The 57,169-nt window shown below is 66.5% G+C and carries 55 protein-coding genes and 1 pseudogene (1 of these 56 cut by a window edge); 22 read left to right on the top strand and 34 right to left on the bottom strand.

Annotated elements, in window-relative coordinates; all coding sequences use genetic code 11:
- Positions 1 to 922, top strand: the 3' portion of a protein-coding gene (locus NN4_RS13970) for an epoxide hydrolase family protein (RefSeq protein ID WP_147130501.1). It extends 251 nt beyond the left edge of the window; 922 of the gene's 1,173 nt are visible here — the last part of the coding sequence; its start codon lies off the left edge, out of view; its stop codon occupies positions 920 to 922.
- A 146-nt stretch (positions 923 to 1,068) separates the two neighbouring features.
- Here the strand turns inward: NN4_RS13970 and NN4_RS13965 are convergent, their stop codons facing one another.
- A complete protein-coding gene (locus tag NN4_RS13965) occupies positions 1,069 to 1,296 on the bottom strand; it encodes a hypothetical protein (protein ID WP_246180871.1) in 228 nt (75 codons plus the stop codon).
- A 116-nt stretch (positions 1,297 to 1,412) separates the two neighbouring features.
- Positions 1,413 to 2,354, bottom strand: coding sequence for an alpha/beta fold hydrolase (locus NN4_RS13960; RefSeq protein WP_147130499.1), 942 nt, complete (start codon positions 2,352 to 2,354; stop codon positions 1,413 to 1,415).
- 430 nt (positions 2,355 to 2,784) lie between these two features.
- Between NN4_RS13960 and NN4_RS13955 the strand changes: the two genes are divergently transcribed.
- On the top strand, positions 2,785 to 3,120 hold the full coding sequence (locus tag NN4_RS13955; RefSeq protein ID WP_147130496.1) for a hypothetical protein: 336 nt from the start codon (positions 2,785 to 2,787) through the stop codon (positions 3,118 to 3,120).
- 102 nt (positions 3,121 to 3,222) lie between these two features.
- Here NN4_RS13955 and NN4_RS13950 read toward each other — a convergent pair whose 3' ends face one another.
- On the bottom strand, positions 3,223 to 3,558 hold the full coding sequence (locus NN4_RS13950; protein WP_107655543.1) for a histone-like nucleoid-structuring protein Lsr2: 336 nt from the start codon (positions 3,556 to 3,558) through the stop codon (positions 3,223 to 3,225).
- 133 nt (positions 3,559 to 3,691) lie between these two features.
- Here NN4_RS13950 and NN4_RS13945 point away from each other — a divergent pair, with 133 nt between their 5' ends.
- The gene (locus tag NN4_RS13945) at positions 3,692 to 4,768 is read left to right on the top strand and encodes a threonine aldolase family protein (RefSeq protein ID WP_246180870.1); all 1,077 of its coding nucleotides are present in this window, start codon (positions 3,692 to 3,694) and stop codon (positions 4,766 to 4,768) included.
- A 1-nt stretch (position 4,769) separates the two neighbouring features.
- Here NN4_RS13945 and NN4_RS13940 read toward each other — a convergent pair whose 3' ends face one another.
- The 4 genes from NN4_RS13940 to NN4_RS13925 all read right to left on the bottom strand — a co-directional run bounded on the left by NN4_RS13940 (position 4,770) and on the right by NN4_RS13925 (position 8,163).
- Positions 4,770 to 5,246, bottom strand: coding sequence for a DoxX family protein (locus NN4_RS13940; RefSeq protein WP_147130494.1), 477 nt, complete (start codon positions 5,244 to 5,246; stop codon positions 4,770 to 4,772).
- A gap of 276 nt (positions 5,247 to 5,522) precedes the next feature.
- Positions 5,523 to 5,909 carry a hypothetical protein gene (locus NN4_RS13935; protein WP_147130492.1) on the bottom strand — a complete coding sequence of 129 codons (387 nt, stop codon included), beginning with the start codon at positions 5,907 to 5,909 and terminating at the stop codon, positions 5,523 to 5,525.
- A 184-nt stretch (positions 5,910 to 6,093) separates the two neighbouring features.
- Entirely contained in the window at positions 6,094 to 7,212 is a 1,119-nt protein-coding gene (locus NN4_RS13930; protein ID WP_246180869.1) for a serine hydrolase domain-containing protein, read from the bottom strand.
- 93 nt (positions 7,213 to 7,305) lie between these two features.
- Complete coding sequence (locus NN4_RS13925) at positions 7,306 to 8,163, bottom strand: helix-turn-helix domain-containing protein (protein ID WP_246180868.1); 858 nt, start codon at positions 8,161 to 8,163, stop codon at positions 7,306 to 7,308.
- Between the two features lie 63 nt (positions 8,164 to 8,226).
- Between NN4_RS13925 and NN4_RS13920 the strand changes: the two genes are divergently transcribed.
- Entirely contained in the window at positions 8,227 to 8,769 is a 543-nt protein-coding gene (locus tag NN4_RS13920) for a GNAT family N-acetyltransferase (protein WP_222595052.1), read from the top strand.
- 29 nt (positions 8,770 to 8,798) lie between these two features.
- Here NN4_RS13920 and NN4_RS13915 read toward each other — a convergent pair whose 3' ends face one another.
- The 4 genes from NN4_RS13915 to NN4_RS13900 form a co-directional block, all read right to left on the bottom strand.
- Positions 8,799 to 9,227: a GtrA family protein gene (locus tag NN4_RS13915; protein ID WP_147130691.1), complete on the bottom strand. Its 429-nt coding sequence runs from the start codon at positions 9,225 to 9,227 to the stop codon at positions 8,799 to 8,801.
- 225 nt (positions 9,228 to 9,452) lie between these two features.
- The gene (locus NN4_RS13910) at positions 9,453 to 10,259 is read right to left on the bottom strand and encodes a class III extradiol ring-cleavage dioxygenase family protein (protein ID WP_246180867.1); all 807 of its coding nucleotides are present in this window, start codon (positions 10,257 to 10,259) and stop codon (positions 9,453 to 9,455) included.
- Between the two features lie 253 nt (positions 10,260 to 10,512).
- Entirely contained in the window at positions 10,513 to 11,316 is an 804-nt protein-coding gene (locus NN4_RS13905; protein WP_147130490.1) for an MBL fold metallo-hydrolase, read from the bottom strand.
- A gap of 5 nt (positions 11,317 to 11,321) precedes the next feature.
- Complete coding sequence (locus tag NN4_RS13900) at positions 11,322 to 11,882, bottom strand: ester cyclase (protein ID WP_147130487.1); 561 nt, start codon at positions 11,880 to 11,882, stop codon at positions 11,322 to 11,324.
- Between the two features lie 119 nt (positions 11,883 to 12,001).
- Here NN4_RS13900 and NN4_RS13895 point away from each other — a divergent pair, with 119 nt between their 5' ends.
- Positions 12,002 to 12,700 (top strand): TetR/AcrR family transcriptional regulator C-terminal domain-containing protein, encoded by a 699-nt coding sequence (locus tag NN4_RS13895; RefSeq protein ID WP_246180866.1) that lies wholly within the window; start codon positions 12,002 to 12,004, stop codon positions 12,698 to 12,700.
- Between the two features lie 435 nt (positions 12,701 to 13,135).
- Positions 13,136 to 14,206, top strand: coding sequence for an ankyrin repeat domain-containing protein (locus tag NN4_RS13890; protein ID WP_222595051.1), 1,071 nt, complete (start codon positions 13,136 to 13,138; stop codon positions 14,204 to 14,206).
- On the opposite strand, the gene NN4_RS13885 is transcribed toward NN4_RS13890, so the two are convergent.
- Positions 14,193 to 15,080 carry an imine reductase family protein gene (locus NN4_RS13885; RefSeq protein ID WP_147130483.1) on the bottom strand — a complete coding sequence of 296 codons (888 nt, stop codon included), beginning with the start codon at positions 15,078 to 15,080 and terminating at the stop codon, positions 14,193 to 14,195. The two genes, NN4_RS13890 and NN4_RS13885, sit on opposite strands and share 14 nt — an antisense overlap.
- Positions 15,081 to 15,198: 118 nt before the next feature.
- Between NN4_RS13885 and NN4_RS13880 the strand changes: the two genes are divergently transcribed.
- Together NN4_RS13880 and NN4_RS13875 are read left to right on the top strand one after the other, a co-directional pair.
- Positions 15,199 to 16,023, top strand: coding sequence for a GNAT family N-acetyltransferase (locus NN4_RS13880; protein WP_186818410.1), 825 nt, complete (start codon positions 15,199 to 15,201; stop codon positions 16,021 to 16,023).
- A gap of 214 nt (positions 16,024 to 16,237) precedes the next feature.
- Positions 16,238 to 17,314 carry a fatty acid desaturase family protein gene (locus NN4_RS13875; protein ID WP_147130479.1) on the top strand — a complete coding sequence of 359 codons (1,077 nt, stop codon included), beginning with the start codon at positions 16,238 to 16,240 and terminating at the stop codon, positions 17,312 to 17,314.
- 49 nt (positions 17,315 to 17,363) lie between these two features.
- Here the strand turns inward: NN4_RS13875 and NN4_RS13870 are convergent, their stop codons facing one another.
- The 4 genes from NN4_RS13870 to NN4_RS13855 all read right to left on the bottom strand — a co-directional run bounded on the left by NN4_RS13870 (position 17,364) and on the right by NN4_RS13855 (position 19,844).
- Positions 17,364 to 17,768 carry an arsenate reductase ArsC gene (locus NN4_RS13870; protein WP_147130477.1) on the bottom strand — a complete coding sequence of 135 codons (405 nt, stop codon included), beginning with the start codon at positions 17,766 to 17,768 and terminating at the stop codon, positions 17,364 to 17,366.
- Complete coding sequence (gene arsB, locus NN4_RS13865) at positions 17,765 to 18,871, bottom strand: ACR3 family arsenite efflux transporter (protein WP_147130475.1); 1,107 nt, start codon at positions 18,869 to 18,871, stop codon at positions 17,765 to 17,767. The genes NN4_RS13870 and arsB overlap by 4 nt, the downstream gene beginning before the upstream one ends.
- Positions 18,868 to 19,242, bottom strand: a complete 375-nt coding sequence (locus NN4_RS13860) for an ArsR/SmtB family transcription factor (protein WP_135236286.1) — start codon at positions 19,240 to 19,242, stop codon at positions 18,868 to 18,870. Before NN4_RS13860 ends, arsB begins: the two co-directional genes overlap by 4 nt.
- A gap of 83 nt (positions 19,243 to 19,325) precedes the next feature.
- Complete coding sequence (locus NN4_RS13855; protein ID WP_147130473.1) at positions 19,326 to 19,844, bottom strand: ArsI/CadI family heavy metal resistance metalloenzyme; 519 nt, start codon at positions 19,842 to 19,844, stop codon at positions 19,326 to 19,328.
- A gap of 102 nt (positions 19,845 to 19,946) precedes the next feature.
- On the opposite strand from NN4_RS13855, the gene NN4_RS13850 reads away from it, so the two are divergent.
- Positions 19,947 to 20,306, top strand: coding sequence for an Rv2640c family ArsR-like transcriptional regulator (locus NN4_RS13850; protein WP_147130470.1), 360 nt, complete (start codon positions 19,947 to 19,949; stop codon positions 20,304 to 20,306).
- Here NN4_RS13850 and NN4_RS13845 read toward each other — a convergent pair.
- Positions 20,303 to 20,710, bottom strand: a complete 408-nt coding sequence (locus NN4_RS13845; RefSeq protein ID WP_147130468.1) for a VOC family protein — start codon at positions 20,708 to 20,710, stop codon at positions 20,303 to 20,305. The genes NN4_RS13850 and NN4_RS13845 overlap by 4 nt on opposite strands.
- A gap of 162 nt (positions 20,711 to 20,872) precedes the next feature.
- On the opposite strand from NN4_RS13845, the gene NN4_RS13840 reads away from it, so the two are divergent.
- The 4 genes from NN4_RS13840 to NN4_RS13825 all read left to right on the top strand — a co-directional run bounded on the left by NN4_RS13840 (position 20,873) and on the right by NN4_RS13825 (position 25,039).
- Positions 20,873 to 21,265, top strand: coding sequence for a VOC family protein (locus NN4_RS13840; protein WP_147130466.1), 393 nt, complete (start codon positions 20,873 to 20,875; stop codon positions 21,263 to 21,265).
- A complete protein-coding gene (locus NN4_RS13835) occupies positions 21,262 to 22,137 on the top strand; it encodes a sigma-70 family RNA polymerase sigma factor (protein WP_246180865.1) in 876 nt (291 codons plus the stop codon). Before NN4_RS13840 ends, NN4_RS13835 begins: the two co-directional genes overlap by 4 nt.
- Before the next feature lie 178 nt (positions 22,138 to 22,315).
- Positions 22,316 to 22,801 carry a fluoride efflux transporter CrcB gene (gene crcB / locus NN4_RS13830; protein ID WP_246180864.1) on the top strand — a complete coding sequence of 162 codons (486 nt, stop codon included), beginning with the start codon at positions 22,316 to 22,318 and terminating at the stop codon, positions 22,799 to 22,801.
- 183 nt (positions 22,802 to 22,984) lie between these two features.
- Positions 22,985 to 25,039, top strand: coding sequence for a phosphocholine-specific phospholipase C (locus NN4_RS13825; RefSeq protein ID WP_308633316.1), 2,055 nt, complete (start codon positions 22,985 to 22,987; stop codon positions 25,037 to 25,039).
- A gap of 374 nt (positions 25,040 to 25,413) precedes the next feature.
- Here NN4_RS13825 and NN4_RS13820 read toward each other — a convergent pair whose 3' ends face one another.
- Positions 25,414 to 25,617, bottom strand: coding sequence for a cold-shock protein (locus NN4_RS13820; RefSeq protein WP_107655522.1), 204 nt, complete (start codon positions 25,615 to 25,617; stop codon positions 25,414 to 25,416).
- 722 nt (positions 25,618 to 26,339) lie between these two features.
- On the opposite strand from NN4_RS13820, the gene NN4_RS13815 reads away from it, so the two are divergent.
- Both NN4_RS13815 and NN4_RS13810 read left to right on the top strand, forming a co-directional pair.
- Positions 26,340 to 28,394: a helix-turn-helix transcriptional regulator gene (locus NN4_RS13815; RefSeq protein WP_147130463.1), complete on the top strand. Its 2,055-nt coding sequence runs from the start codon at positions 26,340 to 26,342 to the stop codon at positions 28,392 to 28,394.
- A 106-nt stretch (positions 28,395 to 28,500) separates the two neighbouring features.
- Positions 28,501 to 29,198, top strand: a pseudogene (locus NN4_RS13810) (ABC transporter ATP-binding protein).
- Between the two features lie 196 nt (positions 29,199 to 29,394).
- On the opposite strand, the gene NN4_RS13805 reads toward NN4_RS13810, so the two are convergent.
- The 4 genes from NN4_RS13805 to NN4_RS13790 all read right to left on the bottom strand — a co-directional run bounded on the left by NN4_RS13805 (position 29,395) and on the right by NN4_RS13790 (position 32,128).
- Entirely contained in the window at positions 29,395 to 29,682 is a 288-nt protein-coding gene (locus tag NN4_RS13805; RefSeq protein WP_147130461.1) for a DUF6980 family protein, read from the bottom strand.
- A 3-nt stretch (positions 29,683 to 29,685) separates the two neighbouring features.
- Entirely contained in the window at positions 29,686 to 30,462 is a 777-nt protein-coding gene (locus NN4_RS46085; protein WP_246180877.1) for a colicin E3/pyocin S6 family cytotoxin, read from the bottom strand.
- A gap of 716 nt (positions 30,463 to 31,178) precedes the next feature.
- Positions 31,179 to 31,445 (bottom strand): hypothetical protein, encoded by a 267-nt coding sequence (locus tag NN4_RS13795; protein ID WP_147130459.1) that lies wholly within the window; start codon positions 31,443 to 31,445, stop codon positions 31,179 to 31,181.
- Between the two features lie 71 nt (positions 31,446 to 31,516).
- Positions 31,517 to 32,128: an MspA family porin gene (locus tag NN4_RS13790; protein WP_147130457.1), complete on the bottom strand. Its 612-nt coding sequence runs from the start codon at positions 32,126 to 32,128 to the stop codon at positions 31,517 to 31,519.
- Between the two features lie 504 nt (positions 32,129 to 32,632).
- Between NN4_RS13790 and murJ the strand changes: the two genes are divergently transcribed.
- The gene (murJ, locus tag NN4_RS13785; protein WP_147130677.1) at positions 32,633 to 34,249 is read left to right on the top strand and encodes a murein biosynthesis integral membrane protein MurJ; all 1,617 of its coding nucleotides are present in this window, start codon (positions 32,633 to 32,635) and stop codon (positions 34,247 to 34,249) included.
- A 112-nt stretch (positions 34,250 to 34,361) separates the two neighbouring features.
- Here the strand turns inward: murJ and NN4_RS13780 are convergent, their stop codons facing one another.
- The gene (locus tag NN4_RS13780) at positions 34,362 to 35,570 is read right to left on the bottom strand and encodes an MFS transporter (protein WP_147130455.1); all 1,209 of its coding nucleotides are present in this window, start codon (positions 35,568 to 35,570) and stop codon (positions 34,362 to 34,364) included.
- A 74-nt stretch (positions 35,571 to 35,644) separates the two neighbouring features.
- On the opposite strand from NN4_RS13780, the gene NN4_RS13775 reads away from it, so the two are divergent.
- Positions 35,645 to 36,403 carry a DeoR/GlpR family DNA-binding transcription regulator gene (locus tag NN4_RS13775; RefSeq protein WP_147130453.1) on the top strand — a complete coding sequence of 253 codons (759 nt, stop codon included), beginning with the start codon at positions 35,645 to 35,647 and terminating at the stop codon, positions 36,401 to 36,403.
- A gap of 6 nt (positions 36,404 to 36,409) precedes the next feature.
- Here the strand turns inward: NN4_RS13775 and NN4_RS13770 are convergent, their stop codons facing one another.
- Complete coding sequence (locus NN4_RS13770) at positions 36,410 to 36,922, bottom strand: hypothetical protein (protein WP_147130450.1); 513 nt, start codon at positions 36,920 to 36,922, stop codon at positions 36,410 to 36,412.
- A 90-nt stretch (positions 36,923 to 37,012) separates the two neighbouring features.
- Here NN4_RS13770 and NN4_RS44950 point away from each other — a divergent pair, with 90 nt between their 5' ends.
- The 3 genes from NN4_RS44950 (at position 37,013) to NN4_RS13760 (ending at position 43,136) form a co-directional block, all read left to right on the top strand.
- Positions 37,013 to 37,186, top strand: coding sequence for a hypothetical protein (locus tag NN4_RS44950; RefSeq protein ID WP_186818408.1), 174 nt, complete (start codon positions 37,013 to 37,015; stop codon positions 37,184 to 37,186).
- An 83-nt stretch (positions 37,187 to 37,269) separates the two neighbouring features.
- A complete protein-coding gene (locus tag NN4_RS13765) occupies positions 37,270 to 38,634 on the top strand; it encodes a DUF5933 domain-containing protein (protein ID WP_147130448.1) in 1,365 nt (454 codons plus the stop codon).
- 227 nt (positions 38,635 to 38,861) lie between these two features.
- Entirely contained in the window at positions 38,862 to 43,136 is a 4,275-nt protein-coding gene (locus NN4_RS13760; RefSeq protein ID WP_147130446.1) for a MupA/Atu3671 family FMN-dependent luciferase-like monooxygenase, read from the top strand.
- A 36-nt stretch (positions 43,137 to 43,172) separates the two neighbouring features.
- Here the strand turns inward: NN4_RS13760 and NN4_RS13755 are convergent, their stop codons facing one another.
- The 10 genes from NN4_RS13755 to NN4_RS13710 all read right to left on the bottom strand — a co-directional run bounded on the left by NN4_RS13755 (position 43,173) and on the right by NN4_RS13710 (position 54,168).
- Entirely contained in the window at positions 43,173 to 44,879 is a 1,707-nt protein-coding gene (locus tag NN4_RS13755; RefSeq protein ID WP_147130444.1) for a DUF885 domain-containing protein, read from the bottom strand.
- A gap of 38 nt (positions 44,880 to 44,917) precedes the next feature.
- Positions 44,918 to 46,426: an aldehyde dehydrogenase family protein gene (locus NN4_RS13750; RefSeq protein WP_147130442.1), complete on the bottom strand. Its 1,509-nt coding sequence runs from the start codon at positions 46,424 to 46,426 to the stop codon at positions 44,918 to 44,920.
- Positions 46,427 to 46,479: 53 nt separating this feature from the next.
- Positions 46,480 to 48,186, bottom strand: a complete 1,707-nt coding sequence (gene ilvD, locus NN4_RS13745) for a dihydroxy-acid dehydratase (RefSeq protein WP_147130440.1) — start codon at positions 48,184 to 48,186, stop codon at positions 46,480 to 46,482.
- 82 nt (positions 48,187 to 48,268) lie between these two features.
- Positions 48,269 to 49,678 carry an AMP-binding protein gene (locus NN4_RS13740; RefSeq protein WP_147130438.1) on the bottom strand — a complete coding sequence of 470 codons (1,410 nt, stop codon included), beginning with the start codon at positions 49,676 to 49,678 and terminating at the stop codon, positions 48,269 to 48,271.
- Positions 49,671 to 50,273: an energy-coupling factor transporter transmembrane component T family protein gene (locus NN4_RS13735; RefSeq protein ID WP_147130436.1), complete on the bottom strand. Its 603-nt coding sequence runs from the start codon at positions 50,271 to 50,273 to the stop codon at positions 49,671 to 49,673. Before NN4_RS13735 ends, NN4_RS13740 begins: the two co-directional genes overlap by 8 nt.
- A complete protein-coding gene (locus NN4_RS13730; protein ID WP_147130434.1) occupies positions 50,270 to 50,950 on the bottom strand; it encodes an energy-coupling factor ABC transporter ATP-binding protein in 681 nt (226 codons plus the stop codon). Before NN4_RS13730 ends, NN4_RS13735 begins: the two co-directional genes overlap by 4 nt.
- 28 nt (positions 50,951 to 50,978) lie before the next feature.
- Positions 50,979 to 52,106, bottom strand: coding sequence for a thiolase family protein (locus tag NN4_RS13725; protein WP_147130432.1), 1,128 nt, complete (start codon positions 52,104 to 52,106; stop codon positions 50,979 to 50,981).
- On the bottom strand, positions 52,103 to 53,218 hold the full coding sequence (locus NN4_RS13720; RefSeq protein ID WP_147130430.1) for a class I adenylate-forming enzyme family protein: 1,116 nt from the start codon (positions 53,216 to 53,218) through the stop codon (positions 52,103 to 52,105). Before NN4_RS13720 ends, NN4_RS13725 begins: the two co-directional genes overlap by 4 nt.
- The gene (locus tag NN4_RS13715) at positions 53,211 to 53,795 is read right to left on the bottom strand and encodes a biotin transporter BioY (RefSeq protein ID WP_186818407.1); all 585 of its coding nucleotides are present in this window, start codon (positions 53,793 to 53,795) and stop codon (positions 53,211 to 53,213) included. Before NN4_RS13715 ends, NN4_RS13720 begins: the two co-directional genes overlap by 8 nt.
- Before the next feature lie 91 nt (positions 53,796 to 53,886).
- Positions 53,887 to 54,168 (bottom strand): DUF2277 domain-containing protein, encoded by a 282-nt coding sequence (locus tag NN4_RS13710; protein WP_107655509.1) that lies wholly within the window; start codon positions 54,166 to 54,168, stop codon positions 53,887 to 53,889.
- Positions 54,169 to 54,670: 502 nt separating this feature from the next.
- Here NN4_RS13710 and NN4_RS13705 point away from each other — a divergent pair.
- Positions 54,671 to 56,083, top strand: coding sequence for a family 2B encapsulin nanocompartment shell protein (locus NN4_RS13705; protein ID WP_147130427.1), 1,413 nt, complete (start codon positions 54,671 to 54,673; stop codon positions 56,081 to 56,083).
- A gap of 124 nt (positions 56,084 to 56,207) precedes the next feature.
- The coding region (locus NN4_RS13700; protein ID WP_147130424.1) for a polyprenyl synthetase family protein at positions 56,208 to 57,169 on the top strand (962 nt) is incomplete at its 3' end.

The following is a 57,169-nucleotide window of genomic DNA, read 5'->3' as shown; positions in this document are numbered from 1 at the left end:
CACGACCATTGATGGTCTGGGAATTCACTTCCTGCACCGCCGATCCGCGCGCGCAGATGCCACTCCGCTGATCTTGACACACGGCTGGCCGGACAGCATTGTTCGATTCATCGATGTAGTAGACGATCTGGCAAATCCGAAAGATGAAGCCGCGCCGGCGTTCCATGTCGTGGTCCCGTCGCTGCCGGGCTTCGGTTACAGCGACAAGCCGGCCACCACCGGGTGGGGTACCGAAAAGATCGCGGCCGCATGGGTGGAACTGATGGGCAGGCTCGGCTACCGCGAGTTCGTCGCCCACGGCGGTGACTGGGGCGGCAATATCACCACGGTTCTCGGCGGCAGGTTCCCGGCGCACGTGCTCGGCATCCACTCGACGTTCGCGGAGGCGCCCCCCGGATTGCCCACGGACGGGCTGACGACGGTCGAGCGCGAATGGACCGAGGAAACCCGTGACTTCTGGCGCCACCGCGCGGCATACGCGAAACAGCAGGCCACCCGACCGCAGACCATCGGCTACTCGCTCGTCGACTCACCGGTCGGGCTGCTCGCCTGGATCCTCGACAAGTTCGCGGAGTGGACAGATACCGAAGACAGTCCTTTCGAAACGATTTCCATCGACCGCGTCCTCGACGACGTCACCCTGTATTGGCTGACCCGGACCGGCGCATCGGCGGCCCGCATCTACTACGAAAGCCACAACTCGCTGGACCCCGAACTCCGGGTGGACGTCCCGTCAGCACTCACTATGTATCCCCGCGACGTCGAGAAGTGCCCGCGCCCTTGGGCGCAGGAGCGGTACCGGCAGATCGTCCGATGGAGGTCACCCGAAACCGGGGGCCATTTCCCATCATTGGAGGTTCCCGAGTATTTCATCGCAGACCTGCGAGAAGGTCTCGCGGCGGTGCTGGCCGCTGCGCGGTAGCGGATCTCTTCGGAATTCGTGTCGATGTTCAGCCCGGCCGATACTCAGGCGGACGTCACGTCCGGCGCGGGGTGCCTGACTTCAGCGACCAGCGACAGTACGGGGCGCTCCGACCAGCGGTAGGTGCCCGCGAGCCCGCAGCCAGGCTAGGGAACTCGGGTGATCTCCACACCCGTCGGCACCACCTCGAATAGATCACCACCCAGGTGTTTCACCTGCTCTCCCGTGGCCAACTCGAAGGACATGATCGGCGGCGATCCCGGGACAGATACCGCGTGCTGATACTCGTTGATCGGATAAACGCGTCCCTCAGCGTCCCTGGCATCGAACTGCCCGACCAGCAATGCTCCCACCAGCCTGTCCCCCAATCGCATTGTCCAACAACAAAATCAGTGAAAATCCGGTCAGTACAGCATCTTACGCGTGTCGGCGTCCCCAGCGAAGCTATGCACGGACATCGACAGGAGCCGGCATTTGCGATGCATCGAACTCAGCGAAGGAATGAGCTCAGCAGCGGGATTGTCTGTGCCGGGCAGTCCTCGTGGACGGTGTGTCCGCAGCCCGGCAGGGTTGTTGCCGTGGCATTCGGTATCCGGGCGGCCAGTGCGTCGGCTTGCGAAGGCGGCAGCCAGCTGTCCTGCGCGCCCCAGACGACGAGCGTGGGTGCGGTGACATCGGCCAGGCCGGTGTCGGTGAGCCGGAAGTCCAGGTTGCGCCACAGCGACAGAAATCCGGTGCGGTTCGCGGGGCGGGAGAACGGTGCGTAGAGCTCGTCGATCACCTCGTCGGTGACGAGGTGCTGGTTGTGGAAGGTGCCGCGGATGCTCTCGGCGTAGAAGGAGCGGGTGGTGAGGTTCGTGGCCAGCTCCCCGAGCAACGGTGTGGTGAACGGTGGTGTGACAGAGGCTTTTTCGGCGTCGAGCCCGGGTGCATCGAGCAGTGCCAGCCGTTCGACCCGGCCGGGATGCTGCTGAGCGAAGTACAGACTCCACGCACCACCCCAGGAGTGGCCGACGAGAGCTACCCGGTCCAGGCCCAGGGCGTCGAGGACGGTTTCGATGGCCTGCGACATCGCGGGCAGGGTGTAGGCGAAGTCGTCGCGATGGAGTTCGGTGAAACCCTGGCTGGGCAGATCGATGGCGTAGACGGTGTGTTCGGCCGCGAGCGCCGGGATCACCTCACGCCAGGAGTAGCCCCACAGTCCGCCACCGGCGACAAGCACGACGGGAGAGCCGGTGCCGGTGCGGGTGTAGTGGAATCGGGCCAGGTCGGTTTCGACGTACCGCGACTCCACGCGGGTCAGATACTGAGATCGGTAGTCCGAGGTCGGCGACTCCCAGGCATAAGCCACGGGAACAGCAATGCTCGCGAATACGCCAAGCAGCGCGACCACCGACAGGGCCAGGCGCCGGAACACCATTCCAGATTTCATGAAGGAGCCTTTCGACTAGCAGCTACGAACAGGACGAGCGAGCAGTCGAGGTTGTGACGGGGTGTGGGGTAGCTCACCGTGCCCGAACACGATCCGACCAAGCGGGTGGGCCGGGCATTCGGACCCCGAGTTGCGGAGCGCGCCTGCACCAGGGCCGCATCGCATGAATCTCGGCGGGCATTTTCGAAGTCGGGCAATCGTCCAGTTCGGCTTCGAAGAGGTCAGCACTTTCGTTGGCAGAATTGCTGTGAACAGCCGGAACGTTTATCCGCACCGCCGAGACCCGATACTCTTTGCCCCTCTTCGACTTCCACGAGCAAATGCGTGGATTGATCTGTGCCCGGCGCGAATTGCGGTGTACAGTTCAACTACTTTTCCCGAGTCCCGAAGCGCGGCTCACTGCCTCTGGGTGCCGTCTCTGGAGTGATATATGCCGTTGAGTAGCGATAAGTCCGATGCGCGTTCGGCGCGAAAGCGTTCCGATTACGGGCCGAACGCCGCCGCGCCGAGCCTCGGTGGCGGCCCGGGCAAGCCGCCGGATCTGATGGGTCAGTGGGTGAAGTCGGTGACGTCCGGTCGGGCGACCGTCCAGCGATTGGGCGGGGAATTCCCCACAGTGTCCGCGGCGGTGATCGACGCCGCCGTCGCTCGGGCGCGCGCCGAACTGCATCCGCTTCTGGCCGACTCGCTCACCGAAATGACCGAACTTCTTGCGCGCGAACGCATCCGGCGCATCGAACGGGCCACGAACAGCCGTTCGAGATGAAAAAGCCGCGCCCGGAAAACGGCGCGGCGAATTCGACGGGCGGGCTCGGCAGGGAAGAACCAGTCCCCCACGGCCGAGCCCGACTCGGCGATGCTGGTGGACTTACATGCTCGCCTTCTTGTAGGCGTCCACCACCTCGGCCGAAATCCGCCCGCGGCTCGACACATCAATACCCTTCTGGCGTGCCCATTCACGGATGACACCCGTCTGCTCCCGGCCGGCCGTCGGCCGGGACCCGTTGCTCGTGCCTCGCGGCGCACGTCCGACCTTGCGGGCCGTCGACGTCCACTCCGCGAACAGACCGCGGAGTTGCTTGGCGTTGACTGCCGACAGATCCATCTCGTACGCCACGCCATCCAAGGTGAAGTGCACTGTTTCTTCGGCCTGGGACTTGCCGTCGTAGTCGTCGACCAGTGTCACAACGACCTTGCGTGCCATGGAGTTTCCCCTTCGTAGAATGCTGGAATGTGTAGAAGCGACAATCGTAGACCCACGCAACAACATGTGGTCGCTGCGGTTCCGGGTCGTCTCTGTTCAGATCGGCACAACCGAACCCGATGGGAAAATATCTGTGGCTGACACCGCTGGCACCGACGCCGTTCGCAGGCATGATCCCGCCGTACGCGGCTTCGCCAGCGACAACCACGCCGGGATTCACCCCGAGGTGCTCGCGGCGCTGACTCTGGCCAACGGCGGCCATCAAATCGCCTACGGCGGGGACGAGTACACCGCCCACCTCCAGGACATTTTCGCCGGGCACTTCGGCGAGCGAGCCACGGCCTACCCGGTATTCAACGGCTCCGGAGCCAACGTCGTTGCGCTGCAAGCGCTGCTGCCGCGTTGGGGCGCGGTGATCGCGGCGGAGTCCGCGCACATCAATGTGGACGAGTGCGGCGCGCCGGAGAAGCTCGCCGGGATCAAGATTCACACTGTCGCCACCCCTGACGGCAAGTTGACCCCCGAACTGATCGACCGGCAGGCCTACGGATGGGGCGACGAACACCGAGCCCAGCCGTCGGCCGTGTCCGTCACCCAGAGCACCGAGTCCGGCACCGTGTACACCGCCGATGAACTTCGCGCGATCTGCGAACACGCCCACGAACGGGACATGCTGGTCCATGTCGACGGTGCCCGGCTGGCCAACGCGGCCGCCTCGCTCGGCGTGCCGTTGCGCGCGATCACCACGGATGTAGGCGTCGACGTGCTGTCGTTCGGCGGTACTAAAAACGGTCTGCTGCTCGGCGAATGCGTCGTGGTGCTCGATCCGGAAGCCGTCCGGGATATCCGCTATCTGCGCAAGATGTCGCTGCAATTGGCGTCGAAGATGCGTTTCGTCTCGGTGCAGTTCGAGGCGCTGCTCGGCGGCGATCTCTGGCTGCGCAGTGCCGCGCACGCCAATGCGATGGCAGAGCGCCTCGCGGCCGCGGTTGCCGGTATCGACGGTGTGCGGCTCGTGCGCCCGGTGCAAGCCAACGCGGTCTTCGCGATTCTTCCTCGCGAAGTGACCGAGCGACTGCAGAAGCGCTATCGCTTCTATCTGTGGGACGAACGCACCGGCGAGGTCCGTTGGATGTGTGCCTTCGACACCACCCCCGACGATGTCGACAATTTCGCCGAGGCGATCGCCGACGAGATGAGCCGGGTGTGAGCTAACCACGAACGTCCGCGGGGGTTGCGCGGCGCATCGAGCGGCCTGTTCGCCGCAGCAGCAACGTATCCCCCGCGAACGCGCCGGGACCGATCATGGCGATGAGGAAGAACGACCAGCAGAACAGCACAGCGGTTTCGCCGCCGTTCTGAATCGGCAGAATCGCGCTCTGCTTCACATGCACGAGCAGAAACGCGTAAGCCATCGCGCCGGAACAGAGCAACGCGGCGATGCGGGTGCCGATGCCCAGCGCCACCAGGCCACCCCCGCCGATCTCGATCACCGCAGCCCACCAACTCGGCCAGCTCCCGACCGTCGCGACATGACCGCCATGCGGCGCCACCGGCCACGCGAACAACTTGGAAAGCCCATGCGCGACGAACGAAAGCCCCACGAGAATCCGGAACAAACCGAGCACAACCGCACCGCGACTACCAGGACCAGCCCCGGCACTCGCATCGGTAGCCAACAGATGCATGACACAACCTCGAATCCGGAACGCGGATGATCGCCAAGTGCCACCCGTATCTGTCACTACGATCCGCAGCGACGAATCGTTCAGCAACTGGGATCCGCCACACCGCTATCCCCAGTTCGCTCGCGCGCGCCCCGAGCCCGGACCACCTACACACCGGCGTTCGCACGGTCCGCTGGTCAGACGATCAGGAGGAACTGGTGGTGGCATCGGTCGAGCAGCCAACAGCCTAGTTTCCTCCTGATCGCCTGGCCAACTGCGCATTTCAGTAAAGCGACGTCAGCCCCGCTGCTGGGGGACGGCTTGGTACACGAGCACCGTATTTCCGTCCCCCACCATGACTCCCATGACGCCCCGCGACTGTGCGGTATCGGCGACGAAGCCTGAGAAACCGCCCGGCAGCGGACCGCGACGGAACTCTGGCTCGAGCTCCGCCGACTCGAGGTCGACGTCGAACGTGACGTAAATGGCGTTGCCCAGCAACGGATCCAGCAGCTGCGGGAGCGGGCTGTTGGACAAGGCGGCGGTGTCGGATTGGTTGAGATCCACTCCTATAACGCCCAATTCCGGATCATGGAACGGTTCGAGTGCCGCTGCCGGACCGGCAGCGGCACCGATCCCGAGCACGGCCAAGCCGAGTGTTGCGACAGCGGTACGAATACGCATCGTCAAGAACTCCAATTGTTCAATGCGCCAACCAAAATGGTGCTGGCCCCAGTCGCGCCACAGATCGACGCAACGGATAGAACATAGCAACGCGCACAGCCGAATCGGGTTCCTACACAACACCTCCACAACAGCTACACATTCATCGGCTTGCCGCCTAGTCGGCGACCCGAGGGTGTAGATGTCAACCGCACAGCACGAGTTGGGTGAAGGCGTGCAGGGCTTCGTCGATGGGGTGGGGCTGGGGCTGCTGCGAGGCGTCGATTCGGTTCCAGCGCTGCATGTTTACCACGAGGGACATCTGCCGGTGGCCGTCGGCACTGGTCATGCACAATGCGCCGCCGCCCCAGACGGAGCCGTCGTGTCCCCAGTAGATGCCGTGACCGGGCACTGTCGTCTTGTGCAGGCCGAGACCGTAGTCGATTGTCTTCCCCTCGAACGAGATGACCGGAACGGTGCGTTGCATCTGCGCCAGCGACGCGGGGCTGACGATTTCACCGGCCAGCAGCAGTCCGAAGAAGCGGTTCAGGTCCGCGACGGTAGAGATCAGCGAGGCCGACGGGCCTACCCATGACATATCGAAGACGCTGTAATCGACTGGCGGGTCGATCATTCCGAACCACGCCTCGTAGTGCATCGAGTGCGGTCCGTTGACGTACGGTCCGGTCGGCAGTTCGGTGTCCCGTAGCCCGGCGCGCTCGATGACATTGGCGGTGATGCATTTCTCCGCCGAGGTGCCGGTGACCAACTCCAGAAGTTGACACAGGAGCAGGTAATTGGTGTTCGAGTACACGCCCGGCGTGCCACCCGGAGCGCCGGTGGCAGGCGCTGAGACTCCCATCTCGATCAGTTCGATCCGGTCGAACTTGGTGAACCGGTTGTCGTCCAGGCTCTTCGGTGTCGTCTTCGCCACGACGGGGAAGCCCGCGAGGGATGGGTAGGCATACGGGAGGTACTCGGCGAGACCGCTGGTGTGGTTGATCAACATCCGGACGGTGATCGCCGCACCGCGTTCGCCGGGAACCAACTGCGGCAGGTAGTGATCGATTGGTGTGTCGAGCGCTATTTCACCGCTGTCGACCTGCTGCAGTACCGCGGCGGCGGTGAACGCCTTGGTAACGCTGCCGACGCGGTGCCGCATGTCGGCCGTGACGGGACGACCGGTGGCGACATCCGCGACTCCTGCTGCGCCGCGCCAGATTTCGCCGTCGTCGCGCACCTCGGCGAAGAGTCCGGGCATGCCCGCACTATGCACCGCCGTCAACGCGGTCTGTAGCTGTGCGGGATCGAGGGTTTCGGTCACGGTAGGTGTCCTCTCGCTGTCGATAGGGTGCCGGCTCGAGTCGCGGCTTGCTCGCCGACGCACCCGAGGTGAACACCACTATCGACCGGGAGGTCATGCTCGGTCTTGGAAAAAATTTCCCCACGCCTGGTACCGCTGCTGGGCGATGGTGGGCAGATAGTGCGTCTTCAAGGCCCCCGGCGTGTGGTCCGAGAATATCGATATGTCTCGGCACAGGTGGGCCTGGTCGGTGTACCCGCAGTCCGCCGCGACATCGCCCGCCGGTCGGCCCGCCAGCAGACCGTCGACCGCATGCCGGAATCGAACCAACATCGCCGCCCGCTTGGGTGTCAGGCCGATCTGTGACTCGAACCGCGCCCACAGCCGCTTGTTGCTCCATCCGACAGACGAGGCGAGCGCACCGATCTTCACCTGGCCGCGCGCGGAGAGTATGCGATGCCAACCGGTGAGCACCTCGGGATCGGGCGACCTCATGGGCCTATCACACTGCGCCAGAAACGATTTCGTCAATGCGAACCGCTCGTCCCAGGCACGCGCGGACGCGAGCTGCTCGCGCAGTCGCCGAGCCCGCGGTCCCCACAGATCCTCCAGAGCGACAGCGCCCCGGCCCAGATCGGTGGGGGCAACACCCAGCAGCGAGTACGCCTGGATCGGCGACAAGCGAACCTCGATGCATTCCGCCTTCGCACTACGGATGCGCATGGGTTCGATGGGAAGCCCGGCAACGAAGCCATCGAGTGACCGTCGCCCGAGAGCGTCATCGATGATCAGCTCGTGGTCCCCGAATCCGATCACCACAGTAACCGCCGCCGTCCCGGCAACCCGAAGATCCAACCCCGTGCCTGCCGCGTCGCGGTAGCCGATCATCGCCGCGCCCCGCGGCACGGCTTCGGCGGGGCCGGCGAAGTCCCAGCCCAGCTCAGGCGCGCGGCCGAAATCAACAGCTCTCACCCGTCCAGGCTACGGCTCCCTGCCCTTCGTCCTGGCTGCGGTCAGGTCTGGACCGAACAGCCGATGACGCCGCCGGCAAATGAGTGGGAACGCTGCGCTATCCCGGATAGCTTGTGGTTCATGTTGGTTCGCGAGTACACACCGGACGACTGGCCACAGGTCTGGCCCATCATTCGGGAAATCGTCAGGGCCGGTGAGACCTTCGTCTACGACCCCGCGATGACCGAGGAGCAGGCGCGCGAGATGTGGACAGTGGGCCCGCCCGCGATCTGCGTCGTTGCCGTGATCGATGCGGGCGTGGTGGGTACCGCCACTGCGTATGCCAATCGGCCGGGTCCCGGTGCGCACGTGTCGAGCGCGAGCTTCATGGTTGCCCCCGATGCCCGCGGCAGGGGCGCCGGAACGGCCTTGTGCCGGTTCGTGCTGGACTGGGCGAAGGAGCGCGGCTTCGCCGGCATGCAGTTCAACGCCGTAGCGGAATCCAATCACCGAGCCGTTGATCTCTACCAGCGTCTGGGGTTCGAAATCGTGGGCACCGTACCCGGAGCGTTTCGCCATCCGACCCTCGGCCGGGTCGGTCTCCATGTCATGTACTGCGAGTTCTGAGTCCGCGATTGCCCGGCCGGCCAGACGTTTCAGAAGACGAAGCCGCGCAACGCCAAGAACCGCATACCGCCGACTGCCGCCATGATGGCGAGCACCGCCCCCGACTGTGCGACCTCGCCGAGGCCGGGTGCCCAGAACTCCAGACCCGCCAGGGCCGCGGTGCTGACCAGCAGGCCGATCAGGGCCAACCCGCCGCCTTCCCACTGCGCGGTGAACCAGTCGACCCGTCCGGCCGCATGGAAGGTGAGCCGACGATGCAGTTCGTTCGCAATCACCGTGCTCACCACCGAGCCGGCGACATTGGCGACCAGCGGGCCGAACCCGTTCATGGCCAGGAACAACAGGACGTAGGCGATATTGCTCGCGCCGCCGACCAGGGCGAAGCGGATCAACTGAGCGAAGACATGATCACCGCGCAGCACGCGAGAGAGTCGGTCGAGCCATTGCGCACGCAGCATCGAGTAGGAACCTGCGCCGATGCCATCGAGGGCCGCCGTGTTCTCGTACGCATTCCGAAACCCGGAAGCGGCTATAGCTGTGCTGTTCACTCGACCACTGTCGCCAGCCGCGCTGACACTGACCTGACGTCGGACTGACATACCGTCTGACACGGCATAAGGCCTGGTCGAACCAGGCAAGAACCATCGGGACTGCCAACCCTCTACCAGCTACCCGGGTGCGTGCTACCCACCGCCCGCGGTGACACCTTGGGTCCAACTGGCCACGAAATACCCCACCCCGCCGGGCGCCGGACCAGCCAGCAGTTCTGCCTGGAATCGCCGTCCATCAGCCGCGCCGGCCAGAACCTGCCAAGCCGCTCGACCGGTCGCGTTCAGCCGATTCGACTCCACCAGATCGAGCCGACCCAACCTCTCGGCATCAGCCGCGCCGAGCGCTGCCGCCACCTCCGCGTCATAACGCCCGGCCTGTTCGTTCGGGTGCGGCCGCACCGTCACACCCCGGACCGCCGACCCTTCCCCCATCACGAGCATGGCGACCCGGTCGGCCCGCCCGGCGAGCTCCCGCCCCAGCGCCGCGCACTGCTGCGGTGTCGCATCGAGCGCGACGGCCTGGAACGCGACCGACGCCCTATGCATTCCGGGGGGACGACCGTAGTCGAGCAGCCAATAGCCGACGGACAGTGACAACGGCAATGGCACCGCATCCTCGTTGTCCTGCCCCCAACCGGTCGACCAGTCGATGCCTTGCGCCCGCAGGCTCGCATACGCACCGGCCGTCTGGAACAGCCTGGTCGTATCGTCACCGCCGACGAGTACCAGCAGTTCAGGGGTGGTCTCATCAGGACGACGCGCACCGAACCCGTCCGAGGCGGCCCATCCGTTGTTTATGCCCAGCTGCGGAAGACCCAGTCGGCGAACGGATTCCGCGCAGACGGCCCGCAATGTGTCGCTCTGCGCGGCGGCCTCGCCGGCGACCTCGGTTATCAACCCTGGCGGGTATGGACACACAGCAGCCGAGATGAGCGCCACGGATACTCCTCACGATCATGCCGCCGTCAGCGGTTCGAGTATGGTCAGAGGATATCTTGCGGCGCAATCGCCATTTTCCCGACTGCACTGCAGGTTCGCGGACTCCGCGACTGGAACATCAACCGCTGATGCGTGATTCAGCCAATCAGACCCGCTCTCGATACGAGACAGCTGCGTGCGGGCCATTCCGTGAGCGCTGCCCCACCGGACGCCGCCGATGGTGCGGCCGGTTCATTCGGTTTCGCGGTCTCGGCTACCGGATGGGGTTGGTCTGACGAGCCTGGTCGAACAGGTGTGGGTCGTGGGCGTTGACGAGGATCAGGTCCGGTTCGGCGGCGGTCCAGAGTTGGCTCAGGCGTTGGTGATTGGACCGGACTTTGGGCCAATCGAATGCCATCATTCGTTCCATCGTGGTCATGAGTTTGGGTGCGGAGTTGGTGCCGTCGAGTTGGCCGCGGTGGTAGAAGGCGTCTCCGGCGTGCAGGATCCAGCGATCGCCGGCGTCGACGGCGATCGCGGCGTGGCCGCGGCTGTGGCCGGGGAGGCTGATCAGGACGATGCCGTCGGCGATGTCGGTGAGTTCCTTGGCGGCGGCGAATCCGCGCCACGATTCGCTTGCTGCGGGGTCGTGTGCGAAGAGCCGGGGTCCGTGGGTGCGGTGTGCGGCGAGATAGCGTTGTTTTTCGATCAGTGTCGCGGGGTGCTGGGATGCGAGTGCCTCGGCTCGGGTCAGATGCACTTGGGCCCAAGGGAAGTCGGCCAGCCCGCCGACGTGGTCGGCGTCGAAGTGGGTGAGCACGATGTGGCGAACGTCGTGCGGGTCGAACCCCATGCGTTGGATCTGGTTGATGGCGGCCTCATTCGGGTCGAATATCGGCCGGACGAAGAAGCGGCCGGGGCCGAAGCGCCGGCCCGGTGCTTGGGCGTCGTGCACGCCGAGGCCCGAATCCACCAGGACGAGACCGTGTTCGGTTTCGACGAGCAGGACGTGGCAGACGAGTCCGTCGGGAGTGGCGACAGGTCGCATGGTGCCGCAGTTGAGGTGATGTACTTTCATCGCGATCAGTCCGACAAGTCGGCACGTGATGTGTTGACCAGCAACGGGTTCGGATTGCTCGACATCGCGAGCAACCCACGCAGTGCGCGCACGACCAGCGGCCACTTGCGAGGGTCGCGCAGGTTTACTCCGCCGATGAGTTGTTTGAGCATCGACAGCGCGTCGAAGTAGATGCGCTCGACGATCAGGTTCTCGTTCTCGTCGAAGACGAAGTACGCCGTCATCCTGGTGCGATGCTTGGCGCCGGTGGGCGGTATACCGCCTAGCGGACCTAAATGTGTTCCGAGCAACCAGAATTCGACTATTACGGCGTCGGCACTGTGCCGTAGTGCGATGATCTCGTGGTCCTGATCTGGGAAGGCGACGCGGGTGTCGTGGTAGTAGCCGCGCACCGCGGCGTCGCCGTCGTGCACGGTGAGCGTGGGAATGATCTCGTAGTGCGGGTGCGGGAAGGTGGCCAGCACGTCGTCCCACTGCTGGCGCACCTCGTCGTGGAAGTGATCGAGGACGAGCTTTTCGCGGGCGCGCAGCACCTCACGAGACGGAATGGCGAAACGGTCGGTCATGACGAGCTCCTGAGCGATCAGTGATGCGTGGAGCGGCCGCGTTACCCGCCCCAACGCCCTATTCCCACGCCGTGGGAATATCAGGTAGGTTAAACCCACAGCGTGGAAATAATCAAGAGGTGGTGAACAGTGTGGCCCCGGCCCGCACAGATCCGCCGCGCCGAGGGCGGCCGCCGAAAGCGCAGGCACAGTTGTCGCGCGCCGCGATCCGAGACGCGGCGCTCGAGGTGATCGACAACGAGGGCATCGGCGCGTTGGCCATGCGCTCGGTCAGTCGCGTTCTCGGCGTAGACGCCAAAAGCCTCTACCACCATGTCGCAGGCAAAGACGATCTGCTCGACGCCGTCGCCGAGCACGTACTGGAACAACTCCGGATCCCCGCGCCGACCGGCTCGATCGAAACGGACCTGCGCACACTGGCTCACGAATTCCGCCGCGTCACCCTCGCCCACCCCGAGGCCGCAACCCTCGTCCTGACCCGCCAACTCTCGTCGATGGCCGGACTGGCACCGATCGAAGCACTGCTCACGGTATTACGCAGCGCCGGAAGCACTCCCGAGGAAGCCGTCCACCTGCTACGCACGCTACTGGCCACCTTGATCGGCACGTTGCTACGCGAGGTGTCCGCCGGACCCCTCTTCGGCACCAGCGACCCCGACGAAATCGCCCAGCGCCAGCACACCCTCGAAACCTCCGGACTCCCCCAGGTCGCTTCCGCCGCACCATATCTGGCGCGATACGACCGCGATCGCGAGTTCGACTACACGCTCGATCTCATCATCGAACTCGTCAAAGCTCGACTCGGTCCCGGAAAGTAGCCCAGGGCTGGTGTCTCCATCCGACAAGCGAAACCGTGGTCGCACTGGACAGCGCAGGAAGCGGCACTGGATCAATCAGGGAGGTGCTCGCAGCCTTCGCGGGTGCAGTAGAGGCTACTGACCGGGTGTTCCTGCCCGTCTGCGAACAGCGAGACGTCGACACGGTGGACGCCACCTTCGGTCTTGACGAAGAAGCGGTATGCGATGGGTTCGGTGCGGCCGGATTACTTGCGCATGCCGAGTCCCTCGTTTCATCCGAACCTGAGCCGTCGGGGTCTGAGCTCTCAAATAGCCTGTCCCCCAATATCACTGATACCACAACAATATTGCCGACCGCCGATCACGCATCCCCGGTTACCAAGTGGGGAACAGCACGGTGCGTGCCATCCGGCGGTGGCTGCCTGCGCGGCCGTCGACTGCGGCAGACTGTCCGCCATGGTTGATGATCAAGGCGGTTGGGGCGACGTCGGTTTGCGGTCTTGGACCGACCCGGAGCTGATACGAGCCCGGCTGGAAGCGGGCGCCGACCCCGACTTTCGACTGCGATTCCACGGCAGACCGCTGGACGTGGCCGCCGAGTACGGTTCTGTGGAAGTAGTGACGGAGTTGGCGGCCCGCGTCAGCGACGTCGACGCCATGCTTGCCGGCCGAACTGCTTTGTGGCGGGCGGTTTTCGGCAACCGGCCCGATAATGCCCGCGCTTTGGTGGCGGCAGGCGCCGATCCGGCGCGACCGATGATGGCGGGCTGGTCCCCGGGAAGATTGAGCCTCGCCGGCCCGGATCCACTGATCGCCGACGCATTGTCCGCCTCGGAACAAGCTGCGGTCGACGAAGGCCGCCGTCTGACCACGGCACTCGGCGAACTCTGGCTCGACGGATTGAGCCTCGCCTGCATCGCGGACATCGACGCGGCCGAGGCGGTCCGTCGCTTGAACGCCGAGGTCGTATCGGCGGACTCGGTGACCGAGGACGACATGTGGACCTATCCCCTGGCGAACCACACCGAGTTGACGCTGTGGGCGACCGACGTCCCCGGCGGCTGCGTGCTCGTCCAACCCTGGGCTTACGGTGCCTCGATGCCCGGCGTCTCGACCCGCCTGTCGCCGGGCACCAAGTGCTACGCGATGTATGCGAACCCCAAGAGCGGTAACCAAGGCAGTATCGCCCGCGACGGGGAGATCATCGGCTGGGACCTGCACCCCCGCAGGCGGCCCGGACGAGCACGACTCAGCCGAGGAGATCCTCGCCTCGTACCTGTATCAGCGCAACCCCATCGCGTACTGCTGCGCGTACGCCGGTGTGCGGCCGACCGACTCCCGCGCGTTCGAGGGACCGCCCGACGTCTGGCTGCGCCTCCCGGATGGCGACTACTGGCACTGATGTCACGGCTCGAGCCGTCACCCGGCAACCAGCGCCGCGACGCCGGAACAGCAACCACCCATGATGGGGCGGGACCAGCGCCCCATCCCACGGTCGGGACCGCCCGCTCAACTATCGGCGGCTGAAGCGTTCCACCAGCCGAGCGTAGCTATCGTGCCCGTGACCCGCCTCGAGCGCCTCGGCGACGAGGTTTCTGGTGTAGGTAGGCAGGTCGATATCGATTCCGCGCGTACGGCTTTCGGCGATCAAGTCGTCGATCGAGGGCAGGTGATGCTGGAGTGCGCCGTAAGGCGTGGCGAACTCCGCACGATCGATCTCGTTGGCGAGCATCGGGAACAGGGATGGCAGCGCCGACAAGGATGGCTCCGCCAACTGACCGAAGTCGCCGATCCGCAGACCTGCGTTGCCGAGAAGCGCTGCGGCGTGCAGGAATCCGTTCAGCAGACCCCACATGATGTCGTGGACTGCCATCCCGTACAGCACGGCAACACCGGGGTCGGCGGAGACATGGGTGGCGCGACCGCCTAGGACCTGGAGCAACGTCTCGTATCGGTCGAACACCGGACGCGGACCACCGTAGAACACCACCGCATCCGGTGAGCCGACGGCCGGAGCGATGGTCATGATCTGGCCGTGCAGGTACTCCGCGCCGAACTCGGTCACCAATTGTCCAGTGGCCCTGGACTCTTCGGACGTACCGTCGGTCAGGTCGACCACGGCTCGTCCCGCCGATGCCGCCCCTGCCGCCCGCAGCAGCTCCGCCGCCACCGCGCCACCTTTAACATTGACGATCACTACCTCAGCCGCGGCGACGGCCGCCTCGGGTGTCGCCGCCCATCGCGCGCCCTTCACTACCAGTGGTTGAGCCTTGCTTTCCGACCGGTTCCACACGGTGACCGCATGACCGGCCGCCATCAGGGCAGCAGCCAACGCCGACCCCATCTCACCCAACCCCAGAACGGCGACCGACACTGCTTCTGCGTTCTCATGTTCACTCACGAAACAGACACTAGAAGCTCAACCTATATTCAGGTCAAGCCCAGGAATCGTTGCTGCCGTGGGAAGCTCGCAAACAATAGGGATGCGTCTAGCGCCGCGGTTCGACAGCATAGGTGGCATGGGCTGGAACTTCACCGACGATGTCGAGCAATATCTGGGGGCGGCCGGCGAGTTTCTGCGGTCCCGGCCCGCCGAACACAATGCCGCGTTGACCGTGAGCGCGACCGTTGCCGCCGGCAATGTGCCGGGGCATCCGAACGCGCCGCTGTTCGGCTGGTTGTCGCGCGGGAGTCGGATTGGCGGAGCGATCGTGCATACCCGGCCGTCCCCACTGGGCCTGTTCGGCCTTGCCCCCGACGATGCGGCCGAGTTGGTCGCGGCATTGCAGGATGCCGGCCGGGAGGCCGACTTTGTCGTCGGCCCGGTCGGTGTCGTACATGCCTTCGCCGAGGCCACCGGACGCCGGTCCGAGGTCGTTGAACAGCAACTTCTCTACCGGTTGCGGGAGCTGGTGGCACCACGCCCGACGGCCGGGCAAGCCCGGCTTGCGCACGAGTCCGACCGGGCGGTGCTGGAGGATTTCACCAAAGTGTTCGCGGACAAGGACACCTCTGCGCCGTTCGACGAGGTCGGTGAGCGACTGTCCTACCACGGCATCTGGTTGTGGGAGGTCGACGGACAGCCGGTGTCGGTTGCTTCCCTTTCGCGCAGCGTCGCCGGGATCGTGCGGGTCGGCCTGGTGGCCACCCCACCGGAGCATCGCGGCCACGGCTACGCGGCGGCGGTGACACACCACGTGTCGCAAGCCGCGTTGAACGCCGGAAACCACGAGATTCTCCTGTTCACCGACAAGTTGAATCCCACGAGCAACGCCATCTACCAGCGGTTGGGCTACGAGGTCGTCGAAGAGCAGATCCAAATGCGGCTCGGCGCAACCTATTAGGACAGTGTCGGCCGACAAGCGCTGAACCGTCTCGGCCTGCGGTGCGCGCCCGATCTCACCCCACAGTCCGATCTCATGTCATACCAGGGGATTACAAGTAACGAGGCGCGAGCGGATAGTTTCGGGGTATCGAAAGCGGCGCTCTGCCATCGATCGGCCAGCAGGGTCGGGCGAAAAAGGGGTGGCGTCGCCGAATCACCTCTCAGGAAGTTCTATGACGACACCTGCCTTGGCCCCCGAGTCATCGTCCCGGTCAGCACACCGCGGTGATTACGCCCGTCTGTTGCGTCGGATCTCCGAAGCGGGGCTGATGGATCGGCGGCCCGTCTACTACGCCGTTCGGCTCAGTCTTGTCGGAGTCGCGTTCGTAGCCGGCTGGGTGGCGTTCGTCCAGATCGGCGATTCGTGGTGGACGCTGCTGGTGGCGGCGTTCATGGCGGTGGCGTTCGCGCAGATCGCGCTGGTCATGCATGATGTCGCGCACCGCCAGGTCTTTCGGCTACGGAAGCCGACGGAGCTGGTGGGACGACTCGTCGGCAACGCGGGCATCGGTCTGGGTTACGGCTGGTGGCAGGACAAGCACACGCGCCATCACGCCAACCCGAACCACGAGGAGCTCGACCCCGATGTCGCGCCGGACATCCTGGTCTGGTCACAGAAGCAGGCGACGTCCAGCCGCGGTCTGCCGCGTCTCATCGGCAGGGCGCAGGCGTACTTGTTCTTTCCGCTCCTGCTGCTGGAGGGCTTGAACCTGCATGTGGCCGGTGTGCGTGCGCTCAAAGATCGCTCGGTCAAACACCGCGGCTGGGAGGGCGCGCTGCTGTTCGGCCACTTCGCCGTCTACCTGGCCGCACTGTTCGCGGTACTGCCCGCCGACAAAGCGTTGGCCTTCTTCGCTGTGCACCAAGGACTTTTCGGCCTGTACATGGGCTGTATCTTCGCCCCGAACCACAAGGGCATGCCGACCCTGACCGGCGACGACCGCCCCGACTACCTCCGCCGCCAGGTGCTGACCTCCCGCAACGTGCGCGGTGGCGCGCTGACCGACTTCGCCCTCGGCGGGCTCAACTATCAGATCGAGCACCATCTGTTCCCGAGCATGCCGACCCCGAACCTGCGGCACGCCCGGTTGATCGTCCTCGACTACTGCAATGAAATCGGCGTGCCCTACCACGAAACGGGGCTGATCGCCTCGTACCGCGAGGCGCTGCGACACATGCACCACGTCGGCGCACCCTTGCGCTCGCCGGATCGACACTCGGATGCCGAAGTGCCACAACACGATCACTGAAGCACCAGCTGGGCAGCGCGAAGACCGGTTCCGCAGCGGGTGTCGGCCATCACCGAGCAGGTGCGAGCTCCTCGATGAGTTTCTCCACCCGCCAACGGATTTCGTCACGGATGGGCCGGACGGCGTCGATGCCTTTGCCCGCCGGGTCATCGAGTTTCCAGTCGCGGTAGTCGACGCCGGGAAAATACGGGCAAGCGTCGCCGCAGCCCATGGTGATGACCACGGTGGACGCTTCGACGGTGTCCGGGTCAAGGATTTTCGGTGCTTGGCCCGTGATATCGATGCCGACCTCGCGCATGGCCTCGACCACGGCGGGATTGAGGGTGTCGCCGGGAGCGGACCCGGCGGACCGGACCTCGATCGCGCCGCCGGCGAGGTGGGACAGAAAGCCTTGCGCCATCTGGGAACGCCCGGCGTTGTGTACGCACACGAACAGCACGCTGGGCACGGTCATGATCGAGTCACCCGTTCGGTCTCGGTATGCAGGTCAGGGGTTACGGTGGGGCGGAAGCGCTTTCGCAGCGCGAGGGAGACATAGACCAGTCCGACGAGGACGGGCACCTCGATGAGCGGGCCGACAACCCCGGCCAGTGCTTGCCCCGAGGAGGCGCCGTAGGTGGCGATGGCGACGGCGATGGCCAGTTCGAAGTTGTTGCCCGCCGCGGTGAATGCGAGCGTGGTAGTGCGTGCGTAACCCAGGCCCATCAGCGCGCCGAGGGCGTAGCCGCCGCCCCACATGAGCGCGAAGTACGCCAGCAGCGGGACAGCGATGCGTACGACGTCGAGGGGCTGGGAGGTGATCTGCTTACCCTGCAGGGCGAACAGGATCACGATGGTGAACAGCAGCCCGTAGAGCGCCCACGGCCCGATCGTTGGCAGCAGGCTCGATTCGTACCAGGCGCGCCCCTTGGCCTTCTCGCCGAAGCGTCGGGTCAGGTAGCCGGCCAGCAGCGGAATGCCCAGGAAGATCAGCACCGATTCGGCGATCTGCCACGGCGAAGTGTCGATCTGGGTTTGCTCGAGACCGAGCCAGCCCGGCAGCACCGACAGGTAGAACCAGCCGAGCACCGCGAACATCACCACCTGGAACAGGGAGTTCACCGCGACCAGCACGGCGGCGGCTTCGCGGTCACCGCAGGCCAGGTCGTTCCAGATGATCACCATCGCGATGCAGCGCGCCAGCCCGACGATGATCAGCCCGGTGCGATACTCCGGCAGATCCGGCAGCAGCAGCCAGGCCAGGGCGAACATCAGCGCGGGCCCGACGACCCAGTTCAGGATCAGCGATCCCGCCAGCATGCGCCGGTCGCCGGTGACACTGTCGAGGCGGTCGTAGCGCACCTTGGCCAACACCGGATACATCATCACCAGCAACCCGAGGGCGATCGGCAGCGAGATCCCGTCGATCTCGACTGCGGACAGCGCGTCACCGAGCCCTGGGATCAGCCGGCCCAGCAGCAGTCCGGCCACCATCGCCGCACCGATCCAGACCGGCAGGAACCGGTCCAGCGTGGACAGCTTGCCGACGACGGGCGGATGGTCGGGCACGGCGCTCACGCGGACACCACCAGACCGGCCTCGGTCGCCAGCACATCCGAAAGCCGTTGCAGCGCTTCGGGAACCGCCCGGTAGTACACCCACGACGCGCGGCGCTCGCTGGTCAGCAGTCCCGCCTCGCGCAGCACCTTCAGGTGATGGGAGATCGTCGGCTGGGTCACGTCGATACCTTCGGAGACCTCACACACGCAGGCCTCACCGCCGGCCCGCGCCGCGACCGCGGACAACACCCGCAACCGCACCGGATCGGCCAGCGCCTTGAACTGCGCGGCCAGCTCGACGGCGGCCGCAGCGGTCAATGGCTGACGAGCGAGCGGCGTGGCCGCGCATCCGGGCGCGGCCAACGGCAGCGCGGGTCCCTGATTCGACATACATCGATATTGATGGATATCGAATCAGGAACGCAAGCGAACGTCCGGTGAACTCCCCCACTCCAGCGTGAGCTAGATGCCGGTCAGCCGCAGCAGCCCGCGCCTGACGCGACGGCCTTGCCCTTGGCATCGGTACCGCAGCACGCCCCCTCGGCAGCGGCCTCCTCGGCCGTGCCGCAGCACACCGCCGTCGCCGCGGCGTCCGTGGTCGCGAGTTCGGGTGCGGCGCCGAAGGTTTCGCTATCGGACAGCACCGTGTACACCTCCCACCGCTCGGCATCCGGGGCGGTGACCCACACCTTGTCCTGGGTGGCGAAACAACACGTCGTGGCGATCTGCTCCTCGGTGAACAACCCGGCCTGCGACAGTCTCGCGATCTCGCCGTGCACGTGCTCGGAGGATTCGACCTCTACCCCGAGATGGTTGAGACTGCCGCCCGAACCCGGGTTCTCGATGAGCACCAGCTTCAGCGGCGGCTCGGCGACAGCAAAGTTCGCATACCCCGGCTTACGCTTGGCCGGCGCGGTATTGAACAGGGTGGAGTAGAAGGCGATTGCCTGGTCGAGGTCGTCGACGTTGAGTGCGAGCTGGATACGGGACATGGCAGCAACCTCCAGGTTGTGAGACATATATCGAAGAAGTGGTACGGCCGAGTCTGCACCACCTTTTCGACATATGTCAATAAGCTCGGTAGAGTTGTCGGCATGCCCAAGGCGTTGCCCATGATCGACATGTCCGCCCCGGTGTGCTGCGCCCCCGTCGCCGCCGGACCGGTCGACGACGCCGCAGCCCTGGAGGTCGCGCTCCGACTGAAAGCCATCGCCGACCCGGTTCGCGTGAAGCTCATGTCACTGCTGCTCACCTCCCCGCACGGCGAGGAGAACACCGGCGACCTCGCCGGCACCGCCGGGCTGGCCGAGTCCACCATCAGCCACCATCTCACCCAGCTGCGCAAGGCCGGACTGATCGTCTCCGAGCGCCGCGGCATGAATACCTACCACCGCGCGCGCCGGGACGCCCTCTCCGCGTTATGCCTGGTGCTCGATCCGAACTGCTGCCCCTAACCGCGCGAGGAGATCTGCTGCACGCCCCAGCTGTTGCCGTCCGGGTCCTCGAAGAAGACGAAGCCGACATTGTCGAGTGGATCCGGTGTGGGCGAAGGGTTTTCGCCGAGCACCTGGATATCAGTGACCGCGACACCGCGCGCCACGAGTTCTCGGTGCGCCTGCTCGATGTCGGGCACAACCAGCTGAAGACCCTTGACCGAGCCCGGTTCCATCTTCGGGACGGCCCCTTCGCCGATGACGATGGAGCAGCCGGAGCCCGGTGGTGTCAGCTGCACGATGCGCATACCGTCGCCGACCTTCGTGTCGTGGTCGACGGCGAATCCCAGCCGCTCGCTGTAGAAGTCCTTCGCCCGATCGATGTCCGATACCGGGACGATGACGACCTCGAGGGTCCAGTTCATGGCGCTTCCTTCCGAAGGGGTACAGACCTCAGCGATAGAGACGACCCGGCGCCGCGAAATTCATCGTCCGGCCCGGTCCTGTTACCTTCTCCCGCCGCCACTCGTCATAGGTGTGTCGACCGCATACGCGCGGCCGGCGCACCGACGAAACCGGAGAACAAGATGCTGACCAACATTATGTACGTGACGATCAACGTCACCGATCAAGACCGCGCACTGGAGTTCTACACCACGGGGCTCGGCCTGGAGAAGCGGATCGACTTCCCGGGGCCCGAGGGACGTTTCCTCACCGTCGGGGTTCCCGATAGCGCGGTGCAGATCATTCTGTGGCGGCATGCGGCGAGTTCGGGGCAGCCGGGCAACGAGGGTCAGCCCGCCGCGCCCGGCACTGTGGTCCTCGAATCCGATGATCTGCGAAAGGATTTCGAGATCCTGCGCGAGCGCGGCGTCACCTTCACCCAGCCCGAACCCGAGGACTACCCGTTCGGGATCCGCGTCGAGGCGACGGACCCGGACGGCAACCGGATCTCGCTCCGTCAACCGCCGAAGCCGTGACCGCCCACCCCTCCGGCCCGATGGCCGAAGCGTTCGAAGCCCAGCGCGATCGGCTGCGCGCCGTCGCGTACCGCGTGCTGGGATCGCACGCCGACGCCGAGGACGTGGTGCAGGAAGCCTGGATGCGCCTCGTCCGCCAGGACGCGGCGACCATCGGCAACCTGGCGGGCTGGCTGACCACGGTGGTCGGCCGAATCAGTCTTGACCTCTTGCGCTCCCGCCAGGCCCACCCCGAAACCCATTATGAACAGGAGTTTTCGGACTTCGTGGTGACGCCCGACGACCGCCCGGCGCCGGACGAGCAAGTGGCGCTGGCCGATTCGGTCGGCCTCGCCCTGCTCGTGGTGCTCGATTCGCTCACCCCGAGCGAGCGCCTCGCGTTCGTCCTGCACGACATGTTCGCGGTGCCGTTCCACGAAATCGGCCATATTCTGGGCAAATCCGCCGACGCCAGCAAGATGATCGCCAGCCGGGCCCGCCGTAAGGTCCAGTCCACGGGCCGGCCGGCGGGCCCCGGCCGCGAACACCAGGAGGTCCTCCAAGCCTTCCGGGCCGCCGCCCTAGGCGGCGACTTCGAAGCGCTGCTGCGCGTCCTGGACCCGAATGTGCGGCTGACCGTCGACACCGCCGATGGCGTGGTCGTCAGACTCGGCGCCACCGAGGTCGCCGCCGGCGCCCGCATGTTCTCCGGCGAGGTCGCCCGGTACCGACGGGTGCTGGTCAACGGCGTACCCGGCCAGATGTCCTGGCGGCCCGACGGAACCCCGCTGTCCGTCATCGCCTTCACGGTCGTCGAAGCCCGGATCACCGCCATCCACATCGTCATCGACCCTGCCAAACTCGCCTCGATCCATGTGCCGGATCCGGCCTGAGTCGGTGTCGGCTCGGACACACCCGATGCTGTGCGATAGCGGGGATCCCATAGAATGAATGGTGCGGCGGTGGGGCTCGCCGCTCCGGACACTCGATCCGGAACAACCGCGGCATCGCCGGCCAACAGTCCCTACCCCATCACTCCGCTTTCGGGCGGCTTTGGAGTAGGAGACCGCTGTGCGCATCGAACCGCCGCCGACCCTTTCGGTCGAATCCGATATCGAAATGCGCGACTTCGGCCAGCAGCGCGAGGCCGGGGAAAAGCACGGCGCGATACTCGCCGTGATCGCCATCGGCGGCGCGCTCGGAAGTTTGGCCCGGTACGGCCTGACCCTGGCCTGGCCCACGCCGCCCGGTGGGTTCCCGTGGGCGGTGTTCACCATCAATGTCGTGGGCAGCTTCCTGCTGGGCGTGCTGATGGTGGTGGTCACCGAAATCCGTCCGGCGCACCCGCTGGCCCGCCCATTTCTCGGCGTCGGCGTGCTCGGTGGATTCACCACCTTCTCCACCTACACCAACGACATTCACGGACTGCTCGGCCTGCACACGGTCATCGTCGCCGTCGCCTATCTCGTCGCTACGCTGGTGGTGGCGCTGACCGCCACCGCGCTCGCGGTCACGCTCACCCGCGCGGCGGCACGCTTCGCCCGGGTTTCGCGATGAGCAACGCATCCGGTCGGGCATCGAGAACAATTCGGCCCGCACCGCTTGGCCCTCGCTCCTTCGGTTCCCCGCTACGGCATGTTTACTGCCCATTTGCTTCCGGCCGAAAATATCGCAGGTGGTTATAGCAATCGAACATTCTTTACTCTGCACGTCGACACATGTCGGATCGAGAGGGATGCTGTGCCCGAGGTAGGTCCAGGTTTTCCAAGGCGGCGATTCATCGGCGGGGCGCTCGGAGCGGCAGCGTTGAGCGGCGGACTGCAGGGCTTGCCGTCCGGCATGGCCGAGTCGTTCGCGGCGCCGAGCAGCAAAGGCTCGCTGAACGACGTCGAGCATGTGGTGATCCTGATGCAGGAGAACCGTTCGTTCGACCACTATTTCGGCACGATGCGCGGGGTGCGCGGGCTGGGCGACGCGACCGCCGTGGTCAAGGCGGACGGCCGCAATGTCTACTTCCAGCCGGATCCGGGCCGCTCCGACGGCGGCTACCTGCTGCCTTTCCACGTGGACACCGCGGTGGTCGACGGCCAGGATCTCGGCGACCTGCCGCACGGCTGGGACGATCAGCATCGCGCGGTCCGCGGCGGCTGGAGCGACGGCTGGACCGCGGCGAAGGGCGAGATGGCCATGGGCTATTTCACCGAGGCCGACATCCCGTTCCACCGCGCCCTGGCCGACGCGTTCACCGTCTGCGACCACTACTTCTGTTCCGTCCTCGGGCCGACCACACCCAACCGGCTCTATCAGTGGACCGGAACCATCGATCCGGCAGGACAGTACGGCGGGCCCGCGATCAGCAACCCGGCCAACTACAAGCCGGTCTATCGCTGGACCACGTATCCGGAACGCCTGTCGGACAAGGGAATCAGCTGGCAGGTCTACGCCAACGACGAGGTGGGTGACGACTCCGGCGGCCACCCCTTCGTCGGCGACTACGGCGACAACCCGCTGTGGCTGTTCAATGCCTACCACGATCCGAAGAACACCGAACTCGCTACGCGCGCAAAGGTATTCGGCGAACAGAACTGGAAGCCCGATTCGGGGCAGGGCAAGCAGGTCGACCACGTCCTGGCGGACTTCATCGCCGACTGTTCCGGCGGACGCCTCCCCCAGGTCTCCTGGGTCGTCGCCCCCTACGGTTATTCCGAACACCCGGCCGCCCGCCCCGCCGACGGTGCCGCTTACACCCAGGCGGTACTGAAAGCGTTGTGGGCCAACCAGAAACTGTGGAACTCGACCGCCCTGCTCATCAACTTCGATGAGAACGACGGCTTCTTCGACCACGTCCCCCCGCCGATGGCACCGCCGGGCACCCCGGGCGAATACGTCAACGGTCGGCCCATCGGCCTCGGGCCTCGTGTGCCGATGCTGGTGATCTCCCCGTGGAGCCGCGGCGGCTGGGTGAATTCGCAAGTGTACGACCACACTTCGGTGATCCGCTTCCTGGAGAAGTGGACCGGCGTCGATGAACCCAACATCTCCGCGTGGCGCCGCTCCATCTGCGGCGATCTCACCGGCTGCTTCGATTTCGGCAAGACCGACACCACCGTGCCGATGCTGCCCGACGCCAATGCCCTTCGGGCGCAAGCCGATGCGACCCAGAGCAAACTGCCGAAGCCCGCGCCGCCCGCGCCGGGCAGCCAGCGACCGCCGGAGCAGGAATCGGGCACGAGACCTGCCCGGCCGCTACCTTATGCCGCCGTCGCGTACGGAACACTCACCGCCAGTGGCGCACTGACCACGACCTTCCGCAACACCGGATCGGCCGACATCCAATTGGCGGCGTATCGGGCCGATGGTCGCACCGACGGCCCGTGGCGCTATGACGTGAAATCGGGGGCCACGGTCACCGATACCTGGAGCGTCCAGAGCTACCCCGACAAGAAGTACGGCATCGCGATCCACGGACCGAATCGTTTTCTCTGGCGGATGAACGGCACCTCGACGTCGCCGCTGGAGGTGACCGCCGCCTATTCCACCGACGACAAACTGCAACTGTCGATGACGAACAAGGGCACGGCACCGGCCGTGGTCACGGTCAAGGCGAACAGCTACCGCAACGACGGACCGTGGACCTTCAAGATCGCACCCGGAAAAACCACCACCGACACCTGGAACGCGCTCAAATACGGCAACGGCTGGTACGACCTCTCGCTGACCGTGGACATCGATCCGGCCTACCAGCGCCACTTCCGCGGGCACATCGAGAGCGGGCAGCCGAGCGTCACCGGCTGAGCGGTCAGTGGCGATGCGCCGCGTCGTACCACTGATGGGGAATGGACCAGTCCCAGCACTCCGCCGACGGCTGGTGCACAGGGTTCGCACGCGTCCATTCGGTGTAGCAGCGGGCCGATCCACCGGCGCACGCGCCGCAAAGGACCAGGCCACGCAGCACATGGCGCCACAGCAGACGGAGTGAGATGCGTCGCCGCATTGCGACCTCCTCGGCGGGAAAGCGGTTCCGACCAGAGGCTTTGCCTCAGGTCCGCCGACGATACCGCCGCGTCGGCCGGCGCGGACGAGAATCGCGGGACCGCTCCAGGAAACGCGCGCCGACAACGCAAAAGCCCCGCACCCAAGGGGTGCGGGGCTCTTTCAAGCTGCGCCGATCAGATGGCGCGGACGTCCTGGGCCTGCGGCCCCTTCTGTCCCTGTCCGACCTCGAACTCCACGCGCTGTCCTTCTTCAAGGGACTTGAATCCCGAGCCGGACACGGCGGAGTAATGGACGAACACGTCAGCGCCGCCACCGTCTTGTGCGATAAAGCCGAAGCCCTTTTCGCTGTTGAACCACTTCACACTGCCTTGAGCCATTGTGTTACTTCATCTTTTCTGTAGATGAGCCAAACGAATCAGGTCGATAAGCTTGATCTCACTGGACTACCATGTCATGGATCGGCCGGAAACCCTACGAAATAGCCCGGTATGTGAGCTAACCGACACTGATCGGGTGGGCGGCGGCTGCCGGTGCGGCCGCGTAGACCACGGGATCGATGTCGGTATCGTCCAGCGGCCCAAGGCATTTCGGCCGCGCGCGGGCCTGGGCGCGGCCGAAATGTCTTGGCCGTGAGCGGCGAATCAGGTTGTCTTCTCAGCATTTTCACAGTCCCGGCGGCGACTCGGACTGACCGGGCTGTCGGCGTGAGCGCCTACCGGGCGACCGTCGTTCGCGCTTCGCGGCGGCACGCGGACCAACGGTCGCGCAACACCTCGGACGCTCGATTCTGCTCCGCCTGTGCGCGGCCACCGCTGATACACCACGAGCCCGCGTCCGCGATATGCGCCGCCCACCAGGCGGAATGTCACCGCCCGTTCGTTTTGCCGGAGATATGACAGCTTATTGCTCATTCGGATGCAGAGTGGTCTGAAAACCTTGACGCGCATGTCCAGCGCGCGATGCACTGTGTGACGCAAGATTGGGCGGGGGAATGCTAGCCGATCGAGGTCGACCACGTTCCCACGTTGCCGTGCGGAGCGGCCCTCATCTATTTCAGCAGGGCGATCGGCGCGACACGCTGGAGGCACAAGTGAGTCGAATGCATTCCACACAACATCCGAGTTGCCCGCCGGGCTCCGCGCTGCCGCCCGGGGTCGCGCTGCACCGCCCAGAACGCCGCGGCCCGAATGGCAACGCCCGCTTACCGATCGGCGATGCCGCGGGGTGGCGGATCGCGCAGGCGATTGCCGTGCTCGACGAGTCCGCCACTCCCGGACGCGTCGCCGCACTGCTCGAGGCCGAGGAATCCGCCATCCGGCCCGTCCTCGGTCGCCTGTCCGCCGCAGGCCTGATCGACGCCACGACAACCCGGTTCCATCCGTCCGAATTCCGCGAGCGCGTGCTCCGGCACACCGCGGTCGACGCCCGCAAGAGACTGTCCCATCGGGCTGCCGGACTGCTGCACCTCGACGGCGAATCCCCGCGCACGGTAGCCGGACTTCTGCTCGACGCCGGCTATGCGCGCTACCCATGGGCGTCGGCGGTGCTGCTCGCCGCCGCCGATGACGCGATGTTGCAGAACCAGATCTATCGTGCGGTCCAATGCTTGACACTCGCCTATCGCATCAGCCTGCACGCCGCCGATCGCGCGGACATCTCCGCTCGCATGTTGTCGATCGAATGGCAGGTCAAGCCCTCCCCGACCACCCGGGCCTATCTGCGGACCACCGCTGCCGCCCGAGCCGGACTGCTCGATGAGCGCATGCTGCGCTTCCTGGTCCGCTACGCACTGTGGCACGGGCAGGTCGACGACGCGCAGGTCGCGCTCGAAGCACTCGAACGCTCGGCGTCCACCGACGAGGTGGCCTTCTTTCATGCCTGGCTGGCCTACACCCATCCGGACTTGGCGACCAGCGGGCGGCGCGAGATCGAACCCGCCAGGGACACCGGTGCCGCCGCCTCGGCCGACCGGCAGGCCGCGACGGTGCTGTCCGCGATCACCGCCCGAGAACCCATCGGCCACATCGCGATTGCCGCTCAGGAGCTGCTGACCGGGCATCGGTTGAACCCCGCGACCGTCGAACCGCTCGCTACCGCAATCGACGGACTGGTGCACGCCGAACGGCTCGACCTCGCACAGACCTGGTGTGATGTCTTGCTGGCCGAGGCGAATGCGCGCTCCGCGCCCACCTGGCAGTCGGTGTTCGCGGGATTGCGCGCCGAGGTGTCGCTGCGCCGCGGCGACCTGACAGCGGCCGAGCACTACGCCCAGCGCGCGTTGAATCAGGTGGCCGCAAAGAATCTCGGCACCTGGGTCGGAAGTCCCGTTGCCACGTTGATCCGCACGTTGACCGCAGCCGGGCGGTATCGCGAAGCACAAACGCAGCTCGATCGCGCCGTGCCGCCGCCGATGTTCGCGTCCAGGTTCGGGCTGCGCTACCTCCATGCCCGCGGCCATCTCCATCTGGCGACGCACCGGTTCGATGACGCCATCGAGGACTTCCGCACCTGCGGCGAACTCATGCAGCGCTGGCAGCTCGACCTGCCCGTCGTGGTGCCGTGGCGAAACGATATGGCGCAGGCGTACTCGGCGATGGGTGACCAGGACAACGCCCGTACCTACGCGCGGTTGCACATCAGCCATTTGGGGCGAGCCGACGCCCACCGGACCGGCGGTGTTTCGTTGCGTCTGCTGGCGGCGGCCGGCCCGCAACAGGACAGACTCGTCCTGCTGCGCGAGTCGGAAGCGATCGCCCGGGTACACGACGATCAGCTCGAAATCGCCCTGTTACTACAGGATCTGGCCGATACCTACCAGCGCATGGGCCAGTCGGATCGTGCGCGCGCCCTGCACCGCAACGCCGACCGCTTGGCCCGCCGGTGTGGCGTGAAACCGTTGTCCGGCAGTGCCGCAACCGAGGAGCCGCCCGTCTCTGTTCGATCGTCGGCGGAGATCCGGTCCGCGCTTAGCCCGGCCGAGCTGCGGGTGGCCACCCTTGCTGCGGACGGCGAACGCAACCGGGACATCGCCGATCAGCTCGGCATCACGACGAGCACCGTCGAGCAGCACCTCACCCGAGTATTCCGAAAGTTGCACGTGGGCAGTCGATCCGAGTTGCGGTTCGCGATGCGCACGGATGATCTGCTCAGCTGAGACATCAACGCCGTAACCCGAATGACGTGGCTTGGAAAACCTTTCACGCGGGTTGCCGGTCGCCGCTCAGGCGGCCGGGCGAGCGCTTATCGGCCCGGAGTGACCAATGCTGGAGTTGACCGAGGTAACGAAGCAACACCGGGTGGGCGGACAGTCGGTACGCGCACTCGACGGAATCAGCATGACCCTGGACAGTGGCCAGTTCGTCCCCATAGTAGGGCCGTCCGGTGCGGGAAAGAGCACGCTGCTACATCTGCTCGGCGCGCTCGATACCCCGGATTCCGGCTCGATTCTGTTCCAAGGCAAAGAAATCGCCGATCTCGGCGACGAAGCGCAGTCGGAGTTTCGGCGGCACCGGGTCGGGTTCGTATTCCAATTCTTCAATCTGCTACCCACCATGTCCGCGTGGGAAAATGTCGCCGTACCGAAGCTGCTCGACGGCATCCGGATGGCAAGGCGAAACCGGATGCGATGCGGTTGCTCGAACTCGTCGGACTCGCCGACCGGGCCGAGCACCGCCCCTCCGAGTTGTCGGGTGGTCAGATGCAGCGCGTCGCGGTAGCGCGGGCGTTGATCATGGATCCGCCGCTGGTACTGGCCGACGAGCCAACCGGCAACCTGGACTCCAAGACCGGTGACTCGATCTTGGCGCTGCTCAACACCATTGCGCACGACGAGACCCGCGCAGTCGTCATGGTCACGCACGACACCGATGCGGCCGCGTCGACCGACCGGGTGATCACGCTGCGTGACGGCAAGCTCGGTTCGGACGAGCCGACCTACCGGACCCAGGTGCCCGGGTGATCGGTGCCGCAGCCACCCTCCTGAGCCTCCTCGGCTCCATCCCGCCCGCTGTCCGCGCCGCCCGCCTCGACATCGTCTAAGCACTGGCCGTCGACTGAAATCGCAGCCGACCTACACGTCTCAGCCGAGCATCATGGCGCGAAAGCTCGTGGCTCGCTCACTGCGCGAGGCGCTGAGCCGCATGGAGTGTGCGTTCCTACTCGCCTTTGGTCCACCACGCATCTGATTTCATCTCATCAGGGACGCCTGGATCCTCTGGCCCGTCCAACCCCAGGTCGAAGATTCGGTCGAACCACTGATCGCGAAGCGAGGGAGGAAGCTCAGCTCCGCACCAGGGGCAATAGTTCAGGGCGACATAACTGTCGCTGTCCGGTACCTCAACATAGAATTCCCCGAATTTCGGATTGTATCCGATCGGAATACTGTCGTCGGCCGTCCAAGCGTCCATCCCCTCGCAAGAGTGGCGCACCGATTCGCTAGACATTTCTCAGCCCACCTTTATCTTCCGCCCGGGAACCGGATTTTTGTACATCTCGCCGGTCACTGGGTCTTTCGAGCCCAGATGATTTCCCTTGCTATCATAGACTTCTATATCGTTGTGGGTGTAATCCCATTCATAATATTCTCGCGACTTTCCATTCTCGCCATTGGTCTTCGTCTTACCTTTATAGGGCTTGGCATCCTTCCAGACCGGCGACTCACCGGGCCCCGGCGGATTTTCTTTCCGTTCCGGCTGGTCCTCAGGTTTGTTTTCGCTGAACCACTTGTCCATCAGCTCTTTGAGCCGGTCGAGTCCGACGCCGGCTGCGCGGGCGGCGTCTTCGATCATTTTCTGGAACTGGTCGGGGTAGAGCAGAGCCCAGAGAGCTCCGACGGCGAGGACGACGCCGAGGATGATCGCCCACAACGGCAGCGACGCGATGGCGGCGATGGCGCCGGCAACGAAGGGGATCGCGAGGACGAAGAACGCCGCCATCGTGTTCGTCCCGGATTTCTGCGGGTCCTCGTCCGGTTTGTTGTCGGCGGGAGGTTGGTCTGCGCTGTGGTCCCCGGAGCCTGGTGTCGCCGGTGCGCCGAGTTCGGCACTGGGATCTGGGCTGGCGCCGGAGGTGCCGCCGTCTCCGTAGTCACCGCCACCGTTGCTGGTGGCGGGTGGTTCGTCGAGGTGGGGTTGGGCGGGTCGCAGCGATTCGGTATCGGGTGGAGGCGTATGTGGTTGGGCGGGCTTGTTTTCCTGTTGCGGAGGTTGTCTCGGGGTGGCCATCGCCACTGGCACGATCCTGGGGTTGGCGGTGCCCGCTGTCGCGGAGGCGGTAGGTGCGAGTGTGGCGGTGGTGGCACCTAGCCTGCCGCGCGCCCGCGTGGTGGATGTGCCGCCGGCCAGGAACGCGGTGACACCGAGAAGCAGAATCGCCGGCCTGCGCCGATCCTCTTCTACGAGTGCCGGTTCCGGCTCACCTTCGCGAGGCGGGTGTGCCGGAGCCACGCCGGCTGGGATCGGTGCATTCGAGGTGGGCCCGGGCGGCGGTATCGGGGAGGGCGGCGGTGCCATGTCCGGTGTTGGCACGCGACTGTCGGCTGTCGGTGCTTGGCTCGGTACCGAGTGCGAGGTCGGCGGGGTGTTGCCCGGCAGCACAGGTTCGATCGCACCCGGGACGGGGACGATCGGTGTCTGGTTGCCCGGCGGCAGTGGCGGCGGGGTGAGCGCCCCAGCTCGGCTCCCCCCGCCGTTGCCGCTCGGGGGTTGGCCGGGCATGGCCGGTGTCGGCAGAGCCGGCGGCGTAGTCGGGGGTCCGGGAGGTGGTGTGGGTGGGAGCGAAGGGGTGTCGACACAGGGCCATCCGGGATGCATTTGCTGCCATTCGGCGCACGGGACCGCAGACGCGGTCGGTGCGGCGAGGCCGATGAATCCGATAGCAACGCTTCCTGCGATGACTGCCAACGCACCTGCGGCTGCCCGATTGAACGTGGCCGGGCGGCTCATCGGCGACTCCGGCCGTCTTTCATGCGCGTGTAGAGAGCGTCGATACCCCACCAGGTCAGCCGACCAGCCAGGGACATGTAGAGAAAGAACGCGAGATAAACCAGGATTGCGCCATAGTCGTCGGCCCAGCCCGGTATCCGATTGAGGGTGGCGAAGGCTGCGATCAGCAGAACCAGCCCTGCGACAACCGCGGGCGCCGCGAGTACGGCTGAATCGGGTTCGGCCGCAGCGTGAGCGCGGCGATCGGTGGTAGTGCTGTTCATGATTGGGTATCTCCTACTGCAATCCCTCTACCAGGGGCCAAGGTGTCGACGGTGGAATGCGCGGTACGGGCTCAGAGCCAGATGGGATCGCCATAGGCGGTGGTGGTGTTGTCCGCGGTCGGAGTCGAGATCGTCGCGGTGGCGAAGGAGCGCAAAGAGACCGGGCCCATGCAGGCATCGACTTTGACCTCGACCTGATCCATCGCGATCGACGCCCGCCCGGCTGCAAGCTGTTTGCGACCGAACTCGACAGTCGCGATCGACCCGGGCTTGAGGGTCGTGGAGATGTTCGGTGACACCGAGGCGTTGACACCGACACTGACGCTCGGCGGGTAGGAGATATTGAGAGAGGCATTGGGGCCCACCGACATTCCGAGACCGGTGGTCAAGCCGCTGGACACATCGATCTGGCAGCCGACCTGATAGCCGAAGCTGACGACACCCGTACCGACCGGCTGGGTTCCAGCACCGCTGATTTCGGCCACCGCCTTCAGCGAGACGAACCCTTCACGTGTGAACATCGTCGCCGCCAGGTTCGGGTAGCGATCCAAGGTCTCCGCGGCCTTGGTCACCGTCAACGTCCACCCGTCATCGGTGAGGACAACCCGGGATCTATCGGGCACCACATCTGCCGCGGCCACACCCTGACTCCAGCCCAGTAAACCAGCGGTTACCGAGGCCATGCACAAGACGGCAGCAAACGTGCTGCGTCGAAACGACGCGTTTCTCATCGGATATCCCCTACAGATCGAGCCTCAGCCGTGAACCCGCAAGGCCGCGGATCCGCTCACACCCTGAAGGAAAACCCTTCAGCTAATTTTTAGCAAATCGAAGCTGGTGGGTTGCGGGCGCCGTGATCGTTCGTTCACCCGACTATCCCGATCCGGGCACGACTCTCCAGGTTTGCAAGGGCCGAGTGTGGCTTGCGTCACACAGACTCCGTTATCGGGAATGCCCTCGAGACCCGGGCCCATCGAATGTTCAGTGGACGCAGTGGCCGTCGACTGAAATCGCGGCCGACCTGCGCGTTGATCTCGGCGGGGCATTATGGCTCGAAGGCGATTCCAGGGGGCGCGCATCCGAGCGGCCATCCGCTAGCGCGAGTGAGGGCTATGACCGACTACGGCAATCTGCCGACTCAGCCGTTGCCGCTCGGGACGAATTCGCGGCCGCAGGCCGTGCGAGAAATGCCCCGGCTCAGAGGGGTTCGACCTCGGGCGGACACCTCGGGAGGCGGGCTGGCGCGAGCGAGCCGGTACGTCGCGATTGCCGGAGTGGTCAGCCGAGTGACAGGGTTTGCCCGGACGATCGTGCTGGCGGCATTGCTGGGCACCGCGGCGGTCGGCGATGCCTATACCGGGGCGAACAGTCTGCCGAACATGGTCTATGAGCTGTTGCTCGGCAGCGTGTTCGCCAGCGCCGTCGTGCCGCTGCTCACACGGGCACGGCGCCACGGGCGCAAGCACTCTCGGGAGTTCACCCAGCGCGTGCTGGTGGCAGCAGTGCTCGGGCTCGGCGCGGTCACCCTCGTCACGGTGCTGTGTGCGCCACTGATCGTGCGGGTTTTCGTGGGCGACTCGGACCAGCGGGAGCTCACCACCTGGTTCGCTTACCTACTGCTACCGGAGATCTTCTTCTATGGCGTAACGGTTTTGCTGACGGCGGTGCTCAATGTGCGGGACAGCTTCGCCGCGGCCGCGTGGGCGCCGGTGGTCAACAACGTCATCGTGTTGCTGACGGGCGGGATCTTCGCGCTGCTCCCCGGACCGATCACATTGACGCCGGCCTCGATGACAACCGCTCAGGTGCTGACAATCGGGATCGGGACCACTTCGGGGATTGTCGGACAGGCCGTGTGGGTGGTGTTCGCGTTGCGCCGCAACGGTTTCGAATGGAAGTGGCGGGTTCGGCCGATCCCGTACACCTGGCGTCCGGTCCGCGCCGGTATGCCCGTGCTGGGGTGGATTCTGGTCTACGCCGCGATCAGTCAGGTCGGGGTCGCGGTCACGATGCGGGTCGCCTTCTCCCACGGCGGGGTGTCCATCTACACCTATGCGGATCTGCTGTTCCAGGTTCCGTACGGCATCCTCGCGGCCTCGCTGTTGACAGTGCTGATGCCGCGTATCTCCCGGTCGGCCGCCGCGGGCGATCGAGCTGCCGTGATCGCCGACCTCGGGCGTGGCGCACGGTATCTGACGGTCGCACTCGTGCCGATGAGCATGGCCATGGGTCTGCTCGGGCCGGTACTGGCCGCCGTCGTTTTCACCGGCCGCGTCGACGCGCAAGCCGCCGGATTGATCGGAACGGCGATCGCGTCTTCCGCGTTCGGCTTGGCGCCGTTCGCGCTGGTGATGCTGCAGATGCGAGTCTTCTACGCACACAACAACACCCGTACACCGACCCTCATCAACATTGCGATGGTGGTCACGAAGGTCGCCGTGGTCGCCTGCTCGGTCACCGTCTTCTCGGACGGCGCCGTGGTGGTCATGCTCAGCGTCGCGAGCTCGCTGTCGTATGTGGTCGGCGCGATCATGGGGCATGCCCTGCTCCGCCGCCACTACGGTCTCCTCGGATTCTCCACTGTCGCAGTGACATTCACGCGCGTCATCTGGGCCACCGCAACCGCAGGCTGGTCTTGCGTGGCGATCATGGCGATCACCCGCCACGCGGTGCCCGACCCCCTCGTCGAGCACCTCGTCACACTCGCGGCCGGAACGTCGGTCGGCCTGGTGGTATTCCTGCTTGCCGCCAAGGCAATCGGCATACCCGAGGTGCGCAACGCTCGCGCCCTGCTGGCCGCGTAGTTCCGACGCATTTGCGATCCGCACCGTCTCTCAGGATCCGCACCGAGATTAGGGGGCCGTAAGCAGTGCGGATCCCGAGAAAGAGTGCGGCTGTTCCGCAGGAGGGCCAGGCCTAGTGGGTGGGCTGAAATGGGTCAGGGGACTTCGAATCGGCGGTTGGCTGTGAGGTCGAAGTTGGTTGGGGGCGTAGGACGTTGGCGGTGGTGGCGGCTAGGACGCAGAAGGCTACGGGGAGTAGGAGGATGATGTTGAGGGGGGCGAGGTGGGTCAGGGGGCCGATTATGGCGGGGCCGGCTAGGACGCCTAGATAGCCGAGGCCTGCTACTCGGGCTACGTTGGCGCCTGCGGCGGTTCGGTCGGCATGGCCTGCGGCGCTGAAGAGTTGGGGGACGCAGCCGGAGAGGCCGGCGCCGAAGACGGTCCAGCCGAGCAGGGCCAGGGGGATCCAGGGGGACAGAGCGGCGGCCAGCAGGCCGAGGGCGGCCAGGGCTGAGCCGTAGCGTAGGACGGCGACGGGGCCGAAGCGGGTGGCGATGCGGTCGGCGAGGAGTCTGCCGACGGTCATGGCGGTGGCGAAGGCGCCGTAGGCCAAGGCGGCGGTGGCGGCGGGTGCTGCGAGGACGTCGCGGAGGTGCAGGGCGCTCCAGTCGTTGGCTACGCCCTCGCACAGCATCAGCAGGAGGGCGAGACCGGCGAGCAACCAGATCCGCCGGGGTGTCGTCCGCCGCTCCCCTGCCGCGGAAACTTCGACGGCAGAAGAAGTTTCGGTTCGGAGCAAGGCTGGTGCGGCCGCTGCGGCGCCGACCAGGCCGAGCAATGCCGCGAGACCTAGCGCGGTCGCGGGGCTCCAACCCCAGCTGAGTGTGCGGGCACCGACCAGTGCTGCCAATACCCCGCCGAGTGAATAGGTGGCGTGGAACGCGGACATGACGGATCGCTGGTATTCGTGTTCGACCTGGACGGCGTGGGCGTTCATGGCGACGTCCAAGCAGCCGTTGCCGAAACCAAGAGCGAGCAGCGCAGCCCCTAGTGTCCAGGCGTTCATCGACAAGCCAGGCAGAACAACCGCGGCCGCGCACAGTGCCGCACTGACCGGGACGACGATGCGGGCGCCGAAACGATCGGCGAGCGGACCGACCAGCCGCATGCCGGCGAAAGCTCCCGCGCCGAGCAGCAACAACAACCAGCCGAGCGTCGCGTGCCCGATCCCGACCCGCTGCTCGACGGCGGGAATGTGGACGACCCAGATCCCGATCAGGAAGCCGTTCAACGCGAAGTAGGCGAACGTGGCCAGTCGAGCGGCCCGCAACGATCTGTGCATAATTTCGAACATAACGCACAGATTCTATGTTCGAAACATTGATTTTCCAACACCAGTGGTGTTCTATGGCAGCTGTGGCGAGCGTAGACCGACTGAAACAGATCACCGAGGCCGTGCGTGCAGCGGGCCAGCTCGGGGTGGCCGAACTAGCCGAACGCACCGGCGCCTCGGAGATGACCATCCGCCGCGACTTGGAGACGTTGGCGAGCCAGGGCATCCTCGAGCGCTATCGCGGCGGCGCCCGCACCTTGTTGCTGCGCGGCGACGAACCGCCCTTCGCCATGCGCGTGCACGAGAGCTTGGAACTCAAGCAGCGCATTGCCGCCGAGGTCGCCGGGCTCATCGCCGACGGCGAATCGGTCGTTCTCGACAGCGGCACCACCTGCCTGAAAGTCGCCCGCGCACTGGCACACCGGCGCCTGACCGTGCTGCCACTGTCGCTGCACGCGGTGAACGCACTCACCGACGCACCCCAGCTGACACTGCTGGTGCCCGGCGGCAAGCCACGCCCCGGCGAACTGGCATTGACCGGCCCGCTCACCCTGGCGTCCCTGGCCGCCTTGCGATTCGACACCGCGATCCTCGGCTGCTGCGGATTGACCGCAGCCGACGGACTCACCGCCTACGACCTCGACGACGCCGCCGTCAAACGCGCCGCGATCGCCTCGTCCCGCCGCGTCATCACGGTTGCGGAAGCCGCGAAACTCTCGCGCACCGCCCTCGCCTTCGTCGCACCGGCCGCCGACCTACACGTCGTCGTCACCGATCACACCGCCGCACCCGAGGACACCGACGCGCTGGCCGCCGCGGGCGTCACCGTGCGACGAGTGTGAACAGCCTCAGACGATTTCGAGGTCGTAGGTGACCTCGACCCAGAACCCACCGGGCTCGTACTCGCCGCCGAGCGTGAGGATGTAGTCGCCGCGGCGCAGATCGTCCAGTCGACACCAGAGACCCCAGGCGTTCGCCCGGTAGCGGCCCGCCGGACCGAACGGTGCGTCGGGCACCGCGTCGACCAGGAACGGGCTGCGATTGGCGACTTCACGCAGCGGCAGGGAGACGCCGTTCAGCTCCGCGTGCCCGCTCGCCGTGGGTATCACCGGAACCCGCCGCGCGAACAGTGACGACTTCTGCAGGATATTGAAGGCGGGGAAGAAGATCGGGCGACCGAACGGCACCGAGCACTTCCTGCTGACCTTGCCGCCGAACGTGCCTGCGAGAAACCAGACGTCCGCGGGCTGCTCCTCACCCGCGAACTCTCCGGTCTCATCGCTGACCGGATTTCGGTCGGCGGGTATCGCCATGGCCCACTGCCACCATCGAGCCGCGAACTCGATGTCCCTACTCTGCATAGCCACCCACCTTGATCAACAAGCCTTGAACGATGGTCAGGATAGCCAGGTGCCCCGTTTGGGCCCGAGGCCGCCGGGTAGGCGGGGGCCATGACTGTGAGAACGACACATCGCGCCACCAGGCCGCGTTTGGAGCGGGGCACAGCATCACTCGAATCGCTGCTCAGCGCGATCGTCACCGCGGGCGTACTGATCATCAACTCGGTCGGGGCGACCGCGACCGCCAGTCTCGGCATCATCTCGGCGCTGGTCCTGATGCTATGAACCGGTGGGTTGCCGCGTCCGCGTGAGCGGCGCGGGTTCACGCGGACGCATGATCACGTTCACACCGTGTTTACGATGTCCGAATGCTTATTCACGACGCGCCGGGAAGTTCGCCCCCACCCGCCGAGCCAGCGGGCGCCGCGCGGCTCCCGGAACGTCGCGTCCGACCGTCGACCATCTGGTGCGGCATTGCCGCCGCGGTGCTCGTGCTCGTGGCGGGTGAGCTCATCGCCGCGCACATCAACGCGCTCGGTCCGCTGACGAGTCTGTTCCGCGATTACGTGGGCAGGCCGAAGTCCGCGACCACCTCGTGGGCGGGGTTCCTGCTCGCGCTCGTCGGCGTCACGATCCGCGTGCGGGTGACCGCGCTGGCCGCGGCGATCGCCATCGACGTGGTGTTCGTGGTGATCCGGGCCGTCGAGGGCAGGCTGTTCACTGTCGGCAACGGTCCGACCATCGTGCTCACCGCGCTCGCGGTGATCGCCGCAGTGCGCTGGTCCGGCGAGCGGCATCGAACGGCGTTGCGCGCCATCACTTTCGGCGCCTTGCTGATCCTCGCGACCAAGATCGGCGAGATCTGGCTGGACATCACCGCGTGGGCCTGCCCGCGGGTCCTCGATCCCTACGCGCAGCTGGCCGACCATGCGCTCGGCAATCCCTCCTGGTTCGTCGGGCATGTGCTCGACATCGCGGGACCGGTGCCGCTGAGTGTGGTGCGCTGGGTGTATTTCGAGCTTCCGGTCGCGGCCATCGTCGTCGCCGTCTGGCAGCTGCGCAACGTGACCACCGGCGAGTGGCCGCGGCACCATCTGGTGCGAACCTTCTTGGCGCTCGGTCTGATCGGCCCGCTCTTCTACGTGATCTTCCCGATCGTCGGGCCGATTCTCGCCTTCGGGCCGCAGGGCAACGGCCTGGAGATCGCCGACGTCTGGCCGGATATCGTTCCGCCGCTGCCGTTTTCGGTCGGGCCGATGCCGTTCGACGGCATCACCCCGCGCAACTGCATGCCGTCGCTGCACACCGCGTGGGCACTGTCGCTGTTCATCCACTCCCGCCGCGGCCCACGGTGGTTGCGCTACGGCGGCGCCTTCTGGCTGGTCTGCACGCTCATCGCGACCCTCGGGCTCGGCGCCCACTACGGCGTCGATCTCATCGCGGGCGCCGCGCTGTGCCTCACCGTCGAATCGGTCCTGCGCGACCCCGACCGAGGGTGGGACCACTACCGAATCCGCGTGGTGGCCTTGGGTATCGCCACCTTCGCCGCCACCCTCCTCGCCACCCGTTATCTGGCCCCCACCATGGCCGCCCATCCCCTCCTGTCCGGCTTCGCCCTGCTCGCCATGCTCGCCGCGCTGTCCGCCACCTTCTACGCCACCTGGTTCGCGCCGACCCGGCCGGGGAAAGTGGAAGCGCCGGGGGCCGCTGTGGAAAGTTCGGTGGTGCGCTGACTGAATGCGTGGTGCGCGGGCACGGATCGACGATGCGGAATTCGTCGGGTCGCTGTCCGCACCGAATTGCCCGGGTTCTGGTGCCCGATGTTCTGAGGGCTTGTTCCGATGCGGGGGCGCACGTTCACTTGTCGTGGATTGTGTCGAGTCGAGACGAGTGATCGTGAGACCTGTGTGCCGCTGGTCGGTGCGCCGCCTATGCCCACGGTTGCGGGGTTGGAGGTGCTGTGGCCGGGCAGCGTGGGACGACTTTGCTGGGGATACTGGGCGATCGGGCGGCGGAAACGCCTGATCGGGCTGCTTATACGTATCGGTCCGATGGCGGTGACGCGCAGACACTCACCTATCGCGAGGTTCACACCGCGGCGGCGGATCTCGCGACGAAGGTACAGGCGGTCGGTGCGCCGGGTGACCGGGTGCTGGTTGTCTCGGTATTCGGGCCGCAATTTCTGACGTCGTTCTTCGCTTGCGTACTGGCGGGGCGAATTCCGGTTCCGATCGCGAATCATCAACCCGGGGCGGTCTTCTCGGATATGTCGGCTTTCGCGGCGTTGGCGGTGGATTGTGCGCCGTCGGCGATCCTGGCACCTCGTGCGGTGCTGGATGAGTTGCGCGCGGCGAGCGCGGAGTACCCGCCGCTGGCCCGGCTGGCGTGGCTCAGCAGCGACGAACCGTCGGGCCACATCCTGGGGCACGCGGCTGCTCCGGCTCCCGACGAAATCGCCTTCCTGCAATACACATCCGGTTCGACGCGCGCCCCACGCGGGGTGATGGTGAGTCACGCGAACCTGACGCACAATCTCGCCCTGATCGAGGACGCGTTCGGGCACACGCCGGAGAGCAAGGGCGTCATCTGGTTGCCCGCACACCACGACATGGGGCTCATCGGTGGGCTGTTGGAGCCGCTGTACGCGGGCTTCCCGGTGGTGCTGATGTCGCCGGAAGCCTTTATCCGCGACCCGCTCACCTGGTTGCGCGCCATCTCCGAGCACGGCGGCACCACCAGCGGTGGACCCAATGTCTGCTACGACTACAGCGTTCGGCGGGTGTCTCCCGACGACGTCGCGACGCTGGATCTGAGCCGGTGGGAGGTCGCGTTCGTGGCCGCCGAGCCGATCAATCCTCGTGCGCTGCAACGCTTTGCCGACCATTTCGCGTCGGTCGGGTTCCGGCCGGAGAGTTTGCTGCCCGGGTACGGTTTGGCGGAATCGACCCTGTTCGTCAGCGTGACGCCGCGCGGTGCGGGTGTGCGGTCGACGCAGCTCGCCGGGCGCGATGTGGTCAGCTGCGGGGTGGTCTCGGGTGGCAGCGCGATCATCGCCGATCTGGACGGCCACACCCGTCTGGAACCCGGTGAAATCGGCGAGATCTGGCTGGCCGGCTCGAGCGTCGCCGGCGGGTACTGGGGCAAGCCGGAGGAGACCGAGGAGGCGTTCCACGCCCGGCTGCCCGGCGATCCGGTCACCTATCTGCGCACCGGGGATCTCGGGTTCCTGCACGGCGACGAGCTCTTCGTGACCGGGCGGGTGAAGGAGCTGATCATCATCCGCGGGCGCAATATCGCCCCGCAGGACGTCGAATGGTCCGTCGAGACACAGCATCCGGCACTGCGCCGTGGGCGGTGCGCGGCGGTCGGGCTCGAGGTCGACGGTGATGAAGTGCTCGCGGTGCTGCTGGAGGTCGATGCGGGCAAGCTCGATGTGACGCTCGCGGAGCTGGAAACTTCTATCCGGCATACGATCTCGCACGCCTATGGTCTCGACACCCATCGCGTCGTCTTCCTCTCGCCCGGGCAGTTGCCGAGGACGACCAGTGGCAAGGTGCAGCGACTGAAGGCCAGAGATATGTTCCTCGGTGAACCCGAAAACGTCGCGGCAGAGTCTCCTGTGCTTGACCAACTCACCCGGTGGATGGCGAACCAAACGGGTGTCGAGCCTGCGGCATTGGATGCCGAGAAGCCGATGACTGCGCTGGGGTTGGATTCGGTGAAGGCCAGCGAGTTCGGCAGTTATGTCGAGCATGAGTTCGGCTATCCGGTCTCGGCCGAGAAGTTGTTCGAGGGGCTGACTTTGGCCAGCCTGGCAGCTGAGATCGCCGGCGAGGTTTCAAGTAAGAACCGGATGTCCGAAACAGCTACTCGCACCGAGACACACAGCGCTCCAGTCGAATTCAGCCTGTTCTTCTTCGCCAGCGATGCGGACCCGGACAACACGAACCGATACGGTCTGTTCCTCGACTGCGCATCCTTCGCCGACGAGCACGACTTCCGTGCGGTCTGGTTGCCGGAGCGGCACTTCCACCGGTTCGGTGGGCTGTTCCCGAACCCTGCGGTGCTGGGCGGGGTGCTCGCGCGGACCACGAAGCGGATTCGGATCCGCGCGGGCAGTGTAGTGCTGCCGCTGCACGATCCGGTGCGCGTCGCCGAGGACTGGTCCGTGGTCGACAATCTCTCCGGCGGTCGCGTCGACATCGCGTTCGCCACCGGATGGAATCCCGACGACTTCGTCTTGGCCGCAGCGGATTACCCGGACCGCGAGAAGGTGATGCTGTCCGGTGCGGACAAGGTCCGGCGGCTGTGGCGGCGTGAAGCGCTCACCCTGCCCAATGGCAAGGGCGAGCAGATCGAGGTTCGGACCTTCCCACCGCCGATCCAGCCCGAATTGCCGATGTGGATCACCTGTAGCGGCGGGATAGGCCGCTTCGAGCAGGCCGGAGAGCTCGGCGCCAATGTGCTCACCGCGCTGCTGTTCCAGGACGTCGACGAGTTGCGCACCAAGATCGAGGCCTACCGCAAAGCCCGTGCGACACATGGGCACGATCCGCAAGCGGGCCATGTCACCCTGATGCTGCACACGTTCCTGGACCCCGACGAGCAGACGGCCAGGCAGGTGGTCGAGCAGCCGTTCAAGGACTACCTTCGCGACTCGGTCGACCTGTGGCGGCGCGGTGCGGAACCGTTGAACAATCTGAGCGAGGCCGAGCAGAATCGCGTACTCGACTATGCGTTTGCCCGTTACTTCCACACCAGCGCTCTGCTGGGCACCCCGGACCGTGCTGCCGAACTGATCGATGAGCTGGTCGCGGCAGGCGTGAACGAGATCGCCTGCCTGGTCGATTTCGGCATCGACCAGGAGCACGTGCTCGGCGGGCTGCGTCACCTCGCCGAGTTGCGAAAGCGCCGGTCCGCCAGCACAACTCAGCCCGGCAACACGGCGATCCAATCCCACCCCGCGACGGCACCACCCCGTCCGGCCCGGCAGCAAGACCTCGGCGAGTCCATCCGCAACCGGCACGCCCTGGCCCACCGCAACAGCGGCGGCGTCCTCGCCAAGGCCCGCGATTTCGACCTTGCCCGTCGATTGCGCGAAGCCGACCTGTTGCCGTTCTATCCGGACCTCAGCGACTCCGACGGCGCCACCTGCCGCTACGAAGGCCGCGAGCTGATCATGCTCGGTTCCAACAACTATCTCGGTCTCACAGCGGACCCACGGGTCAGGCAGGCAACGGCCGACGCGGCACTCCAGGACGGCCCGAGCGTCACCGGTTCGCGCCTGATGAACGGGTCGACCCCGGCGCACGGCGCCCTCGAACGCAAGCTTGCCCGCTTCCTCGGCCGACCGGACGCGCTGCTGTTCACCACCGGCTATCAGGCCAATCTCGGCTTCCTGTCGGCTTTCATGGGCGCGGGCACCGTGCTGGTGGTCGACGAGGAATGCCACGCCTCCATCTACGACGGCGCCGCCATCGGCGGATGCAGGCTGATCCAGTTCCGGCACAACGACATCGGCGATCTCGACCGCCGGCTCCGCACCGAGCTGGGCGGACTCCCCGCCATGGTCATGGTCGACGGCGTGTACTCGATGTCCGGCGATATCGCCCGCCTGGCCGAGATTCGCGACGTCTGCGACCGCCACGATGTACCCCTGGCAGTAGACGACGCCCACGGCCTCGGCATGATCGGGCGGACCGGTCGCGGCGTCGAGGAGGAACTGGGTCTCCCCGGCACCGCCGACATCCTCACCGGCACCTTCTCCAAAAGCCTCGCCTCCGTCGGCGGCTGGCTGGCCGGCCCACACGACCTGATGGACTGGGTGCGCTATTACGGCCGCGCCCAACTCTTCTCAGCCTCCATACCGCCCCCCGCGGTCGCCGCCGCAGCCGCCGCCCTCGACATCCTCGAAGTCGAACCCACCCGCATGACGAAACTCCGCGAGCTCTCCGCACATTGGCGGAAAGGCCTGTCCGAGTTGGGCTTCGACACCGGGACCTCGCGCACCACGATCGTCCCGGTATTCATCGGCGACGAACTCCACTGCCTCCGCTTCGCCAAACACCTACTCGACGAAGGCATCTACGCCAACTGCGTCCTCGCCCCCGCAGTCCCCGCCAACCGCGCCATGATCCGCACCACCGTCACCGCCGTCCACGAACCCCACCACCTCGACCGCGCCCTCGCAATCTTCGCCAAGGTCGGCCGCGAATTGGGCGTTATCAGCGGTTAGTTGCGGCAGGCGAATGACCGAGCGGTAGGCGGACTCTCAGAGGGCGGCGAGTTCGGTGACTAGGTCGTCCAGGCCGAGGGAGCCTTGGGAGAGGGCGGCCATGTGCCAGGCTTTCAGGTCGAAGGTTTCGCCGCGGGCTTCGGCGGCGGCGGCTGCGGCGGCGCGGCCGCGGAGCCAGGCGCGCTCGCCGAGTTTGTAGCCGATTGCTTGGCCCGGCCAGCCGAGGTATCGGGTGAATTCGCTGTCGAGGTAGTCGTCGGTTTGTCCGAAGTAGCGGCCGAAGAATTCTCTGGCGTTGCCGGGTTCCATCGGCTCGCCGGGGCGGTAGGGGGAGTCGGGTGGGTAGTCGAGGCCGACGTGCAGGCCGATGTCGAGGATTACCCGGAGAACGCGCAGCATTTGCACGTTGAGGTAGCCGAGGCGGTGGCCGGAGTCGGTGAGGTAGCCGAGTTCGTCCATCAGGCGCTCGGCGTACAGGGCCCAGCCTTCCGAGTTGGCGCTCACGTTGCCGACGGTGACCTGGTAGACGGAGAGCTGGTCGGCTACGTAGATCCATTGTGCGAGTTGGAGGTGGTGGCCGGGGACGCCCTCGTGGTACCAGGTGGAGATCAGGCTCCAGACCGGAATTCGGGTGCGGCCGAGCGTGGGTAGCCAGGTGCGGCCCGGGCGGGTGAAGTCGAGGGAGGGCTCGGTGTAATACGGCGCGGCCGCACTGCCGGGCGGCGCGATCATCGACTCGACCCGCAGCAATGGTTCGGCGAGGTCGAAGTGGGTGCCTTGCAGATCGTTGATGGCTTTGTCGATCAGGTCCTGGAGGAAGCGGCGGGCGTTCTCCGCACCGTCGAGCGCCTGACCTTCCGCCTCCAGCCAGTGCATGGCTTCCATCGGAGTCGAGCCAGGCAGCACCTTGTCCGCCTCGGCCCGCATCTGGGCGTCGACCTCGTGGAATTGCTCCCACGCCCAGTGGTAGGCCTCGTCGAGGTCGAGGTCGGCGCCGTTCCAATACCGGGCCCACCGCTGATAACGCTCGCGACCGACAGTGTCCGGAACGCCGACGGCCTTGGGGCCATAGACATCTCGCAGCCAGTCATGCAGTTCCGACACCGCCGCCGTGGCTTCGACTGCGGCCGAAGCCAATTCGGCGCGTACCGATTCCGGGGCCGCGCCGACGAATTCGCCGAACCAGCCACCCGGCTCGTCCCCCACCCACTCACCCAATTGCTGCACCACGGTGCTGACCTGCCGAGGTGCGGCTTGCAGACCGCGATCGATGCCTTCGGCCAGGGTGGACCGATACTGGCCCACCGCGGTCGGCACGCGGCGCAGCCGGCGGCCGACGGCCTGCCACTGCGCCTCGGTGTCGGTCGGCAGCAGAGTGAACAATTCGCGAAGCTCGTGCACCGGTGATGCCAGGTTGCGGATCGCCCGGAAATGTTCGCCTGCGTCGTGGACAGCCAGCTCAGCCGTCAGGCGCTCGCGCAGCAGCTTGGCACAGCGCCGTTCGACCGCGTCGGTAAAGCCGCCGGATGGCTCGGCGGCATCGAGCTCGGCCAGGGTGGCGCGGGCGAGTGCAGCGGTCGCATCGAGTCCAGCCGGGGAAAGATCAGGGAGACGATCGTCTTCGGGGTGACGCCCCAGGCGAGCCGCGACCAGCGGATTGTGCTGAGCCAGGGCGTCGACATACGCGTCCGCGATGCCGCGCGCAGTAGGCCTGGGAGTCGAATCGATTGTGTTCTCGTCCATTTCAACGACTCTGCTCGAAACAGGCGCTCATGACAAGGTCAACCACGACCGTAGAGCACTCGGGCCAATGCGGCCAGCACGCGATTGTCCAGCGGGCGGCGCGTGAAGGTCGTCGTCCGCACCGGACTCGAAAACCGCTGGCGAGTAATCGCTTTGGCAGCGGTCCACTCGCGCAACCCGTCCGGGCCGTGGATGCGGCCGAAACCCGAGTTCCCCACACCGCCGTACGGGAGCGCGGGCACACCGGCATAGGCGACCACCGAGTTCACCGACGTCATCCCGGAACGCATGCGCCGGGCGATGTCCATGCCGCGGGCACGGGCGAATACCGCACCGCCGAGGCCGAATCCGGTGGCGTCGGTCTTGGCCAGCGCCTCGTCCATGTCGGCGACCTTGCTGATGACCAGCACCGGCCCGAAGGTCTCCGCGCGAACAACCAGAGCGTCTTCCGGCACATCCACCAGCACGGTCGGCTGAATGTAGCGCTCACTGATCCCGTCGAGTCCGCCGACCAATGCCCGACCACCGCGCTCTACGGCGTCGGCGATGTGCTGCCGGACGACCTCCACCTGTTCTGGCATGGTGATCGGGCCGATCGGTTGTCCAGCACCGGCTTTCAGATTCCCGGCAATCGCAACAACCTTGTCTGCGAACGCCTCGTAAACCCGCTCGTGGACATACGCGCGCTCCACCGAAATACACACCTGCCCGGCATTGCTCATCGCGCCCCACACCGCCGCGTCGGCCGCGGCCGCCAGATCGGCATCCTCATCGACCAACAGCGCGTCCGAAGCGCCGGCGTCGACCAGCACGGGAGTGAGCGTTTCGGCGCAGGCGGCCAGCACTTTTCGCGCGGTGGGCAACGATCCGGTGAAGCTGATCTTGTTGACACCGGACCGGCACAGCGCCTCCCCGGTCGCGTCGGCACCGGTCACCGTCTGGAACAGCCGATCGTCCCCGGCGACGCGACCGAAACTCTCGGCCAGCCACTCTCCGATCCCCGGCGTGTACTCACTGTGCTTGAGCACCACGGTATTTCCGCCGGCGAGCGCATAGGCGGCCGTCCCGACCGGACCGAAGACGGGAAAGTCCCACGGCCCCAGGATGCCGATCACCCCGAGCGGCCGATACTCCAGCCAGGCCGCCTGATTCACCATGAACGGCCCGGACGCCACCCGCCGCGGGCCGAGCACCTTGCGGGCGTGCTTGGCGGCCCAGTCGATGTGCTGGACCGCGACGATCACCTCGATCGTCGCGTCCGCCCGCGACTTTCCGTTCTCCGCGTGCACGAGATCCTCCAGCTCGCCGCGACGCCGCAGCAGCGCCGACCGCCACGCGGTCAGTACCCGCCTGCGCTCGTCGAACCCGGCGTCGGCCCACGACGCCTGCGCCTCGCGGGCCCGCCGGACCGCCGCACCGACCTCCGCGGCGGAGTGGACCGGATAGGTGCCGATCACCGCGCCGTCGGCCGGATCGAACGACGCGAAACTCTCCCCGACCGCGGCGGTGAAACCCTCGACTGTCACCTCGGACTGTCTCTCGATCACACTCGCAGTGTTATCGACCGCTCCGCTGTGCGAAAGACGTCAGTCGAGGGGGCTCAGCCGCAGACGGCACCGTAGGACGCCGACCCGACCAGCTTCGAATACTTGGCGAGCACGCCGCGGGTGTAGCGGGGCGGCAACGGAGCCCAGCCCTCGCCGCGGCGGGCGAGCTCGTCGGCCTCGACGAGCAGGTCCAGTGTGCCCGCGCCGACATCGAGCCGGATCTGATCGCCGTCGCGCACGAACGCGATCGGCCCGCCATCCACCGCCTCCGGTGCCACGTGTCCGACACACAGCCCGGTGGTGCCGCCGGAGAACCGCCCGTCGGTGAGCAGCAGCACGTCCTTGCCGAGACCGGCGCCCTTGATGGCCGCGGTGATCGCGAGCATCTCGCGCATGCCAGGACCACCCTTGGGGCCCTCGTAGCGGATGACCACCACGTCACCCGCCGCGATGGTGCCGTCCTCGAGCGCGTCCATCGCCGCCCGCTCACGGTCGAAAACCCTTGCGGTGCCGGTGAATACATCGGAGTCGAAGCCCGCGGACTTGACCACGGCGCCGCCGGGCGCGAGCGAGCCTTCGAGAATGGTGATGCCGCCGGTCGGGTGGATCGGCGAGGTCATCGCGCGCACCACCTTGCCGTCGGGGTCCGGCGGCGCGATCTCGGCGAGGTTCTCCGCGACCGTCCGCCCGGTCACGGTCAGGCAATCCCCGTGCAGCAGACCGGCATCGAGCAGCGCCTTCATCATCACCGGCACGCCGCCGACCCGGTCCACGTCCGTCATCACGTGCTGGCCGAAGGGTTTCACGTCGGCGAGGTGGGGCACGCGACGGCCGATGCGGGCGAAATCCGCCAGCTTCAGGTCGACGTTCGCCTCGTGCGCGATCGCGAGCAGGTGCAGCACGGCATTGGTGGAACCGCCGAACGCCATCACCACGGCGATGGCGTTCTCGAACGCCTCCATGGTCAGGATGTCGGAGGTGGTGATGCCGCGGCGCAGCAGCTCCACCACGGCTTCACCGCTGCGCCTGGCGTAGCCGTCGCGGCGGCGGTCGGTCGCGGGCGGTGCCGCGCTGCCCGGCAGCGACATGCCGAGCGCCTCGGCCGCACTGGCCATGGTGTTGGCGGTGTACATGCCGCCGCAGGCGCCCTCGCCGGGACAGATGGCCCGTTCGATGGCGTCCACGTCCTCGCGGCTCATCAGCCCGCGCGAGCAGGCGCCGACCGCCTCGAACGCGTCGATGATGGTCACCTCGCGCTCGGTGCCGTCGGACATCTTCGCGATGCCGGGCAGGATCGAACCGGCGTAGAGGAACACGCTCGCCAGGTCCAGCCGGGCGGCGGCCATCAGCATGCCCGGCAGCGATTTGTCGCAGCCCGCGAGCAGCACGGAACCGTCGAGCCGCTCGGCCTGCATCACCGTCTCGACGCTGTCCGCGATCACCTCGCGCGACACCAGCGAGAAGTGCATCCCCTCGTGGCCCATGGAGATGCCGTCGGACACCGAAATGGTGCCGAACTGCATCGGATAGCCGCCGCCCGCGAACACGCCGTCCTTGGAGGCTCGGGCGAGCCGATCCAGCGACAGGTTGCACGGGGTGATCTCGTTCCACGAGGACGCCACCCCGATCTGCGGCTTCTCCCAGTCGTCGTCGCCCATCCCGACCGCGCGCAACATGCCGCGAGCAGCTGTTTTCTCGAGGCCGTCGGTGACGTCGCGGCTACGTGGCTTGATATCGGGGGCGTTCGGATCAGTGGACACGATCCCCCATCATCCTCTCCCCGCCGCGCAACCTCACCACCCCACGCCCGAAACCGCACACCCCACGACGTGCACACCCTTTTTAACGGGCGGGATTGTCTTCCGCGTGCGCCCGCTGATCGGCGGCTAGGGCTTCGGCGAGGGCTTGGCGGTCGAGTTTGCCGCGTGGCGTGCGCGGCAAACGGTGCAGCGTCAGCAACTGGACCGGGATGCTGGGCCTGGGCAGGGTTGCGCGCAGATGCCGCCAGATCTCGTCGGTGGTCGGGGCGTCGGCGTCCACCACGATCGCGGCGGCAGGGGCCTCGCCCATGCGGGCGTCGGGAATGCCGATGCAGGCCGCTTCGGCGATGCCCGGTAGCGCGGTGAGTGCGGCTTCGATGGCGGCAGGTTCCACATTCAGGCCGGCTCGGATCAGCATTTCGCTCTCCCGGCCGAACAGGCGCAGCCGATTGTCGACGACCATGCCTCGGTCACCCACCGTCATCCATCCGTCGACGGGTCCGCCGGTCATGCCGTGCTCGGTCAGGTAACCGTCGAACAGCATGTCGCTGCGCACGAAAACCAGCCCGTCCCGGATGTCGGCTTCGACGCCGTCGAACAGTTCGCCCGCCGACTTCTCGTCGGTGTCACCGAGTCCCCGGTCGAAGGATACGAAGCTCAGCTCGGAGGCGCCGTAGAAATGCACCAGGGACGCGTTGGGCAGGATCGCTTGCAGTGCTTGCCTTCCCGTGCGCGGCCACCGGGACGCAGAGGACAGCACCTCGCGGACGCTGCCGATCGGGCCGGTCCCCGACCGCACCACGTCCCAAGCGATCGTCGGGACCGAATAGAGATGTGTCGCACCGTCGTTCAGCGACTGCATGACCGGTCGCAAGTCCACCGTCGCCCCTCGGGTCAGGGCATGCAGCGCGCCGTACAGGAAGTGCGTGTGATCGAGCACGCCTGGCGCCGAGACAAGGTCTCCGCTGCCGATGTCGAAGGTGGCGTCGGAGCGATCGAGGGTGGTCGCCCATGATCGCTGGTTGCGCACGAACAGTTTCGGCGCGCCGGTGGTGCCGGAGGTGATGCCGACCAGCAGCTCGTTGTCGGGTCGGGCACGACCGGGCACTCCCGCCGATTCCAGCGTGGCAACGGTCTGAACGTCCCCGTCGAACCCCATCTTCCGCAGCCGACGATGCTGCGGTGCCGTCGCGACGACGGCACCGGGTTTCGCGAGCTCGAGCACCGCGCTCAGCTGGTCCGCCAGCAGATGCCGGTGCAGCAGCACGATACTGACACCCGCGAACGCGGCGGCCGTCACGGCGACCAGCGATTCCACATCCGAAGTCGGCAGCACCGCAACACGATTCATGCCGCTCAGCCCGGCAGCAGTCCGGGTCACCCGAGACCAGAACTCCTGATAGTCGACGCTCTCAGGAGCGGATATCACGGCGGCCGAGGCCGGATACTCGGCGGCGCACCGGGCGATGCGCTCGGCCAGCAGCTCACTCATCGTCCACTCCTCGCGCGGCCAGCGCGTCACCCATCGCGTCCGCGGTGCGCAACGCCCGCACCAGCACCGGCGTCACCAAGGCCGTCATCGACCATTCCAGCCCGCGGGCCCGCCGCGCCTCGCCCACCTCGTGCACGATGCCCGCCAGCAAGGGCACACACCGAATGGCAAGCGCGAGTAGCAAACCGACCCGTTCGGGGTCGACCCCGATCCGGCGCAGCGGCCCGAGTGCCCGCGTCACGGTGTCGAGCAGATCGGTCACCCGGGTGGTGAGCGTAACCAGCGCCGCGAGCGCCACCGAGATCAACAGCACGCCGCACACGACGACGGCCCGCGCGGGCGAGGTGATCAGCACCTGGAACACCGCGATGATCAGCAACATCCACACCATCGGCCGCAGTTGCGCCACGGCCACGCCGAACGGAATGCGCGCCAGCGCGAACAACCCGGCGACCGCCACACCGACCATGCCGACCTGAATCGGGCTGCGCACCAACACTGTTGCCGCCACGATCGACACGATCAGCAGCAACAGCTTCACCCCGGCGGGTAGCCGGTGTAGCAGCGAGTCACCGGGCCGGTACAGCCCGATCATTCGACCAGTTCCCGGTAGGCGGGGACGGCGGCGGCCGGCGTTCCGTCGAAGGCCACGAGACCGTCATCGATCACGATGACCCGCTCGAAACTGTTCAGCAGCGCCAGCTGGTGCGTCACGACGATCACCTGCTGATCCATCGCATCCAGCGCGTCGGCGACCACCCGGGCATTGCGCAGGTCGAGCAGGGTCGTCGGCTCGTCCGCGATGATCACCTCGGGTCTGCGGATCAGCACCGCGCCGATGGCGAGCAACTGCTTCTGCCCACCGGACAGCAGGTGCGAGGGATGATCACCGTGCTCGTGCAGGCCGAAGCGGGCCAGCATCTCCTCGACGCGCGCGGCGATCTCCTGCTTGCTCAATCCCGTTCGGCGCAACGAGAAAGCGAGGTCTTCCGCGACGGTCGGCATCACGATCTGGGTGTCCGGGTCGGTGAACACGAACCCGACCTTGCGCCGCACCTGCGCACCCTTGCGTGCCACGTCGACACCGTCCACGGTGACGGTCCCCGACGCCGGGGTGAGCAACCCGTTGATCATGCGCGCCAGGGTCGATTTACCGGAGCCGTTGGCGCCGATGATGCCGACCCGACGCTCGGTGATCCGAAGGTCGATGCCGCGCAACACTTTTCGCTCGCCGAAGTGATGACTCACCGACGAGAAGACGATCTCACTCATGACTCCGCCTCGGTGACTCGCGGTTCGCTCACGACACCCGCTCCACCAGCATGGCGATCCCTTGCCCGCCACCGATGGCGCACGCCGCGAGCCCCAGCGCGGGCCCACCCGCGCACAACATTTGACTTGCCAACCGCACCAACAAGATAGCCCCCGACGCGCCCCACGGATGCCCCATCGCGATGGCACCGCCCTGCGGGCAGATCCGCGATTCGTCCAATCCCAGTTCGTCCGACACCGCCAGCACCACGGTAGCGAAAGCCTCGGTGATCTCGATGATCCCGAGCTCGCTCACGTCGACCCCGGTGCACCGCAGCAGCTTCCGTATCGCGGGCACCGGCCCGAGACCGGGGTACGCGGGATCGGATCCGGCCACCGCCGACCCGACTATCCGCAGCGCGGGCAGTCCGGCGGCCAACGCCTCGCTGGTCACCGCCAGCACCGCCGCACCGTCGGAGATGCCGCACGAGTTGCCCGCCGTCGCCGTCCCCTCGACGCCGAAACTGGGCCGCAACCGCGCGAGCCGAGCCTCGGTGAGCCCCGCGCGAATCCGTTCGTCGCGGCGCACCTCGCCGATCGGCACGATCTCCGCTGCGAAGTCGGTCGCCGCCGCGAGACTGTGCGAACGCGCCGCGTAGGCGTCCTGCCGCTCCCGGCTGATGCCACGCACGCGCGCGAGATCGTCGGCGGCGACGCCCATGTCGGGGTCCGGAAAACCTGGTGGCGCAAAGGGAGCCCGGGTGTAGCGCACCGGCTCTGCGTCCGCGACCGGCGGCCAGAACCGCCACGGCGCGGTGCTCGCCGACTCGACACCGCCCGCGAGAATCAGCTGGTCGGCCCCGCTGCGCACCCGCAGCGCCGCCTGCATCACCGCGTCGAGACCGGACCCGCATTGCCGATCCACCGTGACGCCCGGCACCTGCACACCGAGCCCCGCCCGCAACGCCGCGATCCGCGCCGGATTGCCGCCGGGCCCGAGGCAGTTGCCGAGGACGACATCGTCCACCTCGGCAGCCACACCCGCGTCGCGCAGCGTCGAGAGCACCTCGCGCAAGACCGGCGCCGCCAGGTCGGTGGTCGTCAGCTCGGCGAACCCGTGCCCGGCATTGCCGATCGGCGTCCGACGCGGCGCAACCAGCACGGGAACCGAATTCATGCCAGTAAGTCTTTCAGCTGACCTCTGGCCACTTTCCCGCTGGCCGTCCTCGGCAGCGTCGGCAGCGGCACCCAGCGCCGCGGCATGGCCTCCTTCATCAGCAGGCCGCGCGCCTGCGACCGCACCGCATCGATCTCGACGCCGTCGAGTTGTACTGCGGCCGTGACGATCTCGCCGAACACCGCGTGCGGTGAGCCGACCACCGCGACCGCGGCGACACCGTCGAGCGTCCCGAGGACGCGTTCGACATCCTCGGCGACGACCGTCGTGCCGCCGACGTTGATCGCGGATTCGCCCCTGCCCCGGACCGTGAGCTCGTGATTCGAACCGAGCTCGGCGAGGTCGCCCACGCTGCACCATTCGGGAGCGCCGAGCACGCGGTACGGGGTACGGACATAAAGCAATCCGTCCCGAATATCGGCGTCGACACCGTCGAGCAGGCGCAGCGGCTCGGGCACCCGCCGTGCCGCGACGAGCGAGACCTCCGCGGACCCGTAGTACTCGATGAGCTCCAGGCCATCGGCCACCGCTCGCGCACCGTCGTCCAGGGCGATGCCCGCCACGATCGCCGTCCGCAACCTCGGTGCCTTGCGCACCACGTCCCGAAGCACCGCGGGCACCGCATGCACAACCGTCGCCCGCGACGGATCGTCGGTGACGCACGCGCCGCGCCACAGCGCGTGCAGCGCGCCGAACAGGTGCATCGTCGCGTGCAAGGGACCGGTGATGAGCACGCGGTCGGTGGCCTCGACACCGGTGATCGCGGTGAACGCGGGAAAACTGTCGAACCAGGACGCCGCGGTGCGGGCCAGCGGGCGCGGACGGCCGGTGGAGCCCGATGTTGTCACCAACAGGAACGCCGAGGGCGGAATATCCGAGCGCTCGGGACGCGCCTCGGGATTCTCCACGAGCACCGGGACCCCGCGCCGAGCCGCCGCGCAGATACAGATCAACGCATCCGGCACCGGCAGCGCCGACGCGTCGTAGACGGGCGCACTGTCGCGTTCGATCCACTGCTCGATCGCAGCGTCGAGCTGGCCGTAAGTGTAAGTGCGGCCGTCGATTTCGAAGGCGGGCCGCTCCGCGGCGCCGCCGAGTTCCGGACTACGCACGGATCAGGCCGGGGTACGCGCGATGCACACCCTTGGCGACGACCGTCGCGACGACAACCTTGGCCAGATCGCCGGGGATGAACGCGAAGTTGGTGCTGATCGCGTGCGGGAAGTCCAGGTCGGTGCGCAGCAACAACCCGATGGTGCCGAAGAGATAGATGACCAGGATCCCGCCGAACGCGTTGATCAGCAGGCCGAGCACCAGCGGATACTTCGGCAGGATCCGCGCGGTCAGCAGGCCGATGACCAGCGCCGCGGGCGCCCACCCGACGAGGTATCCGGCACTCGGCCCGGCCATCGCGGTCAGGCCGGTGCGGCCACCCGACAGCAGCGGCAGGCCGATCATCGTCAACGCGAGAAAGACCAGCACAGCGGCCGTTCCCTTGCGCGCGCCGAGCACCGCGCCGGCCAAGATCACACCCAGTGTCTGCACCGTGATCGGCACACCGCTGAAGCCGACGGTGATGGCGCCGGGCAGGCCCATCGCCGCGATCAGCGCTGCGAATACGGCGATCTGTGCGATATCGCGCGCCGAAAAGGCGACCCTCGACCCCCGAGAGTTCTCGACTCCATCCACGACGACTTCCTCCCGCTACCAGCTTGAACGACGTTCAAGATAGCAGGTGCCGTTAGGAGCTCACTCGCGCCGGAAGTCGGCGAGCTCGCGGTCAGTCGTGCGAGTGCGCCCTGGCCTGGATCCGCGCCTGCACCTCGGGTCGGCGCAGTGGCGGCACCGACTTCGGCGGCACCTTGCGATCCGGCAGTTGCGCGAGCAGCCGGGCCGTGACCGCCGCGATGTCGGCGACGGCGGCATCGACCGCGGGCTGGGTCGCGGCCGAGATGCTGGACAGCCCGCCGACCTTGCGTACGTACTGCAGCGCGGCGGCCTGGATCTCCTCCGGCGTCGCCGCGGGCTCTAGTCCCCGCAGGGCAGTGATGTTTCGACACATACCTCGAGGCTAATCCGCCTGCGCCCCGCGCACCCGATACCGAGCACTCGAGACTCGGCCGGATCGGGCGGACGACCGCCGTCCTGCACGGCGATGTGACCCGCACCGCCGCACGACGTCATTGCCGCCGGGTAGCCGGTGCCCTGCAGAGCATCGCGCGGCTCGACGGCTAGAAGATAGCTGCCGACCGCCATTTTGTCTCGACTTTCATGAACCGCGACGAAGCGTTATCAACCGTTGTCCCAATCGAATACGTGTCGCAACCATCCGAATAATAACGACTAATATTCGAATTTTCGCTGCGTCCAACAGGTTCCGCGACTTAAGATCGAGAGCGTCTGAAATGCACTGTCATATAGCAACATTCGCTCGAGTGACCGTCCGCACCCGGCCTATCGCCGCCTGCCGACCTGCTGTGCACAACCGTCGAATCTGAACGATCACCTATTCGGACTTTCAGCGCCGACCGTCCATGGTGACCATTTCGAGGTGAGGATCAAATATGACAATCGAAACGCCAGTGTCTGCTTCCGCTGAGACCAATGGACGCAAGAGTCTCAGCACCACCGCCGCGCACCAATTGGCGACCACCACCAAATCCGAACCCCAGATGCAGGGGATCACCTCCCGCTGGCTGACCAGAATGCTGCCGTGGACGCAGGTCAACGGTGGTGTCTACCGGGTGAACCGCCGACTGACCCACACCATCGGAAACGGCCGGATCGAGTTTTCGGTCGACGGCTCACAGGCCCGGGTGATCCCGATGGAGCTGCGGGAAATGGCGGCGCTGCGCGAGATCGACGACGAGGAAGTACTGCGCGCACTCGCGCGGCGATTCGAACAGCGCGAATTCGAACCGGGTGCGGTGGTAGCCGAATTCGGGTATCCGATGAATCAAGTGATACTGATCGTGCACGGCAAACTGGCCAAAATGGGCTCCGGCGAATACGGCGAGCCGACCATGCTCGGCACCCTGGCCGGCGGCAACTATGTCGGCGAGCAGAGTTTCACCGACTCCTCGGCCATTTGGCCGGCCACCGTCAAGGCGATCACCAAGAGCATCGTGCTGGTCCTGCCGCGGCAGGCGCTGGACGAAGTGCTCGACCACGTACCCGCACTCCGCACGCAACTTTCCCAGGTTGCCGCCGCCGCCGCTCGACCACAGAACAAACAGGGCGAAGCGAATATCCAGATCACCTCGGGCCACGCGGGTGAACCCGAAATCGACGGCACCTTCGTGGACTACGACGTCCGTCCGCGCGAGTACGAGCTCAGCCTCGCGCAGAGCGTGCTGCGCGTGCACACCCGCGTCGCTGATCTCTTCAACGACCCGATGAACCAGACCCAGCAGCAGTTGCGGCTGACCATCGAGGCGCTCTACGAACGCCGCGAGGACGACCTCGTCAACAGCCCCGACTTCGGCCTGCTGCGCAATTGCGATCTGAAGCAGCGCATCTACTCCGAGTCGGGCCCGCCCACCCCGGACGACATGGACGAGCTGCTCAGCATGCGGCGCAGCACCAAACTCTTTCTCGCACATCCGAAAGCGATCGCCGCGTTCGGTCGCGAATGCAGCAAACGCGGCCTGTACCCGGACACCATCGATATCGACGGCAACCGGGTACCCGCGTGGCGCGGAGTGCCGATCTTTCCGTGTAGCAAGATCCCGGTCAGCACCAACCAGACCACCTCGATTCTGGCCATGCGCACCGGCGAAAAAGATCAGGGCGTCATCGGTCTGCACCAAACCGGGCTCCCGGACGAATTCGAGCCGAGCCTCAACGTCCGTTTCAAAGGCATCGACGACCAGTCGATCATTTCTTATCTGGTCAGTTGCTACTACTCCGCGGCGATCCTCGTCCCCGACGCGCTCGGCATTCTCGACAACGTTCTGGTCGCCCGCCAAGCGGACTGACCGACGATCAGCGACCTCGATGTCTTCGACGCCGCGGCGGCCGAATACCGAGCAGCCGCGGCGTTCCCGGTCGTGGGACCCGGATTCCGTATCCACGACACCGCTAGGGAAGGTGTATGTGCTGATGATCGAGAGCACCTCGGCGGCGACGAGCCGCCGGGCCACAGAGATTCTGTCCAACGTCCGCGAGCTATGCGATCCGCTACTGCGCGAGGCGATTTCGTCGTTACCCGAACCGCTGCGCCGGATGGGCGGCTACCACCTCGGCTGGTGGGACGCCGACGGCACCGCGACCCCGCAACCCGTAGGCAAGGCCCTGCGACCGGCGTTGACCGTCTGCTCGGCCGCGGCGTGCGGGGCCGGCCCACACACCGCGCTCGCCGCGGCGGCCGCGGTGGAGCTGGTCCACAACTTCACGCTCCTGCACGACGACATCATGGACGCCGACCAGGTCCGCCGTGGCAGGCCCGCCGTGTGGACGGTGTGGGGCATCCCCGACGCGATGCTGCTCGGCGACGCGCTGCACGCCCTCGCGGTGCGCGTGCTGGTGGACGGTCTGCCCGCACCGACGGCCACGGCGGCGGTCGCCAGGATGGAAACGACCGTCATCGAGATGTGTCACGGCCAGCACGCCGATTGCCGGTTCCGCTCGGGCGGGCACGTCGATGTCGAGGAGTACGCGCGGATGGCCATGGGTAAGACCGGCGCGCTGATGGGCTGTGCGTGCGCGCTGGGGGCCCTGTGCGCACAGGCGGAGCCACCCACCGTCGCGGCGATGGACACGTTCGGGCGCGAACTCGGCATGGCCTTCCAGTTCGTCGACGACCTGATCGGGATCTGGGGTGACCCGCTGGTCACCGGCAAACCGGCGAGCGACCTTGCCCGCCACACCATGTCGCTGCCGGTGGTCTCGGCGCTCGGCTCCGGCACCGAGGCGGCCGCCGAGCTGGCGACGATGTTCGGCCGCGGTCCGGGCACCGATGCGATGGACACCGCTCGGGCCGCGGCACTGGTCGAGTCGGCGGGCGGGCGGCAGTGCGCCCAGCAACTCGCCGAGCGCCGGGTGCGCGCGGCGATCGCGGCGCT

This window comes from Nocardia ninae NBRC 108245 (assembly GCF_007990755.1).
GTDB lineage: Bacteria > Actinomycetota > Actinomycetes > Mycobacteriales > Mycobacteriaceae > Nocardia > Nocardia ninae.
Note: the sequence above shows the minus strand (reverse complement) of the source record. Positions and strands in the feature narration are given on the sequence as shown.

Coding starts and splice junctions, on each gene's coding strand:
- NN4_RS44950 (WP_186818408.1), top strand. CDS start 37,013: ATGACTGTGAGAACGACACATCGCGCCACCAGGCCGCGTTTGGAGCGG.
- NN4_RS13900 (WP_147130487.1), bottom strand. CDS start 11,882: ATGACCGACCGTTTCGCCATTCCGTCTCGTGAGGTGCTGCGCGCCCGC.
- murJ (WP_147130677.1), top strand. CDS start 32,633: ATGCCCCGGCTCAGAGGGGTTCGACCTCGGGCGGACACCTCGGGAGGC.
- NN4_RS46085 (WP_246180877.1), bottom strand. CDS start 30,462: ATGGCCACCCCGAGACAACCTCCGCAACAGGAAAACAAGCCCGCCCAA.
- NN4_RS13935 (WP_147130492.1), bottom strand. CDS start 5,909: ATGCGTATTCGTACCGCTGTCGCAACACTCGGCTTGGCCGTGCTCGGG.
- NN4_RS13755 (WP_147130444.1), bottom strand. CDS start 44,879: ATGGACGAGAACACAATCGATTCGACTCCCAGGCCTACTGCGCGCGGC.
- NN4_RS13705 (WP_147130427.1), top strand. CDS start 54,671: ATGACAATCGAAACGCCAGTGTCTGCTTCCGCTGAGACCAATGGACGC.
- NN4_RS13870 (WP_147130477.1), bottom strand. CDS start 17,768: ATGACCGTGCCCAGCGTGCTGTTCGTGTGCGTACACAACGCCGGGCGT.
- NN4_RS13770 (WP_147130450.1), bottom strand. CDS start 36,922: ATGCAGAGTAGGGACATCGAGTTCGCGGCTCGATGGTGGCAGTGGGCC.
- NN4_RS13880 (WP_186818410.1), top strand. CDS start 15,199: ATGGGCTGGAACTTCACCGACGATGTCGAGCAATATCTGGGGGCGGCC.
- NN4_RS13965 (WP_246180871.1), bottom strand. CDS start 1,296: ATGCGATTGGGGGACAGGCTGGTGGGAGCATTGCTGGTCGGGCAGTTC.
- NN4_RS13855 (WP_147130473.1), bottom strand. CDS start 19,844: ATGTCCCGTATCCAGCTCGCACTCAACGTCGACGACCTCGACCAGGCA.
- NN4_RS13805 (WP_147130461.1), bottom strand. CDS start 29,682: ATGTCTAGCGAATCGGTGCGCCACTCTTGCGAGGGGATGGACGCTTGG.
- NN4_RS13950 (WP_107655543.1), bottom strand. CDS start 3,558: ATGGCACGCAAGGTCGTTGTGACACTGGTCGACGACTACGACGGCAAG.
- NN4_RS13845 (WP_147130468.1), bottom strand. CDS start 20,710: ATGAACTGGACCCTCGAGGTCGTCATCGTCCCGGTATCGGACATCGAT.
- NN4_RS13905 (WP_147130490.1), bottom strand. CDS start 11,316: ATGAAAGTACATCACCTCAACTGCGGCACCATGCGACCTGTCGCCACT.
- NN4_RS13795 (WP_147130459.1), bottom strand. CDS start 31,445: ATGAACAGCACTACCACCGATCGCCGCGCTCACGCTGCGGCCGAACCC.
- NN4_RS13735 (WP_147130436.1), bottom strand. CDS start 50,273: ATGATCGGGCTGTACCGGCCCGGTGACTCGCTGCTACACCGGCTACCC.
- NN4_RS13915 (WP_147130691.1), bottom strand. CDS start 9,227: ATGCTGCGTGCGCAATGGCTCGACCGACTCTCTCGCGTGCTGCGCGGT.
- NN4_RS13955 (WP_147130496.1), top strand. CDS start 2,785: ATGCCGTTGAGTAGCGATAAGTCCGATGCGCGTTCGGCGCGAAAGCGT.
- NN4_RS13850 (WP_147130470.1), top strand. CDS start 19,947: ATGCCCAAGGCGTTGCCCATGATCGACATGTCCGCCCCGGTGTGCTGC.
- NN4_RS13840 (WP_147130466.1), top strand. CDS start 20,873: ATGCTGACCAACATTATGTACGTGACGATCAACGTCACCGATCAAGAC.
- NN4_RS13960 (WP_147130499.1), bottom strand. CDS start 2,354: ATGAAATCTGGAATGGTGTTCCGGCGCCTGGCCCTGTCGGTGGTCGCG.
- NN4_RS13940 (WP_147130494.1), bottom strand. CDS start 5,246: ATGCATCTGTTGGCTACCGATGCGAGTGCCGGGGCTGGTCCTGGTAGT.
- NN4_RS13815 (WP_147130463.1), top strand. CDS start 26,340: ATGCATTCCACACAACATCCGAGTTGCCCGCCGGGCTCCGCGCTGCCG.
- NN4_RS13780 (WP_147130455.1), bottom strand. CDS start 35,570: ATGCACAGATCGTTGCGGGCCGCTCGACTGGCCACGTTCGCCTACTTC.
- NN4_RS13875 (WP_147130479.1), top strand. CDS start 16,238: ATGACGACACCTGCCTTGGCCCCCGAGTCATCGTCCCGGTCAGCACAC.
- NN4_RS13920 (WP_222595052.1), top strand. CDS start 8,227: ATGACGCCGCCGGCAAATGAGTGGGAACGCTGCGCTATCCCGGATAGC.
- NN4_RS13790 (WP_147130457.1), bottom strand. CDS start 32,128: ATGGCCTCGGTAACCGCTGGTTTACTGGGCTGGAGTCAGGGTGTGGCC.
- NN4_RS13860 (WP_135236286.1), bottom strand. CDS start 19,242: ATGTCGAATCAGGGACCCGCGCTGCCGTTGGCCGCGCCCGGATGCGCG.
- NN4_RS13710 (WP_107655509.1), bottom strand. CDS start 54,168: ATGTGTCGAAACATCACTGCCCTGCGGGGACTAGAGCCCGCGGCGACG.
- NN4_RS13725 (WP_147130432.1), bottom strand. CDS start 52,106: ATGAATTCGGTTCCCGTGCTGGTTGCGCCGCGTCGGACGCCGATCGGC.
- NN4_RS13730 (WP_147130434.1), bottom strand. CDS start 50,950: ATGAGTGAGATCGTCTTCTCGTCGGTGAGTCATCACTTCGGCGAGCGA.
- NN4_RS13820 (WP_107655522.1), bottom strand. CDS start 25,617: ATGGCTCAAGGCAGTGTGAAGTGGTTCAACAGCGAAAAGGGCTTCGGC.
- NN4_RS13765 (WP_147130448.1), top strand. CDS start 37,270: ATGCTTATTCACGACGCGCCGGGAAGTTCGCCCCCACCCGCCGAGCCA.
- NN4_RS13740 (WP_147130438.1), bottom strand. CDS start 49,678: ATGAGTGAGCTGCTGGCCGAGCGCATCGCCCGGTGCGCCGCCGAGTAT.
- NN4_RS13890 (WP_222595051.1), top strand. CDS start 13,136: ATGGTTGATGATCAAGGCGGTTGGGGCGACGTCGGTTTGCGGTCTTGG.